Annotated in this window: 55 protein-coding genes, 1 tRNA gene and 1 other annotated feature (1 of these 57 cut by a window edge); of the genes, 6 read left to right on the top strand and 50 right to left on the bottom strand. The window is 37.5% G+C overall.

The features are described 5' to 3' along the window. Window positions 1-1,447 carry the 3' portion of a class 1b ribonucleoside-diphosphate reductase subunit alpha gene (nrdE, locus tag OMU_RS13325; protein ID WP_016180417.1) on the top strand. The gene continues 713 nt to the left of window position 1, outside the view, so the window shows 1,447 of its 2,160 coding nt (coding positions 714-2,160); its start codon lies beyond the left edge, outside the window; it ends in the stop codon at window positions 1,445-1,447. A 227-nt stretch (window positions 1,448-1,674) separates the two neighbouring features. Beyond that, window positions 1,675-2,640, top strand: a complete 966-nt coding sequence (gene nrdF, locus OMU_RS13320) for a class 1b ribonucleoside-diphosphate reductase subunit beta (protein WP_016180416.1) — start codon at window positions 1,675-1,677, stop codon at window positions 2,638-2,640. Between the two features lie 40 nt (window positions 2,641-2,680). Here nrdF and OMU_RS13315 read toward each other — a convergent pair whose 3' ends face one another. The 27 genes from OMU_RS13315 to rplU form a co-directional block, all read right to left on the bottom strand. Then, window positions 2,681-5,161 carry an ABC transporter permease gene (locus OMU_RS13315; protein ID WP_016180415.1) on the bottom strand — a complete coding sequence of 827 codons (2,481 nt, stop codon included), beginning with the start codon at window positions 5,159-5,161 and terminating at the stop codon, window positions 2,681-2,683. Further along, complete coding sequence (locus OMU_RS13310; protein WP_016180414.1) at window positions 5,162-5,821, bottom strand: ABC transporter ATP-binding protein; 660 nt, start codon at window positions 5,819-5,821, stop codon at window positions 5,162-5,164. Window positions 5,822-5,923: 102 nt separating this feature from the next. Next, complete coding sequence (locus OMU_RS13305) at window positions 5,924-7,051, bottom strand: sensor histidine kinase (RefSeq protein ID WP_016180413.1); 1,128 nt, start codon at window positions 7,049-7,051, stop codon at window positions 5,924-5,926. Next, window positions 7,024-7,698, bottom strand: a complete 675-nt coding sequence (locus OMU_RS13300; RefSeq protein ID WP_016180412.1) for a response regulator transcription factor — start codon at window positions 7,696-7,698, stop codon at window positions 7,024-7,026. The genes OMU_RS13305 and OMU_RS13300 overlap by 28 nt, the downstream gene beginning before the upstream one ends. 138 nt (window positions 7,699-7,836) lie before the next feature. Then, complete coding sequence (locus OMU_RS13295; protein WP_016180411.1) at window positions 7,837-8,541, bottom strand: MgtC/SapB family protein; 705 nt, start codon at window positions 8,539-8,541, stop codon at window positions 7,837-7,839. An 83-nt stretch (window positions 8,542-8,624) separates the two neighbouring features. Next, window positions 8,625-9,332, bottom strand: a complete 708-nt coding sequence (locus tag OMU_RS13290) for a pseudouridine synthase (protein ID WP_016180410.1) — start codon at window positions 9,330-9,332, stop codon at window positions 8,625-8,627. 98 nt (window positions 9,333-9,430) lie between these two features. Then, window positions 9,431-10,057 (bottom strand): CatB-related O-acetyltransferase, encoded by a 627-nt coding sequence (locus OMU_RS13285; RefSeq protein WP_034876180.1) that lies wholly within the window; start codon window positions 10,055-10,057, stop codon window positions 9,431-9,433. Window positions 10,058-10,333: 276 nt separating this feature from the next. Then, window positions 10,334-11,035: a glucosamine-6-phosphate deaminase gene (gene nagB / locus OMU_RS13280; RefSeq protein ID WP_016180408.1), complete on the bottom strand. Its 702-nt coding sequence runs from the start codon at window positions 11,033-11,035 to the stop codon at window positions 10,334-10,336. Window positions 11,036-11,233: 198 nt separating this feature from the next. Next, window positions 11,234-11,722 carry a hypothetical protein gene (locus OMU_RS13275; protein WP_016180407.1) on the bottom strand — a complete coding sequence of 163 codons (489 nt, stop codon included), beginning with the start codon at window positions 11,720-11,722 and terminating at the stop codon, window positions 11,234-11,236. Continuing rightward, window positions 11,703-12,509: a DUF3100 domain-containing protein gene (locus OMU_RS13270; RefSeq protein WP_016180406.1), complete on the bottom strand. Its 807-nt coding sequence runs from the start codon at window positions 12,507-12,509 to the stop codon at window positions 11,703-11,705. Before OMU_RS13270 ends, OMU_RS13275 begins: the two co-directional genes overlap by 20 nt. Then, on the bottom strand, window positions 12,506-13,774 hold the full coding sequence (locus tag OMU_RS13265; RefSeq protein ID WP_016180405.1) for a M20/M25/M40 family metallo-hydrolase: 1,269 nt from the start codon (window positions 13,772-13,774) through the stop codon (window positions 12,506-12,508). Before OMU_RS13265 ends, OMU_RS13270 begins: the two co-directional genes overlap by 4 nt. Window positions 13,775-14,153: 379 nt before the next feature. Continuing rightward, window positions 14,154-15,293 carry a mannitol-1-phosphate 5-dehydrogenase gene (locus OMU_RS13260; protein ID WP_016180404.1) on the bottom strand — a complete coding sequence of 380 codons (1,140 nt, stop codon included), beginning with the start codon at window positions 15,291-15,293 and terminating at the stop codon, window positions 14,154-14,156. Between the two features lies 1 nt (window position 15,294). Then, entirely contained in the window at window positions 15,295-15,732 is a 438-nt protein-coding gene (locus tag OMU_RS13255; RefSeq protein WP_016180403.1) for a PTS mannitol transporter subunit IIA, read from the bottom strand. A 33-nt stretch (window positions 15,733-15,765) separates the two neighbouring features. Continuing rightward, window positions 15,766-17,817: a BglG family transcription antiterminator gene (locus OMU_RS13250; protein WP_016180402.1), complete on the bottom strand. Its 2,052-nt coding sequence runs from the start codon at window positions 17,815-17,817 to the stop codon at window positions 15,766-15,768. 87 nt (window positions 17,818-17,904) lie between these two features. Beyond that, complete coding sequence (locus OMU_RS13245) at window positions 17,905-19,671, bottom strand: PTS mannitol transporter subunit IIBC (RefSeq protein ID WP_016180401.1); 1,767 nt, start codon at window positions 19,669-19,671, stop codon at window positions 17,905-17,907. Window positions 19,672-19,829: 158 nt separating this feature from the next. Continuing rightward, entirely contained in the window at window positions 19,830-20,201 is a 372-nt protein-coding gene (locus OMU_RS13240; RefSeq protein WP_016180400.1) for a DUF956 family protein, read from the bottom strand. Window positions 20,202-20,316: 115 nt separating this feature from the next. Continuing rightward, complete coding sequence (locus tag OMU_RS13235; protein WP_016180399.1) at window positions 20,317-21,228, bottom strand: PTS system mannose/fructose/sorbose family transporter subunit IID; 912 nt, start codon at window positions 21,226-21,228, stop codon at window positions 20,317-20,319. A 21-nt stretch (window positions 21,229-21,249) separates the two neighbouring features. Continuing rightward, on the bottom strand, window positions 21,250-22,053 hold the full coding sequence (locus OMU_RS13230) for a PTS mannose/fructose/sorbose transporter subunit IIC (protein WP_016180398.1): 804 nt from the start codon (window positions 22,051-22,053) through the stop codon (window positions 21,250-21,252). Window positions 22,054-22,086: 33 nt separating this feature from the next. Next, entirely contained in the window at window positions 22,087-23,076 is a 990-nt protein-coding gene (locus tag OMU_RS13225) for a mannose/fructose/sorbose PTS transporter subunit IIA (RefSeq protein WP_016180397.1), read from the bottom strand. A 75-nt stretch (window positions 23,077-23,151) separates the two neighbouring features. After that, on the bottom strand, window positions 23,152-23,652 hold the full coding sequence (locus OMU_RS13220; protein WP_016180396.1) for a PTS sugar transporter subunit IIB: 501 nt from the start codon (window positions 23,650-23,652) through the stop codon (window positions 23,152-23,154). A 201-nt stretch (window positions 23,653-23,853) separates the two neighbouring features. Continuing rightward, window positions 23,854-26,628: a sigma-54-dependent transcriptional regulator gene (locus OMU_RS13215; protein WP_016180395.1), complete on the bottom strand. Its 2,775-nt coding sequence runs from the start codon at window positions 26,626-26,628 to the stop codon at window positions 23,854-23,856. A 437-nt stretch (window positions 26,629-27,065) separates the two neighbouring features. Further along, window positions 27,066-28,505, bottom strand: coding sequence for a TrkH family potassium uptake protein (locus OMU_RS13210; RefSeq protein ID WP_016180394.1), 1,440 nt, complete (start codon window positions 28,503-28,505; stop codon window positions 27,066-27,068). A gap of 12 nt (window positions 28,506-28,517) precedes the next feature. Beyond that, window positions 28,518-29,885, bottom strand: a complete 1,368-nt coding sequence (gene trkA, locus OMU_RS13205; protein WP_016180393.1) for a Trk system potassium transporter TrkA — start codon at window positions 29,883-29,885, stop codon at window positions 28,518-28,520. 298 nt (window positions 29,886-30,183) lie between these two features. After that, window positions 30,184-30,450, bottom strand: a complete 267-nt coding sequence (locus OMU_RS13200; protein WP_016180392.1) for a SemiSWEET family transporter — start codon at window positions 30,448-30,450, stop codon at window positions 30,184-30,186. A 108-nt stretch (window positions 30,451-30,558) separates the two neighbouring features. Then, window positions 30,559-30,852 carry a 50S ribosomal protein L27 gene (gene rpmA, locus OMU_RS13195; RefSeq protein ID WP_010745708.1) on the bottom strand — a complete coding sequence of 98 codons (294 nt, stop codon included), beginning with the start codon at window positions 30,850-30,852 and terminating at the stop codon, window positions 30,559-30,561. 12 nt (window positions 30,853-30,864) lie between these two features. Further along, window positions 30,865-31,215, bottom strand: coding sequence for a ribosomal-processing cysteine protease Prp (locus tag OMU_RS13190; protein WP_016180391.1), 351 nt, complete (start codon window positions 31,213-31,215; stop codon window positions 30,865-30,867). Window positions 31,216-31,232: 17 nt separating this feature from the next. Then, window positions 31,233-31,541 carry a 50S ribosomal protein L21 gene (gene rplU, locus OMU_RS13185; RefSeq protein ID WP_010740661.1) on the bottom strand — a complete coding sequence of 103 codons (309 nt, stop codon included), beginning with the start codon at window positions 31,539-31,541 and terminating at the stop codon, window positions 31,233-31,235. Between the two features lie 20 nt (window positions 31,542-31,561). Continuing rightward, window positions 31,562-31,633, bottom strand: a sequence feature (ribosomal protein L21 leader region). Between the two features lie 119 nt (window positions 31,634-31,752). Between rplU and OMU_RS13180 the strand changes: the two genes are divergently transcribed. From OMU_RS13180 to OMU_RS13165, 4 genes are all read left to right on the top strand, one after another. Continuing rightward, window positions 31,753-32,400 (top strand): uracil-DNA glycosylase, encoded by a 648-nt coding sequence (locus OMU_RS13180; protein WP_016180390.1) that lies wholly within the window; start codon window positions 31,753-31,755, stop codon window positions 32,398-32,400. Continuing rightward, window positions 32,400-33,068, top strand: a complete 669-nt coding sequence (locus tag OMU_RS13175) for an O-methyltransferase (RefSeq protein WP_016180389.1) — start codon at window positions 32,400-32,402, stop codon at window positions 33,066-33,068. Before OMU_RS13180 ends, OMU_RS13175 begins: the two co-directional genes overlap by 1 nt. Window positions 33,069-33,169: 101 nt before the next feature. Then, entirely contained in the window at window positions 33,170-34,009 is an 840-nt protein-coding gene (locus OMU_RS13170) for an alpha/beta hydrolase (RefSeq protein WP_016180388.1), read from the top strand. 131 nt (window positions 34,010-34,140) lie between these two features. Further along, window positions 34,141-34,214, top strand: a tRNA-Arg gene (locus OMU_RS13165). Window positions 34,215-34,408: 194 nt separating this feature from the next. Here the strand turns inward: OMU_RS13165 and OMU_RS13160 are convergent. From OMU_RS13160 to OMU_RS13055, 23 genes are all read right to left on the bottom strand, one after another. Continuing rightward, window positions 34,409-35,848 carry a site-specific integrase gene (locus tag OMU_RS13160; RefSeq protein WP_016180387.1) on the bottom strand — a complete coding sequence of 480 codons (1,440 nt, stop codon included), beginning with the start codon at window positions 35,846-35,848 and terminating at the stop codon, window positions 34,409-34,411. 24 nt (window positions 35,849-35,872) lie between these two features. Next, window positions 35,873-36,025, bottom strand: a complete 153-nt coding sequence (locus tag OMU_RS23745; RefSeq protein WP_123864156.1) for a helix-turn-helix domain-containing protein — start codon at window positions 36,023-36,025, stop codon at window positions 35,873-35,875. A gap of 533 nt (window positions 36,026-36,558) precedes the next feature. Continuing rightward, window positions 36,559-36,768 carry a helix-turn-helix domain-containing protein gene (locus OMU_RS13155; protein WP_010740666.1) on the bottom strand — a complete coding sequence of 70 codons (210 nt, stop codon included), beginning with the start codon at window positions 36,766-36,768 and terminating at the stop codon, window positions 36,559-36,561. Window positions 36,769-36,837: 69 nt separating this feature from the next. Continuing rightward, window positions 36,838-37,233, bottom strand: a complete 396-nt coding sequence (locus tag OMU_RS13150; RefSeq protein ID WP_016180386.1) for a sigma-70 family RNA polymerase sigma factor — start codon at window positions 37,231-37,233, stop codon at window positions 36,838-36,840. After that, window positions 37,226-37,699: a hypothetical protein gene (locus OMU_RS13145; protein WP_016180385.1), complete on the bottom strand. Its 474-nt coding sequence runs from the start codon at window positions 37,697-37,699 to the stop codon at window positions 37,226-37,228. The genes OMU_RS13150 and OMU_RS13145 overlap by 8 nt, the downstream gene beginning before the upstream one ends. 377 nt (window positions 37,700-38,076) lie before the next feature. Continuing rightward, on the bottom strand, window positions 38,077-38,940 hold the full coding sequence (gene scrK, locus OMU_RS13140) for a fructokinase ScrK (RefSeq protein ID WP_016180384.1): 864 nt from the start codon (window positions 38,938-38,940) through the stop codon (window positions 38,077-38,079). Between the two features lie 4 nt (window positions 38,941-38,944). Further along, complete coding sequence (locus OMU_RS13135) at window positions 38,945-40,420, bottom strand: glycoside hydrolase family 32 protein (RefSeq protein ID WP_016180383.1); 1,476 nt, start codon at window positions 40,418-40,420, stop codon at window positions 38,945-38,947. Window positions 40,421-40,492: 72 nt separating this feature from the next. Then, on the bottom strand, window positions 40,493-41,839 hold the full coding sequence (locus OMU_RS13130) for a glycoside hydrolase family 172 protein (RefSeq protein WP_233421616.1): 1,347 nt from the start codon (window positions 41,837-41,839) through the stop codon (window positions 40,493-40,495). 25 nt (window positions 41,840-41,864) lie between these two features. Next, window positions 41,865-42,701 carry a carbohydrate ABC transporter permease gene (locus tag OMU_RS13125; RefSeq protein WP_016180381.1) on the bottom strand — a complete coding sequence of 279 codons (837 nt, stop codon included), beginning with the start codon at window positions 42,699-42,701 and terminating at the stop codon, window positions 41,865-41,867. After that, window positions 42,701-43,600, bottom strand: coding sequence for a carbohydrate ABC transporter permease (locus OMU_RS13120; RefSeq protein WP_016180380.1), 900 nt, complete (start codon window positions 43,598-43,600; stop codon window positions 42,701-42,703). The genes OMU_RS13125 and OMU_RS13120 overlap by 1 nt, the downstream gene beginning before the upstream one ends. Before the next feature lie 19 nt (window positions 43,601-43,619). Further along, the gene (locus OMU_RS13115; protein WP_016180379.1) at window positions 43,620-44,924 is read right to left on the bottom strand and encodes an ABC transporter substrate-binding protein; all 1,305 of its coding nucleotides are present in this window, start codon (window positions 44,922-44,924) and stop codon (window positions 43,620-43,622) included. A gap of 10 nt (window positions 44,925-44,934) precedes the next feature. Then, window positions 44,935-45,957: a LacI family DNA-binding transcriptional regulator gene (locus tag OMU_RS13110; RefSeq protein ID WP_016180378.1), complete on the bottom strand. Its 1,023-nt coding sequence runs from the start codon at window positions 45,955-45,957 to the stop codon at window positions 44,935-44,937. 206 nt (window positions 45,958-46,163) lie between these two features. Beyond that, a complete protein-coding gene (locus OMU_RS13105; protein WP_016180377.1) occupies window positions 46,164-46,730 on the bottom strand; it encodes a DUF624 domain-containing protein in 567 nt (188 codons plus the stop codon). Window positions 46,731-46,835: 105 nt separating this feature from the next. After that, entirely contained in the window at window positions 46,836-47,945 is a 1,110-nt protein-coding gene (locus OMU_RS13100; protein ID WP_010740680.1) for an ABC transporter ATP-binding protein, read from the bottom strand. Between the two features lie 121 nt (window positions 47,946-48,066). Continuing rightward, window positions 48,067-48,930 carry a helix-turn-helix domain-containing protein gene (locus tag OMU_RS13095; protein WP_016180376.1) on the bottom strand — a complete coding sequence of 288 codons (864 nt, stop codon included), beginning with the start codon at window positions 48,928-48,930 and terminating at the stop codon, window positions 48,067-48,069. Between the two features lie 442 nt (window positions 48,931-49,372). After that, entirely contained in the window at window positions 49,373-50,218 is an 846-nt protein-coding gene (locus OMU_RS13090) for a mannose/fructose/sorbose PTS transporter subunit IID (protein ID WP_164872413.1), read from the bottom strand. Beyond that, entirely contained in the window at window positions 50,215-51,009 is a 795-nt protein-coding gene (locus tag OMU_RS13085; protein ID WP_016180374.1) for a PTS mannose/fructose/sorbose transporter subunit IIC, read from the bottom strand. The genes OMU_RS13090 and OMU_RS13085 overlap by 4 nt, the downstream gene beginning before the upstream one ends. 17 nt (window positions 51,010-51,026) lie before the next feature. Beyond that, window positions 51,027-51,518 (bottom strand): PTS sugar transporter subunit IIB, encoded by a 492-nt coding sequence (locus OMU_RS13080; RefSeq protein ID WP_016180373.1) that lies wholly within the window; start codon window positions 51,516-51,518, stop codon window positions 51,027-51,029. Then, window positions 51,515-51,952 carry a mannose/fructose/sorbose PTS transporter subunit IIA gene (locus OMU_RS13075; protein ID WP_016180372.1) on the bottom strand — a complete coding sequence of 146 codons (438 nt, stop codon included), beginning with the start codon at window positions 51,950-51,952 and terminating at the stop codon, window positions 51,515-51,517. The genes OMU_RS13080 and OMU_RS13075 overlap by 4 nt, the downstream gene beginning before the upstream one ends. 184 nt (window positions 51,953-52,136) lie before the next feature. Beyond that, entirely contained in the window at window positions 52,137-54,941 is a 2,805-nt protein-coding gene (locus tag OMU_RS13070) for a sigma-54-dependent transcriptional regulator (protein ID WP_016180371.1), read from the bottom strand. Window positions 54,942-54,980: 39 nt separating this feature from the next. Beyond that, entirely contained in the window at window positions 54,981-55,796 is an 816-nt protein-coding gene (locus tag OMU_RS13065) for a Cof-type HAD-IIB family hydrolase (protein ID WP_016180370.1), read from the bottom strand. A 70-nt stretch (window positions 55,797-55,866) separates the two neighbouring features. After that, a complete protein-coding gene (locus tag OMU_RS13060; RefSeq protein WP_034876364.1) occupies window positions 55,867-56,613 on the bottom strand; it encodes a DeoR/GlpR family DNA-binding transcription regulator in 747 nt (248 codons plus the stop codon). A 159-nt stretch (window positions 56,614-56,772) separates the two neighbouring features. Continuing rightward, window positions 56,773-57,150: a group II intron maturase-specific domain-containing protein gene (locus tag OMU_RS13055; protein ID WP_034876169.1), complete on the bottom strand. Its 378-nt coding sequence runs from the start codon at window positions 57,148-57,150 to the stop codon at window positions 56,773-56,775. Window positions 57,151-57,671 lie beyond the last annotated feature (521 nt).

Genomic DNA, 57,671 nt, shown 5'->3' with positions numbered 1-57,671 from the left:
TTCGAACCAATTAGGCCAACGTCAAGGTGCTGGTGTCGTTTACTTAGACGTCTTCCATCCGGATATTGAAATGTTCCTATCTGCCAAAAAGGAAAACGCCGACGAAAAAATCCGTGTGAAGACTCTTTCTCTTGGTGTGACTGTGCCAGATAAATTTTACGAATTGGCTCGTAAAAATGAAGATATGTATTTGTTTAGTCCTTACGGCATTGAACGTGAATACGGTGTTCCTTATTCTTATGTAGATATTACGAAGGAATACGATAATTTAGTCGCAAATCCAAATATTCGCAAGAAAAAAATTCGTGCCCGCGATTTAGAAAATGAAATCTCAAAATTGCAGCAAGAATCTGGTTATCCTTATATCATCAACATTGATACAGCAAACCGTGCAAATCCAGTGGATGGAAAAATTGTCATGAGTAATTTATGTTCTGAGATTCTGCAAGTACAAACACCTTCTACGATCAATGGTCGGCAAGAATATGATGTATTAGGAACAGATATTTCATGTAATCTTGGTTCAACCAATATCGTGAACTTGATGGAAAGTCCCGATTTTGGTCAATCTGTTCGGACAATGGTTCGTGCTCTAACTTTTGTAACAGATGAATCCGATATTGACGTCGTTCCTTCGATTCAAAATGGGAATAAACTAAATCATACGATCGGTTTAGGTGCGATGGGCCTGCACAGCTTCTTTGCGAAACACTTGATGGAATATGGTTCAGAAGAATCAATTGACTTCACAAATATTTATTTCACACTGCTTAACTACTGGACTTTGATGGAAAGCAATGAATTAGCAAAAGAACGCCAGACAACCTTCCATAACTTTGAAAAATCAGCCTATGCTGATGGCTCATATTTTGATAAATACACGACTGGCGAATTTGTTCCTAAAACAGATAAAGTCAAAGAAATCTTCAAGGATATCTTTGTCCCAACTGCCGAAGATTGGCAAGCACTAAAAGAAGCTGTTCAAAAAGATGGCCTATACCACCAAAATCGGTTAGCTGTTGCACCAAATGGTTCGATTTCTTATATTAACGATACAAGTGCCAGCTTACACCCAATCACTCGTTTAATTGAAGAGCGTCAAGAAAAGAAAATCGGTAAGATCTATTATCCAGCGCCTTACTTGAATAATGAAACCTTGCCTTATTATACTTCTGCCTATGATATGGATATGCGCAAAGTCATTGACGTTTATGCGACTGCTCAGCAACATATCGACCAAGGAATGAGCTTGACCTTGTTTATGCGTTCGGAAATTCCTGAAGGACTATATGAATGGAAAACTGAAAGCAAACAAACAACACGTGATTTGAACATCCTGCGTAACTACGCTTTTTATAAGGGCTGTAAATCCATTTATTACGTTCGAACATTTACTGATGATGCCGAAGAAATTGGCTCAAACCAATGTGAAAGCTGTGTAATCTAAATCATTGTTCCCTCTCGCACTTCTGTTCGAGAGGGAATGCTCTGCGTAAATAACTACTTTAGGATGTCAGGCCAACTTTTCACAGTTTTCATTCACTTAAAACAGGACAAATTGATTTATATTAGATATGAACATGTATAGTTGGATGATATACGTGGAGAGCATTAAATTTATTTTTTTGGACTTTAAAAAAATAAATTTATTAATACGAAATAGGGGGAATATCCATGGCAGAAACTTATTATGAAGCCATTAACTGGAATGAAATCGAAGACGTCATCGATAAATCGACGTGGGAAAAATTGACTGAACAATTTTGGTTGGATACACGGATTCCGTTGTCTAACGACTTAGACGATTGGCGTAAACTATCTGACCTAGAAAAACAAACTGTGGGTTATGTATTCGGCGGTCTGACCTTATTGGATACCGTCCAATCAGAAAGCGGAATGGATCAGCTGCGTAAAGATGTTCGGACGCCCCACGAAGAAGCTGTCTTGAACAATATTCAATTTATGGAATCTGTTCACGCGAAAAGCTATTCATCAATTTTCAGTACCTTGAATACCAAAACGGAAATCAATGAAATCTTTGAATGGACCAATACCAATCAATACCTGCAAAAAAAGGCCGAACGGATCAACGAGATCTATAAAAACGGCACACCATTAGAAAAGAAAATCGCCAGTGTCTTTCTTGAGACTTTCCTTTTCTATTCTGGTTTTTACACACCTCTATATTATTTAGGAAATAATAAGTTGGCCAATGTAGCGGAGATCATCAAATTGATCATTCGTGATGAATCGGTTCATGGCACCTACATTGGTTACAAATTCCAACGCGGATTCAACGAACAAACCGAAGAAGAACAAGAACGTTTGAAGGAATGGATGTACGATTTATTGTATGAATTGTACGAAAATGAAGAACGTTATACCGAAGAATTATACGATGAAATCGGCTGGACCGAAGAAGTCAAAACGTTCTTGCGCTACAATGCCAATAAAGCTTTGATGAATCTAGGCATGGATCCACTTTTCCCAGATACCGCAGATGATGTGAACCCGATCGTTATGAACGGGATTTCCACCGGAACTAGTAACCATGATTTCTTCTCACAAGTCGGCAATGGCTACTTGCTTGGTCAAGTGGAAGCCATGAATGATGATGATTATTTGATTGGTTTAGAATAAAGCAAAATGCAGCCCGCAGTTTCTTGCGGGCTGCATTTTTTTATTCTGACGCCTGAATTCGTTTGATGACTGTTTCTTTATTGACGATCGTGGTCGTTGCATAAGTCAGAATCAATTGTACGATAACAACTAAGAAAATCATCAGCAAAACTTGGATTAATGGGTATTGATACACTTTAATTTGCATCAACGAATGACTTTCCGCATACAAGTAAACCAGATATCCGAGAATACTGCCTAGGCCTCCCGCTAGTAAAATAATACCACCTGCATAGACGAAACCCTCTGTTCGAAGCATTTTCTTCATTTGTTGATTAGACATGCCGATTGCCTGCATAACGCCTAATTCTTTTTTTCGACTTAAAATACTATCGATTGTCGTATTGATTAGGTTCATGATCCCAACGATTGCCAAAACTAGCATAATCGCATACCCAGCCCCAGCTGTCAGTTGCAACGTGTCTTCCCACTGTTTCAAAACTTCTTCATAACTTTCTAAACGAAACAGCTCATTTCCTTCTTCAATATTTTCAATGGCTGATTGAACGGTTTTAGTTTTTCCTTTAGCAGCTTTAATATTCACATAGTAGGTTAAATTATTTTTCGATAGTTTTTTTATCGCCTCGTTGCTCATTAAGAAATTATCAAAGTTCGTAACCGATTGTGCAAAGCTTCCTCCACCAATGATTGTCATGTCTTTTTCAAACGTACGATTCCCATCAAAGAATTTGAAGGTCAATGTATCGCCGATCTTGATTTCTGGATAATTTGCTAATATATAACCTGTCGCAATAACTTTATCTCCTGAGTTTAATTCCTCATAAGTCGCATGTCCTTTCTCAATATCTCTATTGATCAGAGCCATTTGATCCTTAGAAATACCGCCAATTGATAAGCTCATTGGCTTGTCTGTCCCAGGATCCTTAACACTCGGAACTTCTCCTGTAATAGATTGAAATGCATCTACTTTTTCAACACCATCGATTGCTTTAATTTTATTAATTACCTTATTGTTTAAGGGATTATTTTGTTGAATCACAGTCCATTTAAGTTCTGGTCGCATCTTATCACCTTCTCGTGAAGCAATACTCATACAATAATCTTCAGCGATCGTATCACGGGCGGCCTGTTTGGGATTCATACAACTAAAAACAGTTGAAATGACGACAAACAAAATTCCAATCATCCCCAATGAAAAAATCGTGACCATTGTTCGCTTTTTATTTCTAGAAAGGTTTGCATTGGCTAAGCGTCGCAGATTAAGATCAATAAATCCCTTACGTTGTTTTTTATTGCCTTGCATTTGCCCAGTATAGCGCATTGCCTCAATCGGCATGATTTTACTAGCTTGACGCATAGGTTTCAAAGAAGCCAAAATAACTGTTAGTAAAGTGACCCCAATTGTCATCGCGATAATCCAGGGAAGGATCAAGGATACCTCGCCATTATCAAGTACCTGACGCATCTCCTTTGTCATAGCTTGTTCACTTGAAATTGATGAGATCAACTGAAAGAAAACAAATTTTACTGCAGCAATCCCGATTAGTAGTCCAGCAGGAATCGAAAGCCCTGCAACGATCAAGTTCTCTCGTAAAATGATTTGACGTATCTGTCTTTTAGTCGCTCCTAAAGCTGCCAATTTTCCAAACTCTTGGACCTTATTGATCAAAGATACATAATAAATACTGTAAATCGTTAACGCTCCGGCAATCAAAATAATTCCTACAATAATCGCCATCCCTGAATAAAAAGCAGGATCGATATAATTAGCAAAAAGATAGTCGCTATTTTCAACGATATTATCTTCAGTAACATCGAAATTTTTTCCAATTTCCTTGATTTGCTCCTTAATAGCATCGGTTGAAGTCGCAGCAGTTTCGTTCAGACGAATCATCATGCGATAGCTTCGCTGTTTTTTGGGAATGACTTCCTCCATAAAATCTTTTGAAACGAGCATTGAAAAAATTTTTTCATCATTTTGGTTTTTTATATCAGGAGAAAAACCAGTTAAGCGAAATGTTTTTTCCTGCTGTAAACCCATGCCGTCCGCTTCATAGATCTGAATCGGAATTTTAATTGTATCCCCAATTTTCGCATTCGGATAACCCAACGTCTTCAATGCATCCCTTGAAAGCACCGCGTCGTTCCCTTTTTTCGGAGCGTGTCCTTTCGTAAAGGTTTGTTTAGCTAATTTTTGTGCACCGTTATCCAAATAGCTAATGAGGATAAAGTCATCTTTATTTAGTACGGATTCACCGACATCCTGACGCAGACCGTATTCCCCAATCAAATCATGCTGAGCAATTTTTCCCATATTTTCTTCAGAGACTTGGCGATACATCGCATGCCATGTTGGATAAACCTTGTTGACTGCCGCATTCTGAACATTTACCACCCCTAATCCAATCGAAGTGATCAAGAAAACTAACACACTGGTCAAAATAATTGCAATCCCGGAAAGTAGATTTTTCCCTTTATGATACTTCGTGTTGGCTAACGCTACCTGGTTGATCATCTTCATTTAGATCACCCGCCCATCTTCAAGGTGGACAATGTGATCAGCCGTTTGCGCGATTCCTTCATCGTGAGTAATCATAATTAGTGTTTGGCCAAATTTTTCAACTGATTTTTTTAAAAGTGACATTACTTCTAATTCTGTCTTGGTATCTAAGTTTCCTGTCGGCTCATCGGCCAAGATAATTGCTGGTTCTGCTGCAATCGCTCGTGCGATCGCCACACGTTGCTGCTGACCACCAGAAAGCATGCTTGGCAAGGCTTTTTTACGGTCACTTAATCCAATTGTCTTCAACAAGTCTTCGATAAATGCTGTATTGACTCTTCGATTATCTAAACCGATCGGTAAAACGACATTTTCCCAAACATTCAACGATGGGATTAAATTGTAATTCTGAAAAATAAAACCGATCTTTTGACGACGAAAGACAGCCAATTGCTCATCCTTCATTCGAAAAACATTCTTCCCATCAATGATGACTTGCCCTGAATCTGGTCGATCTAAACTACCGATTAAGTTCAACAGCGTACTTTTACCAGAGCCCGATTTACCAACTATCGCAACAAAATCACCCTTTTGTACTTCCAAATCAATATGGTCAACTGCCTTTACGACGGAACCCCCATCATTATAATGCTTTACTAGATCTCTAATTGTTAAAATCATTTTCGTCTCCTTCTTTCCTCATCTCATTTCTATACTCTTAGTATAAAAAAGAACCCTTGCAGGATTCTTTCACCGAACATAACAAATTTGTAAGAAAAGAAATTACGTTGCTGGCAAGGTCAATTGAAAATTCGATCCCCGAGGATGCCGTTGCTTCACCATAACTGTCCCGCCTTGTTCTTCAATGATTTTCCGAGTCAGATATAGTCCTACTCCAGAACCTTCTGCCGTCGTGCTAGAACTGCCGCGGTAAAAACGCTGATAAATCTTATTTTGCTCATCAGTAGGAATTCCAGGTCCTTCATCTTTAATTTCAACCAACACATAAGTCACCAATGAAGAAGCCCGAAGAATCACTGTGGTTTGCTTTGGCGAATATTTCACCGCATTTTCCAACACATTTCCTAAAGCTTCTAGCGTCCATTTTTTATCAACCATAACAAAAGTATCCTCTGACAATTCAACTTCCAACTCAATGTCCTTTTCGACTGCTTTCATGATTACACCATTGACTGCTTCATTAATCAATTGTTGTAAGGAAAGCTTTTGTGGCTTCAGTTGAATCAGATCCGTTTCTAGCTGTGAGATTTTTGCTAAACCATCCAGCATCAAGTTCAACTTGTTGATCTGAACTTCTGCTTGGTCGGCAAAATTTCTTCGCTCCTGCTCCTCATATTGATCTGAAAGTGCGATATCCAAGCTTAGTTTCAATGATGCCACTGGAGTTTTTAGCTGATGCGTGATATCCGTAATACTGGATTTCAAATTTCCTTCTTCACGCTGACTTCGCTGCAATAACAATTCATTTTGAATTGAACTCTCGTGATACTCTTTGGTTTCCTTTTCTAAGCTTTTTTGAAGTTTTATTTTTTCCTTCATCTGCCAGAAAAATAGTAACGAAATCAGCAGCCAGCAAAGTGTAAATATTTGCAGGTTTCTAATAAGAAGTGTCCGTAGCAGGCGTGGATGATCCATTTTATCAATCAAATTATATTTTGCTTCTAAGGAAGCCCCCTCGTTAGCCAAGTCAGAGGTCTTATTTACTTTAAAAGTCTTGATTAACGCAGCTTCTGAAAATTTTTCTTCCTTTACTAACAGTGCTAAAGTCGCTTGGCGATCTTGTTCAATTTCCGAATACATTTTAAAATTTTGAGTGATAAACAACGCAAAACAGGCTACAGATATCAACACGTAAATCAAAACTATTTTTTTTGAACGTCGTTGATCCATAAATACCCCACTCCTCGAACAGTTTTAATTCGTTCCTTACCGATTTTCTGCCGCAGGCGGCTAATATTCACTGAAACAGTATTCGTGTCAACGTACTCGCCTTTAGTATCCCAGATTTGATCAAGTAACTGATCTGTTGAGAGAATTTGCTTCGGATTTTCCATGAAAAGCACCAGCAATTGGATCTCCGTCTTACTCAACGGCAAAAGTTCTCCTTGCAGCTTAACCTTCATTTCGTTTAACGAGACTGATAATTCTCCAGAAATCAATTCTTGTCCTTGATTACGCACTACTCGCTTCATCAGTGCCTGTACCTTTGAGACTAAAACCATTAAACTAAAGGGCTTGGTCATATAATCATCAGCGCCATGAACATAACCCGACACAATGTCGTGTTCCTGATTATAAGAAGTCAGCATTAATATCAAGACATTCGATCGTTCACGAACTTTCTGACAAAAATCCAAGCCGCTGCCATCTGGCAAAGAAAGATCGCTGATAATTAAATCAATCTCCTGTTGTTCAAATGCCCGTTCAGCCGAAGTAATATCTAAACAAGCCGTGACCTCGTATCCTTCTCTGGTCAAACATAATTGAATCCCATTATTTAAATTTTGATCGTCCTCTAATAAAAGAATTTTCCCCATTTTTCCTCCTATATATACCAAATAATCCCATTTTACTAACTCTTACTTCTAACTCTATCAATGAACAGAAGCTCTGACAATACTACTTTATTCAAAAAAAGAGGACAAAATCATCGTTAAATGATTTTATCCTCTGTTTCACACGTTAATCATGCGTAGTTTTGTGATATTTTTATACATGGATAGATCCTCAATCACATCCGTATAATTCATTCCACGTGGTAAATCAATCGTATAGACATTCGTATAAATCCGATAATCATCCATGAAATCCACGTCGAAATCAACATCTTCGACTTCGATTTTTTTACTCTCAAAATAATTCATAATAAATTCCTTGGTTGCTTCGCGGTGGATATAACGAATCTCCAGCTTTTTGATGGCATTAATTTTGATGACCCTTTTTACCACTGTCAAAGCCAAAATAATACCAACAAAACTGCAAATAGCGATCGTGTAATAGCCCATACCGATGGCAATCCCCAAACCAGCACCTGCCCAAATCGAAGCAGCTGTTGTCAGCCCTTTAACCGAACGGTTGCTGACCATGATTGTACCGGCGCCAAGAAAACCGATTCCGCTGACGACCTGTGCAATTAGACGCGCTTCATCTGCTCGTACCACACCGACGAATTCTGGCTTCGCCGCTGCATAACGCAAGGCCTGATCAGCAATCTCCACTTGGATCAATGCGATGATCGTCGCACCCATACAAACTAAAATATGCGTACGAATTCCAGCAGGTCGGTTTTTATATTCCCGTTCAATCCCGATGGCACCACCCATGATCATAGCTAAAAATAGCCGCAGCATAATTTCATAAACGGATAATTTCAAATCCATCTGTGCACCACCCCTTCAGTTCTGCTTTTATTCTGAAAAGCTTTCTCCTTTAGTATAGCACGGTAGTAAAAAAAGAACGCCAATTAACCTTTTAGTCCCTTTAATTCATCTTCAGTTAATGAGCGGTAGGCTCCTTTGACTAACTCTTTAGTCAACAGCAGCTTCCCCATACGAATTCTCTTTAGATAAGTCACTTCTTTGCCGCAGGCCTTAACCATTCGTTTGACTTGATGGAATTTCCCCTCATGTAGAATAATTCGTACCTTTGATTTATTTTCCGTTACTTCATCAATCAATAATTCTGCTGGCAGCGTCCGTTCTCCATCTAATAAAAACCCGTCAACAAAACGCTGTTGATCTTCAGCCGTCATTACTCCTTGAACCTCAGCGAAATACTCCTTTTCTACATGTTTCTTTGGAGACAGCAAATCATGCGCTAATTTCCCATCATTGGTAATTAACAATAACCCTTCAGTATTCTTATCCAAACGACCCACTGGAAAAAGATCACTGCGGTAATCAGAGGGTGAAAATATATCCATCACGGTCTGATCGTGCTTGTCCTCTGTTGCACTCACGACACCAGCCGGCTTATGTAATAAATAGTAGTAAAACTCTTGATAATGCAAGATTTCGCCTTGATAGTCAACCTGATCCTTCTCTGGATCAATCTGTTTTTTATCTGATTTTTCGATTTTCTGGTTCACGCTGATTTGACCTTTTTTGATCAGCTGTTTCACCTCTTTACGACTGCCTAAGCCGACCTCCGCTAAAAATTTGTCTAAACGCATATTCTTTAAATCCTCCACCTTACTTTTCTAGTGTTCACTATAGTCAAAAGAAGAAAAAGAAGCAAGCTCAGCCGTATAATCGACTGAGCTTGTACTGCTTATTCAAATAATTGATCGATCTCACCATTTTTTAAATAGGGGATTGCTTGTCGAATTTTTTCATCCGGCCAATCCCACCATTTGAGCTGCTGCAATTTTTGAATCGTTTCCGCATCAAATCGTTGTTTGATTTTCTTTGCTGGAACACCGCCGACTACGCTATAGGGTGGAACATCTTTCGTCACCACTGCCTTTGCTCCGATGATCGCGCCATCTCCGATCGTTACACCGGATAAAATCGTTGCTTCATAGCCGATCCAGACATCATTTCCTATCACGATATCGCCTTTATTGTCCCATGCTGAAGCCACGTCTTCCTTCTTCAGCTGCCATTCCTCATAAAATAAAGGAAAGGTGTAGGTCGAAAGGGCTGACTGCTTATGATTTGCGCTATTAAAAATAAACGTTGCACCACAAGCAATCGAACAAAATTTGCCAATAACCAAACGATCATGATTGATTGGATACTGATACAAGACATTGTTCTTTTCAAAGTCACAGGGATCGCTGCGAAAATCATTATAAATCGTGTAGTCTCCAACTGAAATAGCCGGTCGGGTAATCGCTTGCTGCAAATAAATCGTTTCATGATCATTACTTCTAGGGTAAAGCTTTTCTACTGGAATAGTTCTCTCCTCCTTTTTTTCGTTAGCTAACCATTCCAGTTAAAACAATGCACCGCTTCATACGTTCACGCTCCTTGAAATAAGTATATCACTTGAGAGCTTTAACCTTAACCTTAATTAATATAGTAGCTAGCTATTAATACGTTCACTAAGCAAACAGCGAAAAATGAGTTTTATTATCTCCGCATACACGATTCCACTAACGTACTTGAAGTACGAAGAGGAACTCACAAAAAAAGTACCGAGGAATTTTCCTCGGCACTTCATTGAATACGATTATAATTTGCTTGCTGCGTCTTCGTCAATGATCACTGTTACGTCAGCATGGTTTTGTAAAACACTTGCAGGTAGATCAACAGTTACTTCACCATCAATCATGCCTTTGATTGCGTCAGCTTTATCCGTACCGAAAGCCATCAACAAGATTTTTTTACTTTGCATAATTGAACCGATTCCCATTGACAATGCATGAGTCGGAACATCTTCAACTTTATCGAAGTAACGTTTATTAGCTTCGATTGTTGATTCTGTTAATTCAACCACATGCGTAGTGACATCAAATGGTGTTCCTGGTTCGTTAAAACCGATATGTCCATTACGGCCAATTCCTAATACTTGCAAGTCAAGTGGATGTTCAGCAATCACTTCATCGTAACGTTTGCATTCAGCTTCCAAGTCTTCTGCTTTTCCATTTGGCACGAATGTTTCTTTAAATGGTTTTTTGTTGAATAAATGATCATTCATGAAATAACGATAGCTTTGATCGTCTGATCCATCTAATCCTACATATTCATCTAAGTTTACAGAAGTCATATCTGAAAAATCTAAATCGCTAGTTGTCATTTCTTTATATAAGGTTTCAGGAGTGCTGCCTGTTGCTAGACCTAATACTTTTACGCCGTTTTCCATTCCATCTTTGATGATTTCAAATGCTTTTTTTCCGCCTTCATTGGCATCTTTCACACGAATTACTTTCATGGGTAAACGCTCCTTTATCAATTTGGTATACACCAATTTTAACACCGATCAACGAATTTTTCAATAAGAAAGTCTAGACCAAAATATTAAGTTTTTCTACTGTTCATGCTTAAGATCATTATTATCAATTTCATTAAGAAGGTAAAGCTTTTCCAAAAAAATCTCCAGAACAGAATTTTCTCTGCTCTGGAGATTTTTTTATTTCCCTGTTAAAAGCAATCCGATCTGTGCAATGATCGCACTTCCAAGATACGTTCCAATAAAAACAAAGATAGCAACAATCGCAACGCGCCAAGAAGTCTTCCGTAAATCCATCAAACTATCTGCCACTGACAGACCCGCAAACGCTAAAATCGGCGTGGTGATCGATAAAAAGTCAACACCGGCAATCGCTTGAACAAAAAAGTCAGAAAGTAGACAGAAAAACAAGGATGTTAAGGACACCCAGCCTAAAATTGGAAAATCAGCTAGAATTTTGATGTTGGTTTTCTTCACTAACGTTGAGATAAATACGCCAATCATAGAAAAAGCCCACAATACCACTAATCCTTGAATCGTGTTAAAGGTAATCGGAGTAGAGGCTGGATTTTTAAGTAATTTAATTCCCTGTGTAAATAAAATCAAGCAGATACTTAATAATAATACAAGTGAAATCTTAATATATTCATTAGACTGTTTCTTTTCCACGGCGTGATCCTCCTGTCAGTAAGTTGTACATGAAACGCTGCAATGGCACTGCAATAAATACCATCGTATAGGTTCCTAAAAAACTGGTCAACAATTGACTCGCAGCGGCATAGGCTGCGATCGTCGTTTCATTTTCAGGCATTAAAGCAATTAAAGAAGATGAAGCTGCCGTCATCATGCTGGCAGAGCCGACTCCTGAACTCATGGCTAACGCGCGATAATCAAAACCAAGCCCAGCCATGATCGGCGCAAAAATACTAAAGAAAATCGACCCGAATAATGTACCAATCAAATAAAGCGATAATACCCCGCGTCCTTCGGCAGAATCTAGTGTATACTTTTCAGAAATATACGCTAGCTCGCCTTCCCGACCTAGACCCAGAGTTGCACCGATAGCCTCCCGACGCAAGCCTAACATAAGCGCTACTGGCAAACCAATAAGAACCGTTCCCACGTTTCCCAATTCTTGGAATAAGAACACCCAGCCAACACTCAATATTTCCTTCAATCTTGGGGCTACATCCGCGCCATAACGTGCCATTAACGGCAGCATAATATACAATAAATACTTCGCTGAAAATTGAATATTGCCCTTTGAATAAATTTTAGCAACTAACCCTTTGCGAAGCACTGGTAATCCAAACAGCATCGCCAATAAAACAGAAAATACTAACGGTAAAACGGTAACAGTCGTATTTCCTAACGTAATGAATTGCATCCCGATCAATTCTGCGATCGTTACCACCGCCACCACAAAACCAACTAACCACACTAATTGCTTCTTCATACATTCCCTCCAATTGAATCAATTAATTCTTTATATTCTTTAAATGAACGACGATAGATTTTTTCCTCATCCAAGTTGCCAGACATTTCCATTAGCACCTCTGATAAAAATTCTGGGAAGGTCTCTAAAACAAATTCTGGATCGATCATTTTAAAATCATCTCCATGAATTGTTCCTTCAAATCCACCATAACTGATTTGGATACAAGGCATCATAAATGCTAAATCACCAATATCACCAGCTGCTGCAATCCCGCCACGATCATCAATAATGTCCGGAATCTTATCGAACTTCGCAAAGGTCCGCTCCACAAAACTATTTAGATAACGATCTTGAACAAATGGCAGGTAGCCCAGCTCCGTTTCAATCGTTACTTCGCCCTCCAAAGCATACGCACTTCCTTGTGCGGCACGATCTAGCTTTCGCGCTACTTCTGGCATGTATTCTAGTGTCTTACAGCGCAGGTCAGTTCCTACCGTAATGTGATTCGGAACAACATTTGTCGACATATCGCTCTCCATTACAATGGGGTTCACTCGAATCGATTCTGTATCCTTAAACTGTTGGCGACTTAACCCGATCGCTGTATTGAATAACGTCGATATACTGTAGGCATTAATACCTGAAAAAGGATCAAAGCCCGCATGAGCCGCTTTTCCAGAAAAATGATAACGCTTATACAGGAAGCCGGCTAAATCACAATTCACTTCGATCGTCGGCCGTTCGAAGACTTCCCCGATAGCATGGACACAAACACCAAAATCAACATCATCAAAAATCCCTAATGACATTGCTTCCGGTTTTCCCCCTAAGAACTGGATTTTACCAGCAGCTCGAAGCTCTTTACGATAATCCAAATCTAAATATTCTTCCGCCGGTACAAAGATAAAGCATAAATTAAAGTCTAATTTCTTATAGTTTCCAGTTTTAATGTAATGATCATACAAGGACAATGCGATTGCCACCTGAGTAAAATGCCCACAATTGTGAGCAGCCCCCGTCTGAGGATCTGCTTGAAAATGTGTCGGTGCATAAACCGCGTCTAACTCTGCAATAAATGCCATCGTTCGTTTTTTATCTGTTGATAAAAATGTTTTAATCCCTGTTTCTGAAAATTTAGACAATTCTATCGATGGATGAATTCGGGTCAACTCTTCGATTACTTTTTCAGATGTGCGATGTTCTTTATAGCCCAGTTCTGGATGTAAAAATAAATCTTCCGTAAATTCCTTCAATTGTTGATAATACTTAGCAAACGTCGTCATTTAACTCCCCCTTATTGTCATTCAAAAATGAATAGTTAAGAAACTAGTATAAATTGTCACTCTTTAAGCATAGAACGCCTATTTCATTCGAGTGCTTCATGAAACGAAATTTCTCGACTTGTTTATAATATCTTTTTAAAAAGAAAGAATCAAGAGCATTTTGCCAAAAACACGAACTATTTCGGCAATCACAACTCATAATGTTTATTTATTTGCCAAATAGATAATGTTTAAAATGATGTAATTTTCAAAACTCGTCCAAAAAACTTATTTATAAATTTGAAAACAGATAATTTTCAGCCGGTTTTTGAAACGAAATTTCTTTATAAATAAAAAAATTCCCCACCGCAATTATTTATCGCGGTGGAGAAAGGAAGAGCTATTTGTGATATGTTGCTGAAATTTCAGCGATTAACTCATTATCTTTTAAATCAGTAACCTGCTGGATCACTTCGGCTGCTGATTTCTCTTTTAGCAACCCTTGCAATTCAACACTTTGTTCATCGTTCGGATCATCGTATTTCAAAACCATTGCTACGACATCTACTAAATTATCGTATTCAAGTCCGCGCTCCTTCAATTCCCGAATCGGACGAATGAATCGTTCATCAAAGCCCAACTTACGAATCGGTGTCCGCGCCACACGACTGATACTATCTGAAATGTATTTATTTTCGAAACGACTAACGATCTTATCAATGTAAGCAAAATGCTTCTCTTTATCAAAATTCCATTTATTAATCAATAACTCTCCCGTTTCGCCAAGAACTGCACGTAATTTCTCTAGCACACGTTCATCGGCAATCGCTTCATCGATTGTTTGATACCCTGCATATGCTCCAGTATAAGCAACCGTCGCATGTCCAGTATTGACGGAGAATAACTTCCGTTCAATATAAGGTTCCAAATCCTCTACATATTCCACACCTTCTAGACGCAGCTCTTTGTTTTTACTTTGTGTCGCATCAATTACCCATTCACTGAAAGGTTCCACTGATACGAACAATGGATCATCGTGATGTTGGATTGGCACAATTCGATCGACTGCCGCATTGGGAAATCCGATGCATTGGTCTACAAAAGCCAGATCTTCTGCGGATAAAAAAGTTTGGACCTTTTCAAATAAAAATTGACTACCGCCAATCATATTTTCGCAGGCTACTACATCTAGAGCAGCTGTATTGCCTTCACTGCGACGTTTTTGAATCCCTTTAGCAATTAATTCTGCGATAAAGGGTAAGATATTGGGTCCAATCGCTGTCGTTACAATATCTGCTTTACTAACGGAATCAATCACAGCCTCTGGATTGGTTTGATTGTTCAAGCCGTCCACATTTGCGACATGAATTTCTTTTTGACTTTCATCTGCTAATTGAATCGTGTATTCGTTGCGTTCATTCAATGCATTGATAATTGTTTCATTGATATCAACAAAATCAATTGAAAAACCATTTTTTGCTAAAATTTCTCCAATAAATCCACGTCCAATATTTCCTGCGCCAAAGTGTGTTGCTTGCATCCTATTCTACCTCCTGAAGATAGCTAATGACTTCTTCTTTTGTTTTTGCATCTGCTAATTTAACGACATTTTCAACATCAGAACAAAAGATTGCGATCTTTTGCAAGATATCTAAATGCTCGTTTTCGATCCCAGCAATTCCAAATAGCACCATCGCTACGTCTTCTGTATCATCTTTCCCAAAGTGAACCCCCGTAGGAACCTGGATCACCGAAATACCGCTTTTCTTTACATAGCGCTTCGCTTCATCGGTTCCATGAGGGATCGCGATAAAGTTTCCCATATAAACAGAGACCAGCTTATTTCTTTCGATCATGGCATCAACATAGCCTTCTTCCACACAACCAGCATCCACTAACAACTGTCCGCTTGCACGGATCGCCTCTTCCTTGTTGGCAAATTCTTGGTCTAATAAAATCATTTCTGGCTGTAATTCCATTTTAAATTCCTCCCCGATTTTTAAAAGCTTGCGCTAGTTTTCTCGAATTTCTTTGACAAACAAAGAACTCAATAATTGATAGATAATCTCTTTATTGCCGAATTTGTAGATTTCAGTATTCAGATCACTTTCGATGACCGAACTGCTGATTTTTCCTAACAAACTTTGTTGGCTTTCTGGCATTGGATCGGGTGCTAACAGTAATAGTACCCGGGTTAAATCAATACTTTTTTTATCCATTCCTTGAATCAAGAACTTCCGATCTAAGTCATAAATGGTAAATAATGGTTCCTTGACATGTGCATCCGCACAATGAAATAAGGCAAAATTGGTTTTCGGCACACCAATCGGCGCCACCAAATATCGTTGAATCACTTTGTTCGTCACGATTTTGGCATCTGATACGATCGTACCTTGCATCTGATCAATAATCTCTTCTAAGGTCAGCTCAATTGTTTCTTTTGTGTTTATCTGTTTAACATCAAAGTTTTGTAATAGACTATTGGCGATTCGCATGGTCTCATAAATCTCATCAAAGGCTTCGCTAGGCTCTTGTTCCGGTTCATCTACATGTACATACGCCTTATCTGGGTGCAGCGTTTGGATATAGTCTTTGATTTCTTTAATTTCGTCATCCAATAATAAAGGTGAAATCACTTTGTACGGCAAATTAAATCCTGGTAAAAAGACCGTCGCTAGAATCAGATCATAGCTTTTATAATCCAATTGATTCATTTCAGAAATTTTTGCCACTTGCACTTTTTCGATCTCGTTTAAATACTTGTGAATTCGACTCTCTAATATTCGTGCTGTCCCAATCCCACTGGAACATAATACTAATGCAGATAGTGCTCGCCCACTAGGATGACGCTCCAGAGAAGTTGCGAAATGGATCACGACGTAACCTAATTCATCAGCAGTAAATTGATGATCCGGAAAAACAACCGCCAATTCTTTGATGATCGCTGCTGTCAATTCTTGATACTTATCACGAATTTTTTGTAATAACGGGTTGTTTGCTCCCTGAAGAACGGTCAAATTTCGTTTTAAAGCGGCCGACATATGGGCCGATAAATCATTGAAAAGCTGTTCATCTTTTCGAAAATCAATACCAGACGTTTCAGAAACCAAACGAATCAATTCTTTAATCTTATAGGAAAGCTCTACATCAAAACTGTCAATGAAAATATTTTGCGGCTTCTTATAATTTACCCCTTCTAATTGAAAGGCAAAGAAACGAACCTCCTGTGGCGGTATCGATTTTTTCAGCGTCGTTGCAACTTTAATCATGATTTGACTAGCAATCTGCATACTTTCAGGCTTTGCTTTTGTCTCCTGCTCAACTTCTACAAAACGCTCTTGAGACATACGATCAATCGATAGAGCCAATAAAATCAATACACGCTGTAGTTGATTGTCTGTAACCTGCTCAAACGACTGCTGAGAAATCTGCTCAAAAATTCTTCGAGCTAACAATAGACTTGATTGACTCAACAAATTCAAAAAGAAGTTATCCGTCGTTTTTTTCTTTTCATCTAGGGAATCAATGAATTGGAAAAAATCAAACTCACTAACACCGTTATAGATCAAATTACTTAATAACTGACGACGTTGCTTTTCACGACCGACAATTCGTATGCCGCGACCCTTGAGACGCTGCAGCTCTAATCGGTAATCAATCAAGCTTTTTTCTATTGTAGCTAAATCAGAAGTAATCGTCGCTGAACTTACTTTAAAATCAATCGCTAAGCCCTCAATCGTCGCTTCTTCATCCATTAACAATAAAGAACAAACAATTGCACTTTGCCGCTGAACGTTATCTGTAAATAGTTCTGCTTGTTTTTCGCCTAATTGCTGCTGCAAACGTTCTAAGTTTAAAGTTTCTCCCACAATTCGATAGCCTTCGCCACGAGGCTTGATAATCTGAATATCCTGTGACTTAATCGTCTTTTCTATACTTGAGATCTCTCGGTAAACCGTTCGTTTGCTAACCTGTAAAATATCTTGCAATTCTTCTGAAGTAATGCCATTTGGATAATCTAATAAAAGGGAAAGTATCTTTTTTTCGCGAATCGAAAAATACACAATATCTCCTCCAATAATGTCAAAAGGGTAAAAGCAGTGAGAATCCTCACTGCTTTAAGAGTAATACGATTCTGGATAAAAGACCACTTATTTCCTTAAATTTTGAATGACCTTGTCATATTTTTCAGAAGCAACTAGATCGTTTAATGGCACATGTGTAGCACTTGGTGCCTGTTGCTCTGCTTTAACTGTCTCTTCACTGTTTGTAATGATTAAAGCACTCGGCTTATCTTGTAAAACATTGATTAGTTCAACTGTTACAGGATAATCCATTCCGTTGTCTTTCAATAATTTTTTCAAAATCGTTGCACCCATATTGGCAGATCCTTTCACTTGATCATAACCAAAGACAATGTGATCGACTTTCGAGTAGTCTGCTAAACCTTGTACCACATCATCTGTCAGAGGCTTTTTTTCGCTGTCACCTGCTGCTGGTTCTGCGGATAAGCGTTCCACGATTTCATCATAGCGTGGAGAGTTCATGAAGTTTTCCACTTGAACGAAGGTTGCACTTGGTGCTTTTTGGCTTGCACGATCATGCAGTTCTTCTTGTGTCACGATCAAAGCATTCGGATCATCACTCAAGTTATTGATTGCCGAGTTAGAAACTGGTAATGATAATCCAGCTTTTTTCACTTTATCACGCAATACTGATGCACCCATTGCACTTGATCCCATACCAGCATCGCAAGCAAAGATGATTTTGTTAATGTTGCCAAACATTTCTTGATTGTCAGCTTTCATTGCACTTTGACCTTTGCTTTGTGCTTTTGCATCGGCAACTGCTGCTTGAGTCGCCGCTAAGTCTTCTTCTTCATTATGATCCGATTTAATAATAACCATAGCCACTAAGAACGAAACAACGCATCCTACAACAATCCCTGCTAAGTTAGCAAAAATCGCATCTGGCGGTGTCATAGCCATAACAGCAATGATCGAACCTGGTGATGCTGCTGCTCGTAAACCGGCACCTAATAATTGGAAAGTAAATGTTCCAGCAACCCCGCCTGCCATAACAGCTAGGAATAAAAGTGGTTTCATCATTACGTATGGGAAATAAATCTCATGAATCCCACCTAAAAATTGAATAATGATCGCGCCCGGTGCAGAAGATTTCGCCGCACCTTTTCCAAACAATGTGAAGGCTAATAAGATTCCTAAACCTGGTCCAGGATTTGCTTCTAATAAGAATAGGACTGATTTTCCAGCTTCTGCTGCTTGTTCAATACCTAGCGGAGTCAAAATTCCGTGGTTAATCGCATTGTTCAAGAATAAAATTTTTGCAGGTTCAATAAAAATATTTGCCAATGGTAACAAATGCATGTTGATAATTGACTCAACACCGGCTGCCATCAAATTGGTTAACGAGCCAACAACTGGGCCAATCGCATAATACCCAACAATTGCTAAAGCAAATCCAATCAAACCAGAAGAAAAGTTATTGACTAACATTTCAAATCCAGCCTTAATCTTTTCTTGGAAAGCGTCATCAAACTTCTTGATGCACCATCCACCCAAAGGTCCCATCATCATTGCACCGATAAACATCGGTACATCCGATCCTACGATAACCCCCATAGCTGCGATTGCCCCAACAACTGCACCACGTTGTCCATGTACCATGCTGCCGCCTGTATAAGCGATTAATAATGGCAATAAAAATTTCAGCATTGGATCAACCAGTGAAGCTAGCTGTTCATTTGGAATATACCCATCTGGAATAAATAAAGCAGTGATAACACCCCAAGCAATAAATCCGCCAATATTGGGCATAACCATTCCCGACAAATGACTTCCGAGACGCTGGACTTTTGCTTTTAGTCCACCCTTTTGTCCAGTAGCTTGCATTTCCATCTTCTTTTCCTCCTTAGAAATAATTATGAAATGATTTCGTTTACATATTTATCATATATCCATGAGTATCCGCTTTCAATCAAATGTAGATAGAGCTTTGGCACAGAAGTTTGTGCCAAAATTAAAAGCCGCTTATCTAATAGATAAACGACTTTGTCTTACTTATTAAATTTGTTTCGTACCCCACGTTTGATAACATCAAAAAATCCTAGTGATCGAACCATATGATCTGGATCTACGTATTCACGTATTGCTCTTAACACTTTTTTGGGTTCCTTTGATGCAAAAGAATAAGTGCCATTCTTTTTCGTTTGTATCGCGTAACGTGGAATCCATTTTCCCTTAAAAACAACAGAAGCAATAACGTAATCTACTTCTTCCCAAGGAATTTGAACAAACTTTCTTGCATCTCGATTATTGAAAAATTCAAATCCCTTATCACCAATCATAATCTTCCCATAATCTGCGACACCTAAGTACGAGGTAGCATCGATTGTCAAATCGACCTTTGTATTGATTGACTGAACCATAAGACCTACTCCATTTCCTTATATGTATCTATTGAATCATTATACTTTATTTTACTCTTATTAAGCAAAAAATGCTCGGGCAAGCCCGAGCATTTTTCATTAATGAGTGACTTTTTTACATAATACCTAATACGTGCAAGCCAACGCCTACTACGAACAAGCCAAGAATGATAACGATTGGAGAAACTTTTTTCTTCAATAACCACATGCAAAGCAATGTCAATAGTAATGCAGCAAGACCTGGAATTAATGAATCTAAGTTATCTTGTAAAGTAGTTACTTTAGAACTATCTAAAGCAAGACCAGAAGCTTGTTGAGAAAGAGCTTCTTTAATTCCTTGAGCACCAGCAGGTAATTTGTCCCATTCGATATAAGCACCTTTGTCTAACTTAACAGTAGAAACAACCGGTGTAAATTTCACGTTTACCCACCGTTGCACTAAAGCTCCTAAAACAAACATACCTAGAATGGATGCACCTTTAGTAACCTTTTGTAATAGACCACCTGAAAGGTCATCAGTGATTTTAGAACCAGCACGATAGCCAAATTCTTGTGTATACCACATGAATGCCCAACGAATAATATTCCAAGCAAGGAAGAAAATGATTGGTCCTAAAATGTTTCCAGCTAACGCTAATGAAGCACCTAGAGCACCTAACATCGGACGTACAGTAAACCAGAACACTGGGTCACCAACACCGGCTAAAGGTCCCATCATACCAACCTTAACCCCTTGGATTGCTACATCATCAACTGGAGCGCCATTTGCGCGTTCTTCTTCAAGCGCAAGAGTTACTCCGATGATTGGTGAAGCGATATATGGGTGTGTATTAAAGAATTCCAAGTGACGTTGCATTGCTAACGTACGGTCTTCTTTTGTTTTGTATAATTTTTTGATCGCTGGTAGCATTGCAAAACACCAACCACCATTTTGCATACGTTCGTAGTTCCAAGAACCTTGAATGAAGGTAGAACGCCATGCAACGGCTAAACGATCTCTTTTACTTAATTCGATTTTTTCTGCCATTTTATTTCTCCTCCTTCAAGATTAATAATCATTCAAAATATCGCCAAGCGGATCGCCAGTATTGCCTCCGCCACCATTAGAAGATCCACCAGAACTTTCTTGTAGGTTCAAGTAAATCAAAGCGAATGCAACTGCGATAACACCTAGTGCGATCAACGTTAATTCAGAAAGTGCTGCGATAGCAAAACCAATCGCGAAGAATGGCCATACTTCTTTTGTAGCCATCATGTTGATAACCATAGCGTAACCAACGGCAACGACCATACCACCACCGATAGCCATACCATCAGTTAACCAAGCAGGCATTGATTCTAAGAATCCACGTACAGTGTCAGCAGGAATTACTAATAATGCAGCTGAAGGAATCGCAATACGAACACCTTGCATACATACAGCGATAATATGCCACATTTCAACTTGACGCATATTTCCTTTTTCAGCTGCAGCATCCATAAAGTGAACGATTGGCACAGCTAATGTACGAACGATCATTGTTAAGAACAAACCAGCTACAGCTAAAGGAACAGCGATTGCGATAGCTGAAGAAACACCTTTAACTCCTTGACCACCTAAAACTAAAATAATTGCAGATGCAACAGATGCTAACGCAGCATCCGGTGCCACAGCAGCCCCGATGTTTGCCCAACCTAAGGCGATCATTTGAAGTGAGCCGCCTAACACGATCCCAGCTTCTAAATTACCGGTTACTAAACCAATTAATGTACATGCTACTAGCGGTTGATGGAATTGGAATTCATCCAAAATCCCTTCCATACCTGCTAGAAAGGCAACGATTACTACTAATACCATTGAAATACCAGACATTATAAGCCCTCCTATTTAAGTTAATTATCTTGCTTAAGCGTTTTTCAATTCATTTTTTGCTTTGTTAAGGATTTCATCCATGTTGTCTTTAGAATCATTAGGTACTTTACGTACATCAAACTTGATTCCTTTTGCTTTCAACTTCTCAAAAGTATCAACATCATCTTGTCCCATTGACAATACTTTGCTTACTACGACTTTCCCAACTGAGTGAGCCATTGATCCAACGTTGACTTCTTTGATATCAACGCCGCCTTCAACAGCACGCAATACATCTTGAGGATTTTCAAATAGTAACAACGCTTTTGTATTTCCGAAACGAGGGTCCTTTGAGATTTCAATCATTTTATCAACGGGGATAACGTTTGCCTTAACACCTGGAGGAGCAGCTTGTTCGATTAATCTCTTGCGAAGATCATCTTTAGCTACCGCATCTGAAACAACAATAATCCGGCTAGGACCTGTCGTTTTTGTCCACGCAGTTGCAACTTGACCATGAAGTAAACGAGAGTCTACACGAGCTAATACAAACTTGATATGACCATCACCTAATACAGTTCCTTCAGGGATAGCACCTGTTGGCTGTCCGCCTTCAGCCGCTACTGGAGCTGCTTCAACTGGTTCTAACTCCTCTGGACGAATTCTTACGCCTTCTTTTGCCGTTCCTGAAATATGAGCAGCAATTTCATGCGCCGTTTCCATTGAGAAACGTGAAGCGTATGCTTCAATAACCATCGGTAAGTTCATACCAGCAACGATTGCCCACGAATCTTTGTGTTCTTCAAACAGACTGTTAGCTTGATTGAAAGGCGTTCCACCCCAAAGATCAACTAAGAACAATACTTCATCTTGGTTTTCGAAAGAGGCGATTGCTTCTTCCATTTTTGCCTTGACGTCATCAGGTCCTTCACTCGGCATCAAAGTTACTGCTTTGACATTTTCTTGTTCTCCAAAGATCATCGCTCCGGATTGCAAGATACCATTAGCGAATTCACCATGACTGGCAATGATAATTCCTACCATCTTTATACCTCCTACTATTATTGTTACAGCTCAAAAATATAAATAAGTTCTTACAAAACCTGTAACCAAAATTAATTATTGCAGCATCTTCTCTTTTTTGATTAATTGCATCAGATCTGTTTTTCGATCTGTCGGCACTTGACGAATTTCTAATTCGATTCCTGCATTCATTAAATCAAGAAAAGACTCGACATCTTTACTATCCACAGAAATAAAATTAGTAATCATTTTCTTTCCTTCGCCAAATCGCATACCGCCAATATTGACTGATTTCAAATCAACACCTGCCTCAACGACCTCTACTACATCTTGCGGAGAAGCAAACAACAGCATGACCTTCATTCCATCAAACAATTGATCTTGATACACTTCAACCAGTTTTCTTTTTGTGACGACATTGGACTTGATTCCTGGTGGCGCGGCTTGTTTTAGGAGAAACTTACGCAACTCATCGTTCGCAACCTCATCACTAACTACTAAGATTCGCTCGATCCCTGTTGCTTTGGACCAAACTGTCGCTACCTGACCATGAATCAAACGATCATCGATCCGAGTGAGTCGAATATCCATTACCATCCCACCACCTCCTGCAAATTACAAGGCTCAGATGCTAAAAGACTTGCGCTACATTCTTTGAGTACAGTATTACATAGGCACTCACCTATAATAAAGCAAGTACCGTGCCAAAATACACTAATTAAAATTTCTTTATTTAACGCCTTTTCAACGATACACAAAAAAGGGATACAGTATACTGTATCCCTTTTTGTGTATTATTTATACGCTAATTTCTTCATTGTTCTTAAGCAATTGATAAATATAGTATCGTTCTGATGTTGGAATTGTGATACGTAATTGACTTTCTAACTCATTCAATCCACGATTCATTACTACATTATCTGTAACGTTCTGATAAATCCGTTTTGATTCCTCATCAATTTTCAATGGCTGCTGCAAGATTCCTCGTTCGATCGTTCCGGCCATGTGCATTACGAAATTTACCATTAATGCATATTCAGAAGAAACCCCATCATTAGTAATGATGGTTTTTGCTAAACGCCAAAGCGGATCGATCAGTTTATTCGGATTAATAAAAGTAAAGCTTTCCTCCATAAACTTGATACACAATTCCCGTGCTTTGTTTGCATCTAACACAACTTCTTCTTGTTCAGACAAATCATTTTCCAGCAATAGCTCATCTAAAATCTGATCAGCTTTTTGATTGATAAATTTCTCCATTGGAATATATGGAGCACCAACTTTCGGATCCATGATCCCTGTCGTGGCTAAAATCTTGTATTCTTCTTTAAAGATAGGCACCTTTGTTTTAATGTCTGCAACCGCTAAAGTCAATACGTCAATATGCTTCAAATTTCGTTGCTGCAACGGTCGTTCAATAATTTCCTTTAAGCGTTGAGCTGTTCCTTCGCCAGAAGCACAAATAGCTAAAATCGCTTGTTTTTCCTGCGGTTCTGCTTTTTCATTCATTACGTGACCATATCCTCGAAAGCCTTGTAAGGACTCATACAATTCATCTACTCCTGAACCTAATACGCTTGATTTCCGAGCAGCTTCGATAAGTAAAGGAGTTGTGACCATATCTAGCGTACAAACTTCGATTCCAGTATCTTTTTGAATTTCTTCATTAAATGTAGCTAATGATCCCATATCTACCATGATTAATACTCCGCTGCCCTCATCGATCTGAGTCACAGCTTCACGCATCTTTTCGTAAGCAACTCTTGGATGCATATCTAAGGGCATATCAACAGCAATAATATTCGTTACATCTAATAACTCACGAACGACTTGAGCCATTGAAGTAGCTGTACTATTCCCGTGAGCTGCCACGACTACACCGATTTTTCCTGAAGACTGATCTTCTCGTAAGGAAACAAGCAGAACAGTCAAATAGTATTCTTCACTGTCGGGAATATCCACTTGAAATTCTTTTTCAACTAAGCGACGAATTTCACGTGCTACTGCAAACTCTGTTGGATAATCCTTCGCCATTTCCCGAATATTGGCATTCGTCTCTCGCGTTTCTCCAACATGAATTTTTTTCAAGAAGGAAGAAATGTGAAGACTCATAGCATAAATAAAGTTTTGTTGGAAATGTGTATCTAAACGTTCACTAACTAAAGCGGCAATTTTGTTGCTGACATCGATCACATGCTTGTCAACAAACTCTGTCAGTCGAGTCTCCGTATCAAAAGTAAAGCCATGATCCTTATAAAATGATTTCAAATGAACATTAATATCCGTAGAAATAAAATGATTGATCGTTTCTTGATCCAAACCCTCTGTCTTTAGTAAAGCCGCTTTATCACCGATGATATCATATAAGTTATATGGCAATTCATAAGTGTCTGTTTTGATTAACTCATCGATCTCATTGGGGGTGACCACCATCTCTGGCTCAAGATATGGCGATACATCTGTTGATTTGATTCGATCAGCGGAAAGCTGTACCAATCCTGCTTTGATCCCTTCAGTCAGGTCATTTAGAGTAATATGAATCTCTTCTTGCATCATATGATTCATGAACCCGCGGGCGCAAATTAATTGTACATTGGACTTCAGCTGTCCGACATTCCCGTAAGAAACGCTGCCTAATAAAGCTTTCACAACATCTTCTGTCAAGGTGATTTTCCTTTGAATTCGATTAGCCTCCATTGCCACCATTACACGAACTAAGTCCAATTGTTCAGCCGCTGGCCGACTGCCAAATGCCGGCATTTGAATATTGATCGGAATACGTCGAACAAAGGTGTCTAATAATGCTGAATGGGGGTCTTCTGTTGTTGCTCCAACGATTCGAACATTCGCAAAACGATTTTTGCCTGTTTCACCAAGCCGGCTATAGGTTCCATGATCCATAAAATAGAAAATCATTTCTTGTCCTTCTGGCGGTAAACGGTGAATCTCATCTAAGAACAGCATGCCGCCATCGGCTTGCTGGATTAAACCATCTTTTTCTGTGTCTGCACCAGTGAAGGCGCCCTTTTCGTAACCAAATAAGTGACTCATCAACAATTCAGGATTATTTGCATAGTCGGCACAGTTGAAAACGACCAATTCGCGATCCGCTTCTACTACTCCTTCTGTCTGAGCAAACTGAAACATAGCATGGGCAAAAAAGGTTTTCCCCGAACCAGTTGGACCGGTAATCAAGCAATTCAATCCACGAGGTGGATACAATATTGCTGCTTTGGCTTGCTCTACTGCATTACGCATACTTCCAGTAGAGCCGATAATTTGAGTAAATACATTGCCGGTATTTTTATTTAGAATTTTCTTCTCCGGCGGCTCCACAACACGGGCGTGCGTCTGAGGGACTTCTGCGTCAAACGACGTTGCTGCTGATTGGTTCGAAACAAAATAGCGAACAGGTCTTCCTTCACTTTTGCTTAAATGACCATCCTTAACAAGAAGATTTAAATCTTTACTAGCATTTGTCCGTTGAATATCCAATGAATCCGCTACATCTTTCGTCGTTACATTTGCATTCTCTGAAACAAAGCGATAAATGCGGTCAATCCGTCGTTCCATTCAGTCACCTTCTTTATTAGTGTATTCTATATTATCAATCATCTATAGTTTTTATTAAAATGTCAAATATTTCGCTACAAAATAATACACTATATTTTTTGAAAATGAAAGTTTTTGGGATTTTCTCCCAATTAACCTTAAATATACTTAAGCTTTTTTACCTTTTTCTTTGGTATTATGTTTTCCGTGTCGTGTTTCTTCTATTATAATAGAAGATAACTTCGGTTCTTTTTCAAAACAAAAAAGAAAATTTATTTTTTACCAAAGCGTCTATTCGGGGAACTATTTTTCCATTTGCCAAGAAAGAGCCAAATTTTTATTGGATTTTGCCAGTCACTAAAAATCCGACTCGGTTAGTTTACTACTTCAATGTCACATGAATAATAAAAAATCTTACCTCAAAACGAGATAAGATTTTAACATACGCTCTTTGACCATTAACTCTTCCAAAGTGATTTTGAAAAAAGTAAAAGAATCGGGAAAATTTCCAGTCTGCCTGCCAGCATCGCAAAGGAAAGCGTCCACTTAGAAAAATCTGATAAAAAGCCAAAGTTTCCCGTTGGACCTACTGCCTTAAATCCAGGACCAACATTATTGATACAGGTTGCAACAGCAGAAAAGGTTGTTTGAAAATCAAGATTTTCCAAAGACAAAATAAGCAATGACGCTGCAAACACCAATAGATAGAGAACTAAATAAGAATAAACATTACTAATCGTTTTAGGTGCGATCGCCTCTCCTTCAAAATTCAAAGTCGTTACACTACGAGAATGGATCATTTTTTTCAACTCTTGGATAGCCTGTTTTGATAGCATAATGATCCGAGAAACCTTGATTCCACCACCGGTTGAGCCCGCACAAGCACCAATAAACATTAATAACAGCAAGATCGTTTGAGAAAACATTGGCCACTTGTCATAATTGGTTGTGGTAAAGCCTGTTGTGGTGATGATTGAAGCCACTTGAAACACCGCATAACGAAATGCTTTCAAATAAGACGGATACTGTGAAGCAATGTTGAGCGTAATCAAAAGAGTCGAACCTGCAATAATCGCTAAATAGCCTCGCAATTCTTCACTCTTCAGAACCGGAGCAATTTTTCCGATCAAAAAGAAATAAATCAGATTAAAATTGATTCCAAATAGAATCATGAAGACCGTAATAACGCCATCAATATACGCACTATTGTAAACTGCGATCCCTTCGTTAGACATGGAGAAGCCACCTGTTCCAGCAGTCGCAAACGAATTTAAAATACTGTCAAAAACTGGCATACCTCCCAGAATCAGCAAAATAATCTGCACTAAGGTCAACGCAGCATAGATCACATAAAGAATTCGTGCAGTCACTCGAACCTTAGAAACCAATTTACCAATAACAGGACCAGGCATCTCAGCTTTTAAGATGTGCATTGTGCGTCCAGAGGCCAGCGGAATGAAGGCGACAGTGAACACTAATATTCCCATACCACCAACCCAATGAGTAAAGCTTCGCCAGAATAGACTTGCATGGCTTAAGCCATCTAAATTAGATAAAATGGATGAGCCTGTCGTGGTAAAACCAGAAACAGTTTCAAAAAAAGCATCCGTAAAAGAAGGGATCTCTCCAGTAAGCATAAAAGGAAGGGCGCCAAAAACCGATAAAAGAACCCAGCTGACTCCAACAATGAAGAACCCTTCTCTAGCATAAATATTACGATTTTTCGGAAGCTTTCGACTCATTAATAACCCAACCAAGAAAACAAATACCGCTACGATCGCATAGGAAAGGCCGATGTGCTCTTGGTAGATGAAGGAGACTACTAACGGAAGAAGCAACAGAACCGCTTCGACCTTTAATAATTTTCCCAATGTGAATAGAACCATTTTTTTATTCATTATGATTCACCATTATTTCCTTACCAGATCATTTAAATTACAAATTTTCCGATTAGTTGTTATGACGACTAGATGATCCTTCAAGCGAATCTGGGTATCCCCCTTTGGAATCACAAAACCTCGTTCTCTTGAGATCGCCGCAATCAACGTATTATTTTTCAAATTAACCTCAGAAACTTTTTTATTTAAGAAGCAGGTTTGCGGTGTCACTACGAATTCCATCGCTTCCACCTCGTCATTGACTAAGCGATGAAGCGTTCTTACACCGCCGTCCTCGTCTTTATTGTTCTTTGCGCGTACAAAACGCAGAATATGTCCCGCGATAATATTCTTCGGCGAAATGATACTATCAATGTCTAATTGATCTAAGACGTCCATAAAATTCGTCCGAGTAACTTTTGCGACCGTTTTTTTGGCTTTCATTTGTTTGCCATATAAAGAAATCACGATGTTTTCTTCATCTAAACCAGTTAGAGCGACAAAAGCATCCACATTTTCGATTCCTTCTTCGATCAACACTTCCTCATCGCTGCCATCAGATTCGATGATCGTCACATCTGGGAGTTTTCTCGAAAGCTCTAAACAACGCTTCGGATTATTTTCAATAATTTTTACTTCGATTCCCTGCTCTACAAGTTGGCGCGACAAATAAAAGGCGATTCTTCCACCGCCGACGATAATCACTCGTTTTGTTTTTTGCTCAAATAAATTAATATCATGACAAAACCGAACTAAATCGCGATGTTGTCCCATCACATGGATGCGATCTCCTTGTTCAAGGACTGTATTGCCATCAGGAATGATCAGCACGTCTTTTCTGCGAACTGCGCAAATCAATACATTGGTTTTAGAAATCTTATACAAACGATTTAACGGCACATTGATCAATTTCGCATTTTCCCGTAAGCGGAACTCTGCCATCTCGATCTTACCGCCAACAAAGGTATCCACTTTAAACGCCGAAGGAAACAACAATATCCGACGAATTTCATTAGCAGCTTCCAGTTCTGGATTAATGATCATAGAAATCCCAAGCTGATCCCGCATAAAGGACCGCTGTTTTAAATAATCAGGGTTTCGAACACGAGCAATCGAATTTTTAGCCCCCATTTTTTTCGCCATTAAGCAAGCTAAAATGTTTAGCTCATCCGATTCTGTCACTGCAATAATGATGTCTGTATCATTAACGCCAGCCTCCAATAAAATATCATAAGAAGCTCCATTGCCTACAACGCCTAATACATCGTACTGATTGACGATTGCCTCGACCTTTTCAGCATGTAAATCAATGACAACTACATCATAATCATAGTCTTCATCAGATAAATGCTGAGTCAGCGCTTTGCCGACTTTTCCAGCACCCAAAACAATAATTTTCATTCTATCCTCCAGCTAAAAATTGATATTCTTATCCTCCATTCTAGCCTTTTCTACATAGGAAAACAACGGACTTTGCAAAAAGGATTTTTCCATAATTATTCAAAATAAAGCGATTTTTTGGTTTGTTCAAGAAAAAAACAAAACTATTATAAAATCCACACCATTTAAGGGAAAAAGTAAACAAAAATTTGCAAAAGGATACTTGTTTTTTCGACGAGCCTCTCCATCTGAATATAAAATAAAAAAGCACTCTAAGCAGAAATTACTACTTAAAATACTCTTTGCACATTAATCTACGCTATATTATCGCTGTGAGAAATGTAATGGCACCTAAAAAGATACCTGGTATATTCGCAACAATAATTGGATAATCTTTTTTCTTCTGCATCGTAGCATAGATGACCCAAAAGATACAGTTAATCATCGCTACTAAGGGTTGTATTGGATTACCTTTATTTCCATCTAAATTATTCATAATCTGTGGGGTATATGAAACATACATCATCACCGATAGAAACGAAGCGATCCTTCCAAAAATCAGTACTGTTCGATCCTTCTTATTCAATAAACACACCTCAAAACTTTTTTCATTAGTAAAATACTAACCCAAATAAAAAAAGAAGCGAAAAAAAAGCCCTAACCCTGTAATCAGGATTAGGACTTCAATACTCGATTAAGCTTCTTGAGCGACTGGGTATACAGACACTTGTTTTTTGTCGCGACCTTTACGTTCAAAACGTACCACGCCGTCAACTTTAGCAAACAATGTGTCATCGCCACCGATACCTACGTTTACACCAGGGAAAATTTTAGTACCACGTTGGCGATAAAGAATTGATCCACCAGTAACAGTTTGACCGTCAGCACGTTTAGCACCTAAACGTTTTGATTCTGAGTCACGTCCGTTAGAAGTTGACCCGCCACCTTTTTTGTGGGCGAATAATTGTAAGTTCATATTCAATAACATGAGCTGCACCTCCTATGATTTAGATTCTGTTTGGATCTCAATGAAATCCAAATATTCAGTTTCGATTGATTGCAAGCCTAATAATAAATGCTCCAGCAAAATTTGCGAGATATTCATCTGCTCTTGTGTCATGGAATCATCTTCCTTCAACGCTACATGAAGATAACCACCTTCAGCATCGTTGGTTTCGATATTCGGAGTGACACCTGCTAATGCATCCAAGCTATTTACTGTGCTGATGGCTAATGCGGAAACAGCGGAACAAACGATATCGCTACCGTAAGGACCGGCTTCAGCATGACCAGTCAAAGTAAATTCGCTGATTAGTCCTGCTTGATTTCGAGTGAATGTACCTTTGATCAACTTAGGCACCTTCTTTTTTATGCTTTGATTGAGTCAATGACAACTTTAGTGTAAGGTTGGCGATGACCTTGTTTACGGTGTGAATGTTTTTTAGGTTTGTATTTGAAAGTAACGACTTTCTTTTGTTTGCCGTGTTTTTCAACAGTTCCTTCAACAGTTGCACCTTCAACGATAGGAGCTCCTACTTTCGTAGATTCGCCGCCTACTAAAACTACTTGGTCGAAGACAACTTTTTCGCCAGCTTCAACGTCTAATTTTTCAATGTAGACTGCTTGACCTTCTTCAACTTTGATTTGTTTACCGCCAGTTTTGATGATTGCGTACATGCTTGTGGCACCTCCTTATAATAAATACTTAGACTCGCCATCCCAAGTGACCGAAGTTCTTAATAACTTGTTCTGTGCGGTTGTAGCTGTGAGTTCCACAATTACAACATTCATAGTTTACTAAAAAAGATAGGTCAAGTCAATGATTAATTATTGACGCATGCCTTGGTTTTTTCTACTATTAGGAGGATGACAAAGTGAGGCGAAGTAAATGGACTATCCAAATAGTTTGGTCACGTTCGTTGAAGAACGTTCAAAAGGATTTCAGCTTGAAGGCTTTATCGCCGGACAAGGACCGCTCCACCCGAAGTTGATGTTGGTTGGTGAAGCCCCCGGTCGTAAAGAAGTAGTAAATCACATTCCCTTTTCTGGTGCAGCGGGAAAAGAATTAATCCAAGTGATGGCGTCAATCGGGCTTACTCGAGAAAACACATATATCACCAGCGCAGTTAGAAGTCGTCCCTATAAAGTCGTGCAACGTTTAAACAAACGGACACAAGAAAACGAAATTGTTTATCCCAATCGAACACCAAATAAAAAAGAAATCCTAGCACATGCACCAATTCTGGATTATGAATTGGAAATAATTCAGCCAAAAATCATCGCGACTTTAGGCAATATTGGACTACAGCGCTTACTAGGACCAAAGTGGCAGATCAGCGAACGACACGGGGAAATTTACCATGGTCCTGTGTTAGAGCTGAACCGAGAACAGAATAACTATCAACCAACCAAAAAAGAATATACAGTCATCCCGCTTTTTCATCCGGCAGCGATTTTCTATAATCGTTCACTGAAAGAAAAAATAGCGACCGACTGGTTAAACATCGGAAAACTACTAGAGAAAGAGGAAATATAATGCGCAATGAAATGATGTACCGCCCAATTATTAATGAAGATATCCTGCACTATCTGCGAACAGAACAAAAACAACTGACTGGATCACTAGGCGAATTAGAAGAACTGGCTCATGAAAATGGCGTACCTGTAATCCCACATGAAACGGTAGTCTTCCTGCAATTTTTATTAAAACAAAAACAGCCAAAAAATGTCTTAGAGATTGGTACCGCTATTGGTTTTTCAGCTAGTTTGATGGCGGAAACCCTTGGCGAAGACGCAAAAATAACGACCATCGATCGTTTCCCTGTCATGATCGAAAAAGCAAAGAAAAATTTTGAAAAACTTGGTTTAACTGATCAAGTCACTCTATTAGAAGGAGATGCGGCAGATTTACTCAGCAGTCTAGAAGGTCCTTACGATTTTATTTTCATGGATAGCGCGAAATCAAAATACATCACCTTCTTGCCGGAATGTCTGCGTTTATTATCAGACGATGGGGTGTTGATGGTAGATGATGTTTTCCAAGCAGGCACGGTGCTGCAGCCGATCGAAGAGATTCCACGTAAAAATCGTTCGATCCATCGGCATTTAAATGAATTCTTAGAGGAAATTACTAAATCATCAGAGCTTACTTCCACCCTACTACCTTTAGGTGATGGCGTAGCACTGATTTCTAAAAATAAATAGATGTATGGCGGAAATTTGAATCTTTTTTGAATTTCCGTCTTTTTTACTTGTACCTGAGAAAAATCGGCGTACACTAGGAAACTGAAATGGAGGAATTGCCTATGAAAAACAAAAAAATCGGGAGCATCCTAGCAATTTTAGTCGTATGCATCCTCGGAATACTCCTTTTCGAAGCAAAAGATCATGTACACGCAATAAAGAATGGGGACACCTCTTTAGCGATTCCAGCACCAGTGATTATGGTTCCGGGAACCAATGGGGATGTTGATCGCTTCGATAGTTTGGTTGATTCATTAAAACAAACGGAAAAAGGTGTGGAGGAAGTAAAAATTACGGTAAATAAAGATGATTCTATCACCTCTTCAGGCCATTTTACGAAAGAGACAAAACAGCCCATTATCGCCGTCGCCTTTGAAGATGGTTCAGATCCCTCATTACCGAAACAATCTCGTTGGTTTCAACAGGCTTTAGCGTATGCCGAAAAAAAATATACGTTTAACACTTATGATTACTTAGGCTATTCAAACGGCGGATTGATCATTACCGGTTATTTGGAGAATGAACAAAAAAGCGATGATCCTGCCCTCTATCATTTGATTACACTAGGTACACCTTATAATGATACCTCTTGGGAATACAATGACAACAGCAACTCATTCACCAAACCAAAGGCCAAAAGTGAATTACTGAATTATTATTTGAAAAACAAAAAGAATATTCCTAAAAACATCACCGTTTATAATATTGCCGGTAACGTTGATCATCAGAACACGGACACCACTGTGCCGCTAACGAGCGTCTTGGCTGGCCGTCTGATTTATGGAAATAGTGAAAAATATAAGGAAATAATTGTCGAGGAACAAGCAGATCACGGATCACTCATCGAAAATCCTAAAACATTGAAACTGATCAAGGAATATCTTTTCGAATCAGTAAAATAACGAATTAGGTTGACAAGCAAAGGTAGTTTTTCTATAATAGTTCTTGTTGCAAAACTACTGTCACAGTAGCTCAGCTGGATAGAGCATCCGCCTTCTAAGCGGACGACTGTCCATGCGCCTAAACTACCATTGTTCCAGTAGCTCAGCTGGATAGAGCACTCGCCTTCTAAGCGAGCGGTCGGGGGTTCGAATCCCTCCTGGAACGTTCTAAGCGTTGATACATCAACGTTTTGACAATTTAACGAGGAGTTAGCAAGAGGAAATTTTTGCTACCACTTGTCTCAAAATGATCTGTTAGTTGACCTCGAAATCTGCTAACAGATTTTTTGTTTTCTCGAAAAATCATCAAAAAACCTCGTTTCTGCTAACACTTTTGCTAACACTCTTTTTTTCAAATTCCTAAACTTTTAATCCTTCTAAATCCGTTTCACTCACTTCGCCATCCAAAGACAACAATTTTTCTTTAACATCAGCAGGCAATGATTGAATGATACTCATTATTTGAAGATTTTGATCAAGTTCATTTTTTTCAACAAGATCACTTTCATAAAAAGATTGATTCATTTTTTCTGCATTGTGCCTGCGATCTTCATCAATGATATGAGTATAAACTTCTGTAACCATATCAGCCTTAGAATGTCCTGTATCACCTTGTACACTCTTTATATCGCCATTGGTCATTTTAAGCTTGTAATTCGTGCTTAAATGGCGCAGACTATGGAATTCAACCTTTGGCAAATCAAACTCCGTACAGAGCTTTCTAAGCCGCTTCCCAATTATTTTGTTTTCAACTGGACTACCATCTTCATGAGAAATGACTAACTTATGATTGTGATACTCTGATCCAAAAAATTTCTTCAATGACTTTTGTTTTTCTTTGTGTTGAACCAACATTTTTGCAACAGTTCTGGGTAACCAAACAGTTCTACGACTAGAATCAGTTTTAGGTGTCATTAAAACTAGGCTAGTTTTATTCTTCTTATTAGAAGGAAACACCTTGATAATATCTTTTTCACGTAATTGCTTGATTGCATTTTTAGATACTCTTGACAGTTGCTTTTCAACAGTTAGCCTAGCAGTTCCATTTTCAATTGATTGTTCATCAATAATAAGGTTACTCCAAGTTAATCCAAGAATTTCTCCAATTCTAAGAGAACAAGCAAAAGCCAAATGCATACACAATCTTAAAAGATCGTCCTCAGTCTTCTCAATAGCTAGTTTGAATGTATCAATTTCCCAAACTCTTCTTTCATATTTAGGAATCTTAGGTAATACGGCCATTTTAGCTGGATTTGTTGAAGTAGGTGGGAGGTATTCCCATGCGATAGCTTGATTAAGCGCAGAACGAATCAAATCATGAATTTTCTTGATATTTGCAGGCTGCAATGTTTTTCCATTCGTAGGTCGATTACCAGTAGCTTCTTCAACATCTAAAAGCTCATGATAGAACTTAGATAATTTTCGAGTTGATAGTTCATCAAGTTTTATATCCCCGATTAAAGGATTAATATAATTATTGATCAAAGCTTTCTTGTTTCTATACGTTGTAACTGACCAATTAGCTTGTCCATAAATATCAACATATATCCTAATAAAATCGCTTAAAGAAATTCTTTCACTTGTTTCAGTATCAGTATTCTGAGTACCCTCAGCAAATTCTTTTTCATCAGGAACTAGAACTGATCCATGCACTGATTGATAGTATTCGATGAACCTCTTACGTTTGTTCGCTTCTGATTTTGAAGAGAATGAATCCCACTTCTGTTTACGTTTCTTTTCCTCGTTGATATAACTATAAACTACAACTAACTTTTTATTTCTCGGTATGATTGATGCCATTAAAAATCTCTCCTAGATAGATAATTAAGCATCAGCAAAGTTGTTCAACCATTGATCGAAAGATTTTTTTGAAATACGTATAATTTTCCCAATCCTTACATGTCTGAAAAGATTTTCATGAACCAAAGAATATGCAGTTTTATTACTAATGTCCAGAATTTGGGCAATCTCATTAATAGAGTATGTTTCTTTTGTTGCACTATTTTGATTTTCTATTTTAATCCCTCCAATGGCAAATAATAGAATGTAGTAGCATTACCATTATATCAATATTTACAGTGTTAATCAGCAGGTAATCATATCTTTAAATCCCTTCTTAATACAATAAGCAATAAAACAAGGTGAATCATTTTTCTCAGGATATACTCGTTTGTTTCACTTACATACAATTTTTTAAACACTTTTAAACCGCTCTAGGTAAAGCGCATAGGTTTTCACCTCTCCTCAGTCTACGGGAGCCTTGCGGAAGCATCTTGGTTTCTATCATCATCGTTGCATCTTAATTACCTAAATCAAGTCTTGTGTTAGCTAGTATTCGCTCTTTAAAGTCATGGCGTAACTACACAATAGCTCAAATGATAGTTCATGTAATTTAAAAGTATAGTATTCAATTTTCAAGGAACAAGAGGCATTATTTTCGCCTTCACTAAATAAATAGACGAAAGCAAATATTTTGAAACCAAAAGTTTCTAAATATTTGCTTCAATGAATTACTTGTCTAAATATTTTTCTATTTCAAATGTCTGGACTGCAAGGATGAATTGCATTGATAGTTCTTGAAAGCAATCTTGATTCATTATTTTTAATGGATCAATCGAATTTTTTATAAGTAAAGGCTTAAACGATTCATATAGAGCTGTCATTGCATCTTCATCACCAGATTTAGCTTTTTTTATCAATGGAACTAGATTGTTTGTCATTAAATCACTCCGATCAAAGAAATACATGTAACATACTTCTTGGCGGAGACTTGTTCCGTAATTCACAAGTTAAGCGTAATAAATGCTTTTCAGTTTATTCAAAATCTTTCTCTTTTTCTTCGAAATCATTTGACTACTAACCGAAAAATTTTTCCCAATATCCATATCTGATCGTTCATTCAAAAATTTCTCGCGGATTATCTGTTTTTCAAAAAAATCAAGAGAGTTTAATCCTTCAAAAATTAATTCTTGAAATGTTATTTTTTCTTCAATATTTCCATAAAAACAACTCATTGAGTTCCAATCATTTTCAGTCTTTTCTTTCACGCTATCAATGTTCTCAATCAATTCCTGATTTTCGTGAAAAAGAATTTTATTATATTTATGATAAAATGCTTTTGCCTTTCTTTCTATTGCTATAGTAATATAACGAATGAATATATATGTTATCTCCAATTCAGTCATTGGATCCCCTCCCTTCTCGATTCGTAGGTAATTTATATTGCCAGTATCCACGATGAGCTTTTTGAATTGGTAAAGACTGTACATTTTTCATTTTAGGGAGAATGATATTAGTTAAGTTCTTTAGAGATATGGAAAGTTCATATTCACTTGTTAGTTTTTCTAATTTTTTTATATTTTCCAAGGAAATAGTGGATCGCTTAAGATTTGAAACAATATTTTTTGAAACTCTATTAAACGAGTTAAAATGTGCTGTCTTATTGTTTCTATAATAATTCTGATATTGAACCTTTTCATTTTCCAATGCGCATAGCCTTACTTCTTTAATTTGAGCAAATCTATCCCCATCTTTCTCAAGTTTCTCCATTCTCATTTTTATATCAAAATATTGTTTGGATAGTTCCCACCTTTCTGATACTATTTCTTGCACTAGTTGATAAAGCACATTTTTATCTTCATAAATAAACATAAAGAATCCCTCCTACTAAATAAATAGGAGGGGCATCACTTTTTGAAACCAATATATCCATTTTTTTGAATTTTTTTGTGAATCAAAATTGCATATTGATAATCTTTTCTTCACAGATATTCAATCAGCTTTTCCTTCGGGATTTTACTGAATATTTAATAATTCTAACTTTATTATCAAATAATTCTTTTTCGATTGCTTCTATATTCTTAAAATAGTTTATTATTCTTTCATTTTTAGAGATTCTTTCAAATATCGAAACGGACTTTCTGATCACTCTTACTCCTCATTTCCAATAAAGGAACTACATTTATATATATGATCAAGGATCGCACAACAACGTTGAGGCACAATTATTAATAAGCTAATTCATTATTTTAGATTTCTTTCTTTGCTAATGCTAGACAGCCAATGACTCCTGCATTGTTTTTCAGAGAAGGGGTTACAATATAATTTTTCATTGCTGGAGTTCTTACATAGTCCTTCATTAAAGAATGAAAAGCTACACGAACTCGTTCTACCATGTGAGATTGCTGCATCACACCACCACCTAATATAATGACATCAGGAGAGAGTATCAGTGTAGTATTGTAGACGCATTGGGCAATGTAAAAAGCCTCACTTTCCCAAACAGTATCAGTCTCAGAAATATCCTGCCCTTTTCGACCTGTTCTTGCTTCAATTGCTGGACCCGCCGCCATTCCTTCTAAACAATTTTTGTGAAATGGACAATTTCCTTGGAAAGAATCTTCGTCGTGTGGAACTACAAGCATATGCCCCATTTCAGGGTGACTAAAACCCTCGATGAATTCTCCTTTTTGAATTGCTCCTCCACCAATACCAGTTCCAATAGTGTAATACACAACACTATTTTTTCCTCGCCCTTCTCCGCAAACATACTCCCCATATGCTGCAGCATTTACGTCTGTAGTCCAAGCAATAGGAGCATCAAAGTGTTTCTTCAAACTCCCTACAAAATCAAAATCTTGCCAACCAGGTTTGGGAGTAGAGGTGATATAGCCATAGGTTGACGAATCTTGTTGAACATCAATTGGCCCAAAAGAACCAACACCGATACTTTCAAGTTCTGTTTGATAATCATTAAAAAAGGAGATTACCAGATTCATCGTTTCTTCAGGAGTAGTTGTAGGAAAACTGACTCGTTTTTCAATGTTTAAATTCTTATCTCCAATAGCACAAACAAACTTTGTCCCACCTGCTTCAATTGCACCAAAAACCATATTTTTATCCCTCCATTTTGAGTGAATAATTTTCTAGTTGCTCTATGATTAATAAATCTTCTGATTTGATAACAAATAGTTCATCGCTATTCGTTGGATACACTCGGTTTGTTACAACATATTCTCCTTCATTAATAAATAGTTCTAGCGCATTTGTATCCAGAATCAGACGAACAAGAAGCTTTCCATCATTCACACTTAATGGAGCGACAGAATTATCTTTGTTCCCCACTCCTGAAAGCTCTCTATCTACCAAAACCGTCATCTGCTTCAAGTCAAAATGAATCCTTGTTTTTTCTTTCATGTCTTTTGAACATTTTACAAAAATGTCAAAGGCTTCTGCCTTAGATTTTTCCATATCGATGGTAAGTAATACGTCCGAAGCGCTCGTTAGTGAAGTATTGAAACTTGATTTAGAATCTATTTGAAGATCTTCCACAAGCTCTGAATCTACACGATAATCGTTCAATTCTACGATTGGGTATTGGTAAAGTTTGTTCTTCTTAATTGTTAACTCCCGTGCAATTGTCATCGCTCCGGCCCAGCCATCATTCTTTTCAGGCATTTCAGCAAACCAGATGTTCATCCAAGCAATCATTATCCTTCTGTTTTTTCCATCAGTAAATGTTTGTGGTGCATAAAAATCCTTGCCATAGTCTAAAGTGAAGAAGTCTTTTTGTTCAAATTTACATGTATCGTAGTCAAAATTTCCCAATAAGTAATACGGACTACTATTTTTAGTTCCAAACATCGGAGATATAATCAAAATATCTTGTTCATCAAGTGTAAATAGATCTGGGCACTCCCACATATCTCCTTGCTGTCCGTTACTTTCAGTCGCGATGCCTCGATACTCCCAATCCTTCAAATCTAGGGAGCTATAGATTGCAGCCTTTCCTTTTCCATCCTTCTTTGTCCCTATGATGGCATAATACATCTCATCCTTTTTCCATATCTTAGGATCGCGAAAATCTTCGGTCGCTTCGTTTGGAAATGTAGGAATTGCTGGGTTATTTGAAGATTTTGAAAAACTTCTTCCATCTTTCGAAAAAGCAATATTCTGCGTCTGACGCGGCGTTCTACCATCAACATTTCCTGTATACATTAAGACTAGTTGATCCTCTACCGAAATCGCACTACCTGAAAAACAACCATGTCCTTGTTCAACACTGGAATAGTCGTATTCTTCTGATGGAGCAAGAGCAACAGGAAGATATTCCCATTTAATTCCATCGCTACTTTTAGAATGTCCCCAATGCATCGGTCCCCACTCAACATCATAAGGATAGAATTGGAAAAACAAATGATATTCACCTTGATGGAAAACTAAACCATTAGGATCATTCATCCAACCTAGTGGTGTCATAAAGTGCATTTTCAATCTAGATTTTTTTCCCTGTACACTTGCTCCGTTCTCTTTAATATAGTCATTTGCTTTTTTTAACTCATTTTCATGATTTAATGTTTTTTCGTTTTTCATCCTGTCATCCTTTCGTTGTGTTTCTAAAAAGTTTGATAGCTACAAAAATAGCAACTATCAAACTTTTATTATTTATAGTGTATTTTTTACCCGTCGAATATCCTCTAAATTCTCCTTCATCGCTTGGTGGGTCTTTTTATATTTTAACTTCATTTGTTTTTCTTTTTCCGACCGATAATAGTCTTCTCGCGCTTTTGCATCAGCAAAGGCTTGTTCTTGTTCAACTGTTAATGCTGGCGTCTCTTTCTGTACTGGTTTTGATAATGTCGCGACAATCGGAAGTCGCTCTTCTACTGGCAAAATATCTAGAGTTGGTGATGGAATAGTTTGATACCAATAGGCTGTGGAAGACCAGTCATCTGATAAATGATTCGCATGACCATGTTCAATAGTTACTTTTATTTTTTCTGAAAAATGGATTGGATCAGCAATATGGAATCTATAGGCAACAGTATAGCCAGGCATATCTCCTTCATGAATAATCGTTCCATTATATAGAAAGTGATTCTTCTGCATTCCCCAAGCAAAACTAAAATAATCTTCTGTACCTGTTCCATTAATACTTGGCATTTCCTCCCCATCAATAAAAATCATGTCATCACCTTCACCCCACCAGCTACCTTGGAAATGGTTGACTGATAAGTTACACCCTACATAATGACCTTTTCCTTCGGTTTCCAATAAAACATAATTATCTTCACCAGATAAATTACTAATGGCTTGAACGTCAGGACTATTGGTTTGCAGCCCATTTCCCCAGCCATTATTCGGATTATTTCTTTTCCAATTAGCATGAAAATAAACTGTCTCTTCTGGAAGTTCTTCTTTATACAACTCATAATCAACATAAAAATACAAAGCAAATGGCAATTCATTTTCATTAATAATTTCGATTTTCGCTTTTTTATTAAATGGCATAGGGAAAAAGCAATTCAAAGCACATGGAGCTCCGAACTTTCCAGCCTCTTCAGGTTTTACCGATACATTAAAAGGCATGGATTCAAAATTACCTGGCAATGAATGTCCTACACAGAAGAAATCACCTAATGGTGCTAAAACACTTGGAGTATCTTGATCATCCCAAGTAATTTTGATCAAAGCTTTTCTATAGTAAAACGGGTCTTGTTCCTCCCAGGTAATCCCTAAAGCATTATGGATCTCATTTGCTGGAGCAACATTGCTTCCTAAAACAGGATCAACAATACTTGGGCCCATAATTTTTCTACAAAAAGAGGTCATCCAAATGTGAGTAATACATCCTGGACCATCGATTTCCCCTAATGTAATAGATTCACCTGGAGGAATCATCCAATAGTCTTGATTTTTTCCACTGTGATCGTAACTAGAGACTCTTGCAGATCGCGCCTCCGCTGTTTTTGTTAAAGCTTGCATGTTTCCATTTGAATAATTGTTCATCATAAATTCCTCGCTTAGTTTAAAATTTTTATCCTTTAACTGCTCCAGCAGTCATTCCTTTGATAATTTTCTTCTGGAAAATTGCGTAGAAAGTCAATTGTGGGATAATTAGTAAAATACTTGCTGCGACAATTCCACCATAATCGATATTGTATCGCCCTTTAAATTCTGAAATTGCCAATGGAATAGTCATTTTTGAGCTATCACTAATTAAAGTTGCTGCAAATGGATATTCATTCCAAATGTATAGAATATTAAAAATAAAGATAGTTACAACTACTGGTTTAACTACTGGAAAAACAACTTTCCAACATAACTCAAATAAATTACAGCCATCCAGCAATGCAGCTTCTTCCAACTCACTTGGAAACTCCTTTAAAAAACCAGTGAATAGTAACGTATTAAACCCGATTGATGTTGCGATATAAGGTAAAATCAAAGATAGATACGTATTTTCAATCCCAGCAGCTATCGTCAACCGATAAACCGGAAACAATAGAATAAATGGCGGAATTGCTTGCCCACTTATGAATAATAGGTATAAGGCTTGACTGATCTTTTTTTTCTTAAAGACAAATCTGCTTAAAGCAAACGAACTCATGTACGTGATGATCATTTCAAAAAAGATCGCTACAACGGCAATAATAAATGTATTCTTATAAATCAACTTGAAATCTAAGGTTTCAAATGCCCGATTAAAATTCGATAAATCTAATGATTTAGGTAGTGAAAGGGTGTCTGTTAAAATGGCTGAACTGTCCTTAAATGAAAGTAATATCATCCAAAGAAATGGAACCATAATAATTAATGTAATCAAATAAGTAATACCACTTAAAAAAATATTTTTATCTTTTTTGGTATCCATTAGTTACTATTCAACTCCTTTTCTCTAAATTTCTTTACTATTGTAAATACTCCAAAAATCATTCCGGCACACGTAAAGGTAACTATTAATGTCATGACTGCAATGGACATACCATATCCATATTCGCCTGATGTAAATGTCATTCCGTACATATAGGTGACGAGGACCTCAGATAAATGATTGGGGCCACCATTGGTCAGCTGTAGGACCGTCTCGAATATCTTGAAAACCAAGGTAATAACCAAGATCAAATTCATCTTGAATGTCTCATTTAGCATGGGAATTGTAATGTTTACTACTTTCTGAAAACCTGTTGCACCATCAATATCTGCTGCCTCATATAGTTCCTCGGGTATTAAGGTCAAACCAGCTAAAAAGATTGTTGCTATATACCCCAATGACTGCCAACTTTGAACGATTGCAACTGAAAATGGCGTCAGTTTGTCTCCTCCAATCCATTCTAATGCAAGACTGGACAAACCAGCTTTGTCTAATAGAACGTTGATAAGCCCAATTTTCGGATCTAAAATGAAGACCCAGATCAATCCGACCATGATAGGTGCTACGATCGATGGTGCATAGTTGATTGCCCGGACAAGTGTTAGCCCTTTCATATTCCGATTCATTAGCAGGGATAACAGAAAAGCTCCCGGAATTAAAATCAAAATGGTGACTAGCAAGACAATGATTGTATTTTTTAAGGCAATAATGAAAATTGGGTCTTTAAATAATCTCAGATAATTTGAAATACCAACGAATTGAGGCTGCCCTATACCTGAAAATTTTGTAAAACTATAATATGCAGCAATAAATATAGGCGCAATAATATAAACTAAGTAAAGCAACAATGTAGGCAGTATCAGAATGACTTTATTACGGGTTGAACTATACCATTTCATAACAAATCACCTCTATACTTTATTTTGTATCGTCTATTCTATTCTGTACAACCTTTGCAGCTTCTTCAGGAGTATAGTTACCTACAATAACACCGTAAATACTGTCATACATTGCATTCCCAATTGATTCAGATACAACTAAATCAGGTTGATTTTCTTGGCTTGTCCATTTAGAATCCTCCATATTATTGATAATGTCTGCAAATACAGGAGATTCCTTTTCATCTACTTCAACAGAGATGTTAGTCATTGGAGGAATTTTATTATCAACCATAATTTGAATACCTTCTTGACCATAGTAAAATGCTAAAAATTTCTCGATGGCAGCTTTTTTATCTTTATCTTCAAAAGCAGCCTTGCTCACTACCAATGGAGCGGATGGAACGATAGAACTTAAGTATTGATTGCCAACGCCATCATTAAAAGTAGGCCCCCACCAAAAACCAACATCACTACCAACATCACTAGACTCAATCTTTTGTACATCCCAAGAGCCAGAATCCAACATTGCTGATTTTCCAGTAGTAAACTGTTCAACTGCTTGGAAATAGGATTGTGTACTCACATTTTTAGGAAATGCTCCCGCATCACGAAGCTCGGCAATCTTTTCATAATAGTGAATGAAATCTTTATTATTGTACTTTTCTTTACCAGCTAAAATATCATCCACCTTATCTAAATACCCATAGCGTGATAGCATAATGAGAAAAGCCCAAACAGAATAACTATCTTTTGCACCTTTAGAGATCGTCACAATATCCTTTTCATCAAGTGTTTTCGCTATTTTCATCAAGTCTTCAAAGGTTTCTGGTTTTTCAAATCCATTGTCAGATAAAACTTTCTTATTGTAGTACAAACCTGTTACTAAAGGTTGATAAGGCATTCCGTATTGATTCTTACCATCCTTGAACGGATCGATCATATTCTCACGCCCATCAAATGAATCCTTAATGTCTTTGTTATCTTTCAAAAAATCAGATAAATCAGCTAATACTCCAGCTTCCTGAAGCTCTTTAGCCGAAGCTGGTAACATCCAAAAAATATCTGGAAGCTTATCAGATTGAGACCGCATTTTCATATTTTTAACATGTTCTGATTGCTCTTTGCCCTCCAAATTGATATCAATTTCCGGATTTTCCTTTTTAAATGCTTCAACAACTGCATTAAAAGCTGGTTCTTGATCTGCTGGATTAGCAACATGGATAGCAAAATCAATGGTCGTTTTACCATCTTCTTTAGCTGAATCGCCTCCCTTATTGCCACATGCTGCTAAAGTTAATAGGACTGTTAATGCAAAACCAATACTAATCAATTTCCGTTTCATTTTTTTCACCTCATAATGATTTTCTTTCGATAATTTTTGATGGTATCTCTACTCTTTTCGTTGCATGTTCTTGATTGTTTATACTATCCAAAATTAATTTTGCTGATTCTCTTCCCATCTCAAATGCTGGTTGTCTGATTGCGGTCAAGGGTGTTTGGGCTATTTCCATCCAAGAATAGTCATCGTAAACTGCTATCCCCACGTCAGTGGGAATTGAAATTCCATGATCAATTAGATACTTGATAGTCCCCATAGCTATCGTATTATTTCCAAATAAGATGGCAGATCTTTTTTCTTCAAATGAAGCTACTACCTCCTTTCCTATTCTATATCCCGCTTCAAAAGATGAAATTGTTTCAAACCTTTTTGGTTCTTTATTTCCATTGAGTTTATAGAAAATTTTTTCATATGCCGTATTTCGTTCAATCGTAGATGAAACGTCTGTTGGGCCTGAGATAAAAATGATATCTTCATATCCACGATCCACAATACCTTCTAATAACTCCAGTGTTACTGAATAGTTATTTGTATAAACAACATCATATCGTTCTAAATCGTTTGGTTTCCTATCAACGAAAACAATTGGCAATGTCGTATTTGATGCGATCTGATCAATATTCTTTAATAGTCCTGAAGTGGGGGCAATTATTATCCCATCCACATATTCGATCATACTAGAATTGAACAATTCTAAACGACTCTGTTCCTCGGTTACTCTTTCATGAGAATTGGCAATTATTAGTTGGTAACCGGCTTTTTGTAATTCACTTTCGACTCCTGAAGCTAAAGTAGAAAATAATTCTGAAGAAGAATCCTGTTCTTGTGAAGGGATAATTAGTCCGATTACTTTTGAGCCAACACCTTTCATTGATTTCGCTAGATTGCTTGGTCGATAATTTAATATTTCCATTGATTTCAATACTTTTTCTCTTGTATCCTGCTGTACAAATCGTGAATTATTCATGACGTTTGAGACAGTTGCAGTAGAAACTTTGGCTAATCGTGCAACGTCTTTAATAGTTGCTTTTTTCAAATCTCTCCACCTCTATTTAATCGTTTAATCAAGTCTTTATATTTATAATCAACGTGAATCAAAACTGAAATGTAAGCATTTAGATTTTATTTAATCGATTAAATAGAAAAGTAAAAAAATAATTATTTAATCGATTAAATGAAGCCCTAAAAAAATACATTCTTTTAGATAGCGCTTTCTTGATTTCGATTTCATTCTACTACCTTTCATACTCTTAGTAAAGTCTTTTTTGCCTTTTCAAAAAAATATTGGAAAGAAGAAAAACTCAGAAATAACCATAAACCTGAAATATGGTCGTTTACATACAGAAAAATACAACTCAATAGTAACAAATAGAAATTAAGTTTAGGATTGATTAAGAAAATACCGACTAGTCTTTTAAAATTGTTTTTTTTATTATGGATAGGTGTGTTTGCTGCATAAACCACCAAAAGTAGTAACATTGCTCCCGTCATGATGAAATACACGCTATTGAAAAATTGTCCAAGTAGCACAAACTGAACAAACCAAATAATAATCAAGAGCAACAGCATAGAACAGGAAGTGTTTATCGGAAAAAAAGATTCTTTAAATCCCTTAAAAAAATCCTTCGCCCTTATTTCTTCCCCATCGTTTATCCTACCTATTCCTTGAACAAGGTTATATCCGCTAGGTAAGATACCAAAAATAATTCCGCCAAAAAGTACCCCAATGATGAAGAGAAGATTCAACACAATTAATTGATAAACCAATTCAAAAAGTCTATGAAATTTAGTAAACCGCTTAATATCCATATTTTTCCACCTTACTTATATTGTCGCAACAATAAATTACTCTTAACCTGAGGCACAATAACCAAATGAGCCATCCCCTTCAAACAAACGATCAACGAGTAACATTTAAGGAATCGAAATAACTTCCTCAGTTTCTATATCAAAGAAATGAGCCTTACTACCATTAAACGCTAGTTTTATTTTCTCCTTTGGTTCTAAAAAGTCGCGTGCATCTACTTTGGATACAAACTCAGTTGTTCCTACTTTTGAATACAGCATTGTTTCAGCACCCAATAATTCAGAAACAACAACTTCTGCAATCACTGTTGAGTCTGGAGTTACTTCTATTGCAATCGGTTCTGCGTGGATATCTTCTGGACGAATTCCGAAAATCAACTTCTTACCTTCATACCCTTTGGCCTTTAAAACTTTGTATTTCCCTTCTGCAACACGCAAGCGCAAATCATTACCATCTGTGATATATCCATTAGTAAGAGTAACATCAAAGAAATTCATAGCTGGTGAGCCGATAAAACTAGCTACAAAAACATTTTTTGGTTTATTGTAGACTTCTTGGGGTGATCCAATCTGCTGAACGATACCATCTTTCATAATTACAATACGATCAGCCATAGTCATCGCCTCTGTTTGATCATGTGTAACATAAATAGTAGTCGTATTTAAACGCTGGTGAAGCTTAGCAATTTCTGCGCGCATAGCAACTCTCAATTTTGCATCTAAATTTGATAAAGGCTCATCCATCAGAAAAACCTTTGCATCACGAACGATAGCTCTTCCAAGGGCTACTCGCTGTCTTTGTCCACCAGATAATGAGGCTGGCTTTTTATTCAAGTAATCGGTCAAGCCTAATATTTCTGCCGCATTCTCCACTCTCTTTTTGATCTCGTCTTTATCAAATTTCCGTAACTTTAAGCCAAAAGCCATATTATCAAAAACTGTCATATGTGGATACAGCGCATAGTTTTGAAATACCATCGCTATATCTCGGTCCTTTGGCGCAACCTCATTCATTCTTTCTCCATTAATGAGAAATTCGCCTTCAGAAATACTCTCAAGACCTGCAACCATCCTTAAAGTAGTCGATTTACCACATCCAGATGGTCCTACAAAAACAATAAACTCCCTATCTGCTATTTCAAGATTGAAATCAGTTACAGAATAATTGTCATTGTTCTCGTATTTTTTATAAATATGTTTCAATGATAATTCTGTCATCAATAGTCCTCCATTTCTATTTGATATAAAATACCATAAATGAAAGCGCTGTATATTTCATCGTCAACCTGCCTAAAATAAAAGTTGATTACTAGGTAAAATATCCAAACGGAAAAGTCCCTCAAGAAAAAAGCGAGACGAGTAAATAGCATAAAAAAAGAGAATTATTATTTTTTAGATTGAGCATCGTTCGTTCTTGAAATTTATCAATTTTATAAAGTAGCGAGTTCCGATGCATAAACAATTCTTTTGCTGCTGAACTAAAATTACCTTGTTGTTCCCATAATACTCTAATTAAATGTCTCATTTCTTCATCATCAAACCAGTCTTGATATAATGACAATAAGAGTCCACTCTCACTAGCAATCTGGTTAGAAAAGACAGAAATTATGCAATCGGATAGTTCCAAACATTTCACGCTAAAATTCTTTTTCAAAGAATCAATGAATGCTTTCTTTTCTTCACGAAATAATTGGCTAAAATCATGTTTCCATACATGAAACGATCCTAAAAAAAGCCTTGTTGAAAAATCAAAATCCATATCTAAAGCAAGAAAAATCCCCTCTAAATCATTCACAAGTAAATTATCTAGACCTCTCTTTTCAACTATTAATAAAAATTGTTGATAGAAAAAAAGGTCTACAGAATTCGGAAATATCTCTCGTATTTCTTTCAAGATGCTTTCTTTCTGAGAGTCTTCTAAATGTTTCATATAAACTTGGATTATCCGGAATTCACCATCCTCTGTATTTTGTTTGTTCTCAAACAAAATCTCATACCAAGGATGTCTTTTTTTGTTGATTGATTGACCTTGATTTAATCTAGAAAACAAGAGAAGTTCTCGTTCAGTTAAATCTTCCCTCAAGAAACATGCATACCCATCTAAAATTGGAACGTTTACGGTTTCACTGGAGAATGGACCTTTTTTTAACAACATTGCTTTTGGATAAATAGCTTGGATTTCTTTAAAACTCATCCTTTCCATATTCTTCACCTCCTCTTCGGTAATCAAACTCCGCATCTTCTTTTCATAATAAATAAATCTGATAATAATTTCAATATCGCTACGAAAACGAGATTGAAATTATTAATCAATACAAATAATATGAAAATCGTCGCATTTACAGTATAAATTACTTTTATTCCAACCATTACCGAAACTTTCTGTAAAGAAAAAGCCCAATCATCAACTTAAATGACTGGGCTTCATGGTAGTATAAACGTATTTAAAGATAAAACAACACTTATCATCGGTAACCGAAAAAGTAATACGCTGCAAAATCTCTTTTTTCTTATGTCATAGCTAACAGATTTTCTATCTAATCTTTGACTATTATTTTATCTCACAAAGTAATTCTTTTTCTATAAATCACGTTTGATACGATCCATAGGTATGAGCATTAAGGTTTTGTCAAAGAAAATACTAACTATCCTAAAAAGCCAAAGCCTTTGCCAAGTATTCCAACAATAAAAATTGCAATAATGATTAACAGTGGACTAACATTTTTCTTTAATAACCATGAAACAAATAAGGTCAAAAGTAATGCCAACAATCCTGGCATAATACTATCTAAAACATCCTGAACAGTTTGTGTAACTACCTTACCACTGTCATTAGTAATCTTCGTTGCAACAATTGGAATGTTAATTGTAGTCCACTTATTGACCAATGCTCCCATTACGAACAACCCAACGATCGAGGCTCCTTCAGTCAATTTCTTGATACGATCGCCAGCCATCTCTTTAATGATTTCATTACCCTTTTCATAGCCTAAGGTTAAACCAAAATATTTGGTTGCTAAACGGATAACATTGATTGCGACAAAGAATAACAACGGACCTCCCATACTACCACTCAATGCCAATGACGCACCTAATGCTGCTAGTACTGGTCGTGCCGTTCCCCAAAAAATTGGATCACCCACACCTGCTAAAGGCCCCATCAATCCAATTTTCATTGCGGCAATTGAACTTCCAGGAAGGTTTTTCTTGTTTGACTTTTCTTCCTCCATCGCGGTAACTACACCAAATATTGGAGCCGTCAGCCAAGGCTGTGTATTAAACCATTCTAAATGACGTTGTAAGGCTTCATTCCGTTCCTTTCCAGGAGCATAAAGTCTTTTTATTGCTGGAATCATCACGAAACAGAATCCCATATTTTGAACCCTCTCAAAGTTAAATGATCCGAGTAAAAGGTTTGAACGCCAAAACATGCTGTGTAAGTCTCTTTTTGTTACTGCTTTATTTCCCATCTTTTTTCCCCTCTCTATCATGCATCTAAATCGTCATCATCGTAGGTCATAGCTGCTTGCTCTGTCGCAACTACTGTTTTATTGCTGTTGTTGTATTTCAACTGAATAAATAATAGAGCGAAGCATAATCCTAGACCACCAAATCCAACAAGATTGAAATTTGTAAAGGCAGCGAATAAGAAACCAATGTAGAAGAATGGTTTTAGATTTGGAACATCCATCATATTGATCACCATAGCATAACCAACCACCACAATGATGCCTCCACCGATTTGTAAACCTCCAGTAATCACCTCTGGAATACTATTTAAGAAGTTGCTTACTGCTTGTGCGCTAATCATAGAAATAATCAACGTCGGAATCATTACTCGAAGGGCCTGCATGGCTAGAGCTAACAAATGCATCGCTTCTATTCCACGAAAATTACCTTCCGCTGCATAGTTATCTGCCTTATGGACAAAGAAAACTGTGATTGTCCGGACAAAAATGGTCAGTGCTTGACCAGCAGCTGCTAATGGTACAGCTATTGCGATTCCTTCTCCAATTCCCTGATTAGCTGTGATAACTAAGATAGTAGAGATAACTGACGCGATCGCTGTATCCGGCGCCATAGCAAGTCCAACATTCATCCAACCTAACGCCATCATTTCCAATGTACCACCAAGTATAATACCAGTAGTTATATCTCCCAAAACAAGTCCTACCAACGTACATGCCACTAATGGACGATGTGTTTGCGCTTCGTCAAGAACGCTTCCCATCCCACAGATTCCCGCTACGATTAAGAGCAGAATTATTTGTAATCCATTCATATTTATCACTCCTTCTGCTATTTTGTTAACTCGGTTTCCAATACTTTGGAAAAATCAGCGCTATTATCACCAGGTAATTGACGCATCTCCAGTTTTACTCCGAGATTTGACAACTGTCTAAATGCCGTGACATTGTTTTCGTCCACACTCACTGCTTTCGTAATGTGTATACGATCTTTTTCAAAGCGCATTCCACCAACATTTACTTCCTTCAAATCCACTCCACCTTCAACCAATCGAACAATATCTTCTGGCTTTTCAAATAATAAAAATGCCGTTGTATTTTCATATCGAGGAGAATGATATGCCCGAATCATCTTGTCCACTGTTACAGCACTGGCCTTCATATTTGCAGGTGCGACTGACAAAACCAATGTTTTACGCATTTCATCATTCGCCACACCATCAGATACAATAATAATTCTTTCAGCAGGTCGTAACTTTACCCACTTGGTTAATACTTGTCCATGAATAAAACGATCATCAATTCTTGCTAATACAATGTTCACAGTAAATCATCCTCCTCAGTTTCTTGTTCTTGAATTACTTTAATCTGTTCCGAAAATACTTTGAAACTTTCTTGATTGATAGTTTTCAATGCACCTATTAAATCTGAAATGGATAGGGCTTCTTTCAAAGCACCAGCTTCCAAAAGTACCGGAAGATTCACACCAGTTACAATATCCATGTTTTTTTTGTCAAAAACCAATTGTGTCGCTGAATTATACGGGGTTCCTCCGAAGACATCTACCATGAATAAGACTTCTTCTTCCGGGGGAAACTGTTCCAACTGTTGTTGAAATTTTTCTTGTAACTGCGGAATTCCTTCTCCCTTTAAAAAGGGAATTGCAACTATCTTTTCATCTTTACCAAAAATCATTTGAAAAGCATCTAATAATCCGGTGGATAAGTGGCCATGTCCACTTACAATAATTGCTGTCATCTACTTCTCTCCTCTCTACAATAAATATTGCAATTTGTGTGCCAAACAGTGTTTCAAAATTCATATATCCTTCTAAATATTGTTCTACCAATCCATTTTTATTAAAAAAAAGAGCAAGTATATCAGAAAACAAAACACTTTCTGAAACGCTTGCTTTTTACCCTTACTAGTTTTAAAACACTCTCTACAGTTCTGAAACACTTTTATCATCTATTAACATTTCTGCTATAAAAATTTTTTCATCTTTTGAAACTTTCAATTGTAATCCTTCCTCAATCCGTCGTAAGCTCTCTTCCACATGATCTAGTATCTCTAATACTTCTTTGGAGACATTCTCCTCAAAACTCAATGGCGTCTGTTTAATTACGCGCTCAAACACAAAAGCCGTGTGAACAACTAGCTTAATAATTTGTGAATTAGGAAATGAAACACCTAATACTGATCCCAAATCTGAAACCCACTCTAAAAGCATATCAGTTACATGGTATGGATTCAGATATACTAGGTATGTTTTCAGTGTGTCTTCACACAGATCCTTGACTACGATATTCTTCTGACCAGTTTTATCCAACGGTAGGTTTGTTACACCAATCACCTGTTTTAATATCTCTTCTCCAGTACCTTCAATTAAGTACTCCAAAGAAATGTGAGGTGCATCTATCTTCGGATCTTTCGTACCCACGCTAGCAATTATTTGAAATTTTTCTAAAAGTTCTGGAATTTTTTCTTTCAATTTTAATGCAGAAACCGTTAACACTTGAATGGTATCGTCTGTTGAATCATAGATAATATTTGTAATTAAGCCCTCAATTTTCTTTGCTGTTCCACTACCGGTTGTACAAATTGACAAAATCGCTTTAGGTTTACCTCGACTATCATCATGCAAATGGATTGAAGCAAAAAAATCCTTTTTTACTGAATCATAAACTGCATTCAAATCAAGATCCATATAGTTAATTTTTCGAACAACATCAAGCACAATCGAAGTAGTTACGTTAGGAATCGTTTTAATTTTAACACCGCTTGTCTGTTCCAATCGTTCTCCCATCATCGCCGGTGATCCCATGTCCACCAACATCAAGACCCCTTTTCCGCAGTCAAGCGCTTTGACTTTTTCAACCATCGCTTCAAATAATTCTTGTGGTGAAAGCGTCAAAGGCATATTTAACGCTTCGATTGGTGCTGCTCCTAAAAGATCAGTAGCCACCTCTACCATTGAAGTAGCAGTAGTATTCCCATGAGCTACGACTAAAACACTCACCTTTTGGGTTTCATCAAGTGTTTCAATGGATGCAATCAACATCGTTAAATAAATGACTTCAATTTCAGGAATCAAAAGATTGAATTCATTCTTGATTTCTTGTTTAAATAATAAAGCGACTTGATACTCCTTATCGTGCTCACGCTTGACTTCTTCAATCTCACTATCAATTAAGATGTTGGATTGTTTTCCCCGCTTTAGATACGCATCAATGTGCATACCAATGTAGTAAATAAAACGACGATCAAAATGGCAATCCAACTCTCTTTCAGCAATTTTTTTCAAACCTTCAGCAAACATGGGTATCTTTTTATCGACAAATTTTAACAAATTATAATTCGCACTGTTTTCTTTCACAAAATTGCGTATATATAGATGCAAGTCTGTTAAAATATATTGGTGAATATTCTCTTCATCAATTCCTTGGTCCTTTAATACCTTGACTTTTTCTTCAATTGATTCATAGATATTAAACTCATTGAACTCTTCATTCGACAAACTGGCTTGTTCTTCTGGATAGATCACGGTCATCACACTGATCAAGCCTGACAATTCCTTGGCTTTTTCGAGATTGGTACGACTTGATGCCCAATCAGATTGGATTTCGGCGGGCAAATCGCGTAAACGAATCTCGATCTCCTCAGTTTGATGTAAATTGTTAAGAAAAGCCTGTGCACAAATTAGTTGTATATGTGATTTCAATTGACCAACATTACCAAAATTCGCGGCTTGAATCAAAGCGCTAAATACATCAATATTAATTCGCATCGTTTTTTGTATACGCTTGGACTCATTTCCAAATAAGAACTTGATTAATTCCACTCGCTCCTTTATTGAACGCTCCCGTAAGGAAGGAATCATAATCGTCATTGGAATTCTTCTAAGAAAAGTCCCTAATAAAGCTGAAGAAGGATTTTCTGTTGTTGCACAGATTATCAATACCTTAGCATACCGTTTTACGTTATTTTCACCTAATCGATTAAAGGTTCCGTTATCGATGAAATAAAAAAGCATTTCCTGTCCTTCTGGTGGTAAACGATGCACTTCATCTAGTAATAAAATTCCACCATCCACTTGTTCAACTAAACCTGCATGATCTTCATCAGCACCGGTAAACGCTCCTTTGCAATAGCCGAAAAGATGTGACAACAGTAGCTGTGGATTATGATAGTAATCAGCACAATTGAAACTTTCAAAGGGAGCTTCTTCTGGTAATATATTTTCATACTTCGCGTATTCAAAGATTCGATTCGCAAAAAAAGTTTTCCCTGACCCGGTAGGACCTAACAACAACATATGTAAGCCAAAAGGAGGGTAATATACCGCCGCCTTGGCTTGCGAAATCGGTTTTTTCAAACTTCCATCATGACCAATTACACGATCAAAAGGATTTTTCTTTATCCTTTGAACTTTTACAGATTTATTTTTGTGATCAAAAGCTAGTAACTCTTGTAGGCTTTTCACTTCTGTTTCTTGCGAAATGGTCGTCTCAAATAGTTCTTCAATGAGTATAGTTGGAAAATATTTCACTGGATAAGTCTTTACCTTGATCAGTTTCTGGGCCCGAACTAGCTTATTAAGTTCTAAACTTGCATTAGAGCGAGTCAATTGCAAAGCAGAAGCGATTTCTTGTGCAGAACTGCCCTCACCAGAAAGAATCTGATCCTTTGAGACGTTCTGCCAAATTTCTAACAATTTTTGATACACTTTATCGATCCGTTTCACCATCTACACCTCAATTATTGATACACTTTTTCTCATTATATCCTAATGTAAAAAAGTTGCCAATGCGTGGTAGAAGCCATTTTCATTATTTCCTCTAGTTACTATATCTGATGAACGTTTCACTATTTCAGGCGCATTCCCCATTGCAACACCAACACCAGCTTTCACAAGCATCGGTAAATCATTATAGTTATCACCGATCGCTAAAATTTCTTTTAAATCAACGTGAAGCGCCTGTGCAATCAAATTCATAGCTGTCAATTTAGAAACTTGCTGATGAGTTACTTCCAGATAGGTTTCTTTCGACCGATAAAAAGAAACATCCAAGAGTTCAGATTGTCTTAGCTTCTCTTCTGCTATCTCTAGCGTTTCTGGGTTCCCCATTAATAAAAATTTATGGACAGGATGATAGTCTTTCAAGAATTCTTTTAAGTTCACTATTTTTGGCCGCATTTCAGTGATGGTGGCTTCTTGGCAGTGCCACCTATCGAGAGCTTCAACATACCAATGTTCATCAGAATAAACACTAATACTAACATCCACACAATGCTGTTTTACTAGTTTATAAATAAGCAATGCGTCTAAGCGTTCTACTGGTAAACTATACAGTGATACAAATTGTTTGTTCTTCTCTTCTCGAACAATTAGTGCACCGTTATAGCAAACTAATGGCGTTTTCAGCCCTAACTCCTTCGTTACTTTCGTCATCGCTAGTGGTGGTCTTGCTGATGCTAAAACTGTTGGAATACCAACATTGTTCATTCTTTGAATGATTTCTTTTGTCTCACCTGTCAATTGATGTCGTTCATCCAGCAAGGTCCCATCAACGTCACTAAAAACTAACTTAATCGTACTCATACTATCCCTCCTAATGCTTTTGATCAGTTAAAAAGACTTCCCGAAGCTACACGATTCGTTATTTTCACATCTAATACAAGATATTGGTACTCTTTTCAAACAACGCTAATTGATTTGGTTTTAGCTCTTGGTCGGTAATAAATACGTCAATATCTTCATATTCGCCACCCCTGAACGTTGACTGTTTTTGAAATTTTTGCTGCTCTGAAATCAAAACAACCTTGCGCGTTCGTTGAATTACTTTGCGTTTAATTCTAGCGTTCTGCTTTTCCTTAAAATAGAAACCATCTTCTTCAAGACTCGCAGCCCCAATTAGACTTAGATCAAACTTCACTTGACCTATTTGTTCCAATGCTTCCTCACCATAGAAAAAACGGTTCTTATCATCAAATTTTCCACCTAAAACGGTCAAGTTAATTAAGGGCTGATTTGCAAGTACAAATGCATTATCAAGTGCGTGGGTGTAAATTTGACAAGGTACTTTTATATTTTGCGCTACCTGTAAAAGTGTTGTTGACACATCGATGAAACAGACACTGTTCGGTTGAATCTGTTTTACAGCAAGCTGAGCCATCCTTTGTTTTTCCTGCGAAAGCTGATTTAATCGCTCAAAGTAATTTAAAACCTGTAATTTTTCTTCAGGCATTATGATGCCACCATGCGTACGGATTACTTTTCCGTTTTCAACCAATTGGATAATATCTCTTCTAGCGGTATCTCTGGAAATGCCAAACTGCTCTACGATTTCTTGGGTGCTAACCTCCCCTTTGTCCTCCAGCATCAACATAATTTTTTTGAGACGTTTCTCTTGATACAATTTCAACCCCTCGCTTTCATCCATATAGTAACATTTCCCATAAGCGTTTAAAAGTTTTTTTAAGTGTTTTTATGTATTTCGATAAATCGAGTAGAGGTCCGAACGCTTAGGTTCGCACCCCTCTCACACCACCGTACGTACGGACCCGTATACGGCGGTTCAATAATTCAAGTATATGAACTGGTATTTCAAGGATATATCCGTATATCCTCGTGATACCAGTTCTTTATCTGTAAGCGAACGGTGGAGTACATGGCTTTTGGATATCTTCCAAAATCCTCTTCTTGTATTCGACCACTCAAATGCTTTCTGCTTTTCGATACCCAACGCTATCAGATTCTTTCTTCTAGTTCGTGGATTCTTCCACTGTTTCCAGATATACTGCCGGATTCTCCGCTTCAACCATCCATTCAATTCATTCATGAAACCTTTCATTTCACTGATTCCATAATAGTTTATCCAACCATTCATCAGTTGGTTGATTTCCTTGAATAAAACTGCCACATTTCTACCACGATTGTGTTGGCTCGTTATCATTCAACTCACACTACACCCTCGTAAGACCTCCCCTGGTAAGGGCAATAACTTTCCTCCCATGTAACTGCTGGATTTACTGTATAGGTTTCGGGCAGTATTGGACTTCATCTTGTTATGCAGACTTATCCAACCTAATTCAGCCTTGTATCCAGTTTCTGTTCGTCAGTTCAGGAGTTTGCGTCCGGCTTCCTTCAGCTACAACCTCACGATTGCCACCTTGCCTTTCACTAACAGTTCCTACTGCCAAGCCTGTAGTGGACTTTCACCACCAAGTTATTGCCCATGCAGGGCGCACATAAGAAAACCTCAGGAGAAAACCGCTCCTGAGGACTTTTTGTTTAGATAAATCATTTTATTGTCGATCACTGATTCTAAATTCGTATCCAAGTACGTTCTTATAGTATTCTGGATACATCTCTCCACCACATTTTTCGCAATCAAATTGCGGAGCGTTCTCAGGATCAAATGCAACATCTCCTGCATCCAAAAATTGAACTACTTCCTTTGGAATTTTTTCCTTT

Source organism: Enterococcus avium ATCC 14025, assembly GCF_000406965.1.
GTDB classification, from domain to species: Bacteria; Bacillota; Bacilli; order Lactobacillales; family Enterococcaceae; genus Enterococcus_A; species Enterococcus_A avium.
Note: the sequence above shows the minus strand (reverse complement) of the source record. Positions and strands in the feature narration are given on the sequence as shown.

What these genes read in the sequence shown, in the direction of transcription:
- scrK (WP_016180384.1), bottom strand. Translation starts at nt 38,940, where the DNA reads ATGGTTTTTGGTGCAATTGAAGCAGGTGGGACAAAGTTTGTTTGTGCT.
- OMU_RS13120 (WP_016180380.1), bottom strand. Translation starts at nt 43,600, where the DNA reads ATGAAATGGTATAGTTCAACCCGTAATAAAGTCATTCTGATACTGCCT.
- OMU_RS13155 (WP_010740666.1), bottom strand. Translation starts at nt 36,768, where the DNA reads ATGACAAACAATCTAGTTCCATTGATAAAAAAAGCTAAATCTGGTGAT.
- OMU_RS13135 (WP_016180383.1), bottom strand. Translation starts at nt 40,420, where the DNA reads ATGAAAAACGAAAAAACATTAAATCATGAAAATGAGTTAAAAAAAGCA.
- OMU_RS13245 (WP_016180401.1), bottom strand. Translation starts at nt 19,671, where the DNA reads ATGGAAATGCAAGCTACTGGACAAAAGGGTGGACTAAAAGCAAAAGTC.
- OMU_RS13295 (WP_016180411.1), bottom strand. Translation starts at nt 8,541, where the DNA reads ATGGATTTGAAATTATCCGTTTATGAAATTATGCTGCGGCTATTTTTA.
- OMU_RS13240 (WP_016180400.1), bottom strand. Translation starts at nt 20,201, where the DNA reads ATGGTTCAGTCAATCAATACAAAGGTCGATTTGACAATCGATGCTACC.
- OMU_RS13055 (WP_034876169.1), bottom strand. Translation starts at nt 57,150, where the DNA reads ATGATAACGAGCCAACACAATCGTGGTAGAAATGTGGCAGTTTTATTC.
- OMU_RS13225 (WP_016180397.1), bottom strand. Translation starts at nt 23,076, where the DNA reads ATGGTAGGAATTATCATTGCCAGTCATGGTGAATTCGCTAATGGTATC.
- OMU_RS13215 (WP_016180395.1), bottom strand. Translation starts at nt 26,628, where the DNA reads ATGGAACGACGGATTGACCGCATTTATCGCTTTGTTTCAGAGAATGCA.
- OMU_RS13145 (WP_016180385.1), bottom strand. Translation starts at nt 37,699, where the DNA reads ATGTTTATTTATGAAGATAAAAATGTGCTTTATCAACTAGTGCAAGAA.
- OMU_RS13230 (WP_016180398.1), bottom strand. Translation starts at nt 22,053, where the DNA reads ATGTCTGGTATTTCAATGGTATTAGTAGTAATCGTTGCCTTTCTAGCA.
- OMU_RS13150 (WP_016180386.1), bottom strand. Translation starts at nt 37,233, where the DNA reads ATGACTGAATTGGAGATAACATATATATTCATTCGTTATATTACTATA.
- OMU_RS13300 (WP_016180412.1), bottom strand. Translation starts at nt 7,698, where the DNA reads ATGGGGAAAATTCTTTTATTAGAGGACGATCAAAATTTAAATAATGGG.
- OMU_RS13315 (WP_016180415.1), bottom strand. Translation starts at nt 5,161, where the DNA reads ATGAAGATGATCAACCAGGTAGCGTTAGCCAACACGAAGTATCATAAA.
- nrdF (WP_016180416.1), top strand. Translation starts at nt 1,675, where the DNA reads ATGGCAGAAACTTATTATGAAGCCATTAACTGGAATGAAATCGAAGAC.
- OMU_RS13125 (WP_016180381.1), bottom strand. Translation starts at nt 42,701, where the DNA reads ATGGATACCAAAAAAGATAAAAATATTTTTTTAAGTGGTATTACTTAT.
- OMU_RS13095 (WP_016180376.1), bottom strand. Translation starts at nt 48,930, where the DNA reads ATGGAAAGGATGAGTTTTAAAGAAATCCAAGCTATTTATCCAAAAGCA.
- OMU_RS13255 (WP_016180403.1), bottom strand. Translation starts at nt 15,732, where the DNA reads ATGGAATTACAGCCAGAAATGATTTTATTAGACCAAGAATTTGCCAAC.
- rplU (WP_010740661.1), bottom strand. Translation starts at nt 31,541, where the DNA reads ATGTACGCAATCATCAAAACTGGCGGTAAACAAATCAAAGTTGAAGAA.
- OMU_RS13265 (WP_016180405.1), bottom strand. Translation starts at nt 13,774, where the DNA reads ATGACGACGTTTGCTAAGTATTATCAACAATTGAAGGAATTTACGGAA.
- OMU_RS13090 (WP_164872413.1), bottom strand. Translation starts at nt 50,218, where the DNA reads ATGATAGAGAGGGGAAAAAAGATGGGAAATAAAGCAGTAACAAAAAGA.
- OMU_RS13105 (WP_016180377.1), bottom strand. Translation starts at nt 46,730, where the DNA reads ATGGATATTAAGCGGTTTACTAAATTTCATAGACTTTTTGAATTGGTT.
- OMU_RS13180 (WP_016180390.1), top strand. Translation starts at nt 31,753, where the DNA reads ATGGACTATCCAAATAGTTTGGTCACGTTCGTTGAAGAACGTTCAAAA.
- trkA (WP_016180393.1), bottom strand. Translation starts at nt 29,885, where the DNA reads ATGAAAATTATTGTTTTGGGTGCTGGAAAAGTCGGCAAAGCGCTGACT.
- nagB (WP_016180408.1), bottom strand. Translation starts at nt 11,035, where the DNA reads ATGAAAGTAATTCGTGTGAAAGATGCCAATGAAGGCGGAAAAAAAGCA.
- OMU_RS13310 (WP_016180414.1), bottom strand. Translation starts at nt 5,821, where the DNA reads ATGATTTTAACAATTAGAGATCTAGTAAAGCATTATAATGATGGGGGT.
- OMU_RS13115 (WP_016180379.1), bottom strand. Translation starts at nt 44,924, where the DNA reads ATGAAACGGAAATTGATTAGTATTGGTTTTGCATTAACAGTCCTATTA.
- OMU_RS13210 (WP_016180394.1), bottom strand. Translation starts at nt 28,505, where the DNA reads ATGAATAAAAAAATGGTTCTATTCACATTGGGAAAATTATTAAAGGTC.
- OMU_RS13290 (WP_016180410.1), bottom strand. Translation starts at nt 9,332, where the DNA reads ATGCGTTTAGACAAATTTTTAGCGGAGGTCGGCTTAGGCAGTCGTAAA.
- OMU_RS13130 (WP_233421616.1), bottom strand. Translation starts at nt 41,839, where the DNA reads ATGATGAACAATTATTCAAATGGAAACATGCAAGCTTTAACAAAAACA.
- OMU_RS13235 (WP_016180399.1), bottom strand. Translation starts at nt 21,228, where the DNA reads ATGGCAGAAAAAATCGAATTAAGTAAAAGAGATCGTTTAGCCGTTGCA.
- OMU_RS13070 (WP_016180371.1), bottom strand. Translation starts at nt 54,941, where the DNA reads ATGGTGAAACGGATCGATAAAGTGTATCAAAAATTGTTAGAAATTTGG.
- OMU_RS13170 (WP_016180388.1), top strand. Translation starts at nt 33,170, where the DNA reads ATGAAAAACAAAAAAATCGGGAGCATCCTAGCAATTTTAGTCGTATGC.
- OMU_RS13175 (WP_016180389.1), top strand. Translation starts at nt 32,400, where the DNA reads ATGCGCAATGAAATGATGTACCGCCCAATTATTAATGAAGATATCCTG.
- rpmA (WP_010745708.1), bottom strand. Translation starts at nt 30,852, where the DNA reads ATGTTATTGAATATGAACTTACAATTATTCGCCCACAAAAAAGGTGGC.
- OMU_RS13270 (WP_016180406.1), bottom strand. Translation starts at nt 12,509, where the DNA reads ATGAAGAAGCAATTAGTGTGGTTAGTTGGTTTTGTGGTGGCGGTGGTA.
- OMU_RS13220 (WP_016180396.1), bottom strand. Translation starts at nt 23,652, where the DNA reads ATGGTAATGGATATTCGACTCACTCGGATCGATGATCGTTTGATTCAT.
- OMU_RS13065 (WP_016180370.1), bottom strand. Translation starts at nt 55,796, where the DNA reads ATGAGTACGATTAAGTTAGTTTTTAGTGACGTTGATGGGACCTTGCTG.
- OMU_RS13305 (WP_016180413.1), bottom strand. Translation starts at nt 7,051, where the DNA reads ATGGATCAACGACGTTCAAAAAAAATAGTTTTGATTTACGTGTTGATA.
- OMU_RS13085 (WP_016180374.1), bottom strand. Translation starts at nt 51,009, where the DNA reads ATGAATGGATTACAAATAATTCTGCTCTTAATCGTAGCGGGAATCTGT.
- OMU_RS13160 (WP_016180387.1), bottom strand. Translation starts at nt 35,848, where the DNA reads ATGGCATCAATCATACCGAGAAATAAAAAGTTAGTTGTAGTTTATAGT.
- OMU_RS13075 (WP_016180372.1), bottom strand. Translation starts at nt 51,952, where the DNA reads ATGACAGCAATTATTGTAAGTGGACATGGCCACTTATCCACCGGATTA.
- OMU_RS13260 (WP_016180404.1), bottom strand. Translation starts at nt 15,293, where the DNA reads ATGCAAGCAACACACTTTGGCGCAGGAAATATTGGACGTGGATTTATT.
- OMU_RS13100 (WP_010740680.1), bottom strand. Translation starts at nt 47,945, where the DNA reads ATGACAGAATTATCATTGAAACATATTTATAAAAAATACGAGAACAAT.